The organism is Streptomyces roseifaciens (genome assembly GCF_001445655.1).
Taxonomy (GTDB): Bacteria; Actinomycetota; Actinomycetes; order Streptomycetales; family Streptomycetaceae; genus Streptomyces; species Streptomyces aureoversilis.
On sequence record NZ_LNBE01000001.1, the window covers coordinates 58,953 to 116,623 of the forward strand.

37 protein-coding genes and 1 tRNA gene (1 of these 38 only partly in view) are annotated in these 57,671 nt (G+C 70.9%); 21 read left to right on the plus strand and 17 right to left on the minus strand.

Annotated features, from left to right (window positions below):
* Window positions 1–550 precede the first annotated feature (550 nt).
* From AS857_RS00270 to AS857_RS00295, 6 genes are read left to right on the plus strand one after another with little or no spacing between them, the layout of a single operon-like run.
* Window positions 551–1,582, plus strand: coding sequence for a hypothetical protein (locus AS857_RS00270; protein WP_058041037.1), 1,032 nt, complete (start codon window positions 551–553; stop codon window positions 1,580–1,582).
* A gap of 41 nt (window positions 1,583–1,623) precedes the next feature.
* The gene (locus AS857_RS00275) at window positions 1,624–2,946 is read left to right on the plus strand and encodes a ComEC/Rec2 family competence protein (RefSeq protein ID WP_058041038.1); all 1,323 of its coding nucleotides are present in this window, start codon (window positions 1,624–1,626) and stop codon (window positions 2,944–2,946) included.
* A 17-nt stretch (window positions 2,947–2,963) separates the two neighbouring features.
* Entirely contained in the window at window positions 2,964–7,355 is a 4,392-nt protein-coding gene (locus tag AS857_RS00280; protein ID WP_058041039.1) for a DUF6603 domain-containing protein, read from the plus strand.
* The gene (locus AS857_RS39735) at window positions 7,352–9,652 is read left to right on the plus strand and encodes a hypothetical protein (RefSeq protein WP_058041040.1); all 2,301 of its coding nucleotides are present in this window, start codon (window positions 7,352–7,354) and stop codon (window positions 9,650–9,652) included. The genes AS857_RS00280 and AS857_RS39735 overlap by 4 nt, the downstream gene beginning before the upstream one ends.
* On the plus strand, window positions 9,649–13,359 hold the full coding sequence (locus AS857_RS00290; protein ID WP_058041041.1) for a hypothetical protein: 3,711 nt from the start codon (window positions 9,649–9,651) through the stop codon (window positions 13,357–13,359). The genes AS857_RS39735 and AS857_RS00290 overlap by 4 nt, the downstream gene beginning before the upstream one ends.
* Complete coding sequence (locus tag AS857_RS00295; protein WP_058041042.1) at window positions 13,356–14,762, plus strand: hypothetical protein; 1,407 nt, start codon at window positions 13,356–13,358, stop codon at window positions 14,760–14,762. The genes AS857_RS00290 and AS857_RS00295 overlap by 4 nt, the downstream gene beginning before the upstream one ends.
* Here the strand turns inward: AS857_RS00295 and AS857_RS00300 are convergent.
* A complete protein-coding gene (locus tag AS857_RS00300) occupies window positions 14,759–15,817 on the minus strand; it encodes a DUF6528 family protein (protein ID WP_338058231.1) in 1,059 nt (352 codons plus the stop codon). The two genes, AS857_RS00295 and AS857_RS00300, sit on opposite strands and share 4 nt — an antisense overlap.
* Before the next feature lie 338 nt (window positions 15,818–16,155).
* On the opposite strand from AS857_RS00300, the gene amcB reads away from it, so the two are divergent.
* Complete coding sequence (gene amcB / locus AS857_RS00305) at window positions 16,156–17,325, plus strand: cyclophane-forming radical SAM peptide maturase AmcB (RefSeq protein WP_058041044.1); 1,170 nt, start codon at window positions 16,156–16,158, stop codon at window positions 17,323–17,325.
* A 138-nt stretch (window positions 17,326–17,463) separates the two neighbouring features.
* On the opposite strand, the gene AS857_RS00315 is transcribed toward amcB, so the two are convergent.
* From AS857_RS00315 to AS857_RS00340, 5 genes are all read right to left on the minus strand, one after another.
* Entirely contained in the window at window positions 17,464–19,200 is a 1,737-nt protein-coding gene (locus AS857_RS00315) for a DUF6242 domain-containing protein (protein ID WP_144440666.1), read from the minus strand.
* Window positions 19,201–19,744: 544 nt separating this feature from the next.
* A complete protein-coding gene (locus AS857_RS42020; RefSeq protein ID WP_079109946.1) occupies window positions 19,745–20,635 on the minus strand; it encodes a GMC oxidoreductase in 891 nt (296 codons plus the stop codon).
* The gene (locus tag AS857_RS00330) at window positions 20,632–21,468 is read right to left on the minus strand and encodes a terpene synthase family protein (protein ID WP_058041049.1); all 837 of its coding nucleotides are present in this window, start codon (window positions 21,466–21,468) and stop codon (window positions 20,632–20,634) included. Before AS857_RS00330 ends, AS857_RS42020 begins: the two co-directional genes overlap by 4 nt.
* A 314-nt stretch (window positions 21,469–21,782) precedes the next feature.
* Complete coding sequence (locus AS857_RS00335; RefSeq protein WP_245699515.1) at window positions 21,783–22,676, minus strand: hypothetical protein; 894 nt, start codon at window positions 22,674–22,676, stop codon at window positions 21,783–21,785.
* 218 nt (window positions 22,677–22,894) lie between these two features.
* On the minus strand, window positions 22,895–23,458 hold the full coding sequence (locus tag AS857_RS00340; RefSeq protein ID WP_058041050.1) for a dihydrofolate reductase family protein: 564 nt from the start codon (window positions 23,456–23,458) through the stop codon (window positions 22,895–22,897).
* Window positions 23,459–23,717: 259 nt separating this feature from the next.
* Between AS857_RS00340 and AS857_RS00345 the strand changes: the two genes are divergently transcribed.
* Window positions 23,718–24,185, plus strand: a complete 468-nt coding sequence (locus AS857_RS00345; protein WP_058041051.1) for an SRPBCC family protein — start codon at window positions 23,718–23,720, stop codon at window positions 24,183–24,185.
* A gap of 37 nt (window positions 24,186–24,222) precedes the next feature.
* Here AS857_RS00345 and AS857_RS00350 read toward each other — a convergent pair whose 3' ends face one another.
* Both AS857_RS00350 and AS857_RS00355 read right to left on the minus strand, forming a co-directional pair.
* The gene (locus AS857_RS00350; protein ID WP_063804125.1) at window positions 24,223–25,098 is read right to left on the minus strand and encodes an LppY/LpqO family protein; all 876 of its coding nucleotides are present in this window, start codon (window positions 25,096–25,098) and stop codon (window positions 24,223–24,225) included.
* Window positions 25,099–25,486: 388 nt separating this feature from the next.
* Complete coding sequence (locus AS857_RS00355) at window positions 25,487–32,836, minus strand: type I polyketide synthase (protein WP_058041052.1); 7,350 nt, start codon at window positions 32,834–32,836, stop codon at window positions 25,487–25,489.
* Between the two features lie 154 nt (window positions 32,837–32,990).
* On the opposite strand from AS857_RS00355, the gene AS857_RS00360 reads away from it, so the two are divergent.
* Entirely contained in the window at window positions 32,991–34,019 is a 1,029-nt protein-coding gene (locus AS857_RS00360; RefSeq protein ID WP_058041053.1) for a 3-oxoacyl-ACP synthase III family protein, read from the plus strand.
* A 575-nt stretch (window positions 34,020–34,594) separates the two neighbouring features.
* Entirely contained in the window at window positions 34,595–35,140 is a 546-nt protein-coding gene (locus tag AS857_RS00365) for a hypothetical protein (RefSeq protein ID WP_058041054.1), read from the plus strand.
* Between the two features lie 166 nt (window positions 35,141–35,306).
* On the opposite strand, the gene AS857_RS00370 is transcribed toward AS857_RS00365, so the two are convergent.
* Both AS857_RS00370 and AS857_RS00375 read right to left on the minus strand, forming a co-directional pair.
* Window positions 35,307–37,490: a trypsin-like serine protease gene (locus AS857_RS00370; RefSeq protein WP_058041055.1), complete on the minus strand. Its 2,184-nt coding sequence runs from the start codon at window positions 37,488–37,490 to the stop codon at window positions 35,307–35,309.
* Window positions 37,491–37,506: 16 nt separating this feature from the next.
* Window positions 37,507–38,016 carry a hypothetical protein gene (locus tag AS857_RS00375; RefSeq protein ID WP_058041056.1) on the minus strand — a complete coding sequence of 170 codons (510 nt, stop codon included), beginning with the start codon at window positions 38,014–38,016 and terminating at the stop codon, window positions 37,507–37,509.
* Between the two features lie 386 nt (window positions 38,017–38,402).
* On the opposite strand from AS857_RS00375, the gene AS857_RS00380 reads away from it, so the two are divergent.
* From AS857_RS00380 to AS857_RS41780, 3 genes are all read left to right on the plus strand, one after another.
* Window positions 38,403–41,777 (plus strand): hypothetical protein, encoded by a 3,375-nt coding sequence (locus AS857_RS00380; RefSeq protein WP_058041057.1) that lies wholly within the window; start codon window positions 38,403–38,405, stop codon window positions 41,775–41,777.
* Window positions 41,778–41,879: 102 nt separating this feature from the next.
* Entirely contained in the window at window positions 41,880–42,269 is a 390-nt protein-coding gene (locus AS857_RS40265; protein WP_173864712.1) for a hypothetical protein, read from the plus strand.
* A 93-nt stretch (window positions 42,270–42,362) separates the two neighbouring features.
* Window positions 42,363–42,491: a hypothetical protein gene (locus AS857_RS41780; protein WP_275477336.1), complete on the plus strand. Its 129-nt coding sequence runs from the start codon at window positions 42,363–42,365 to the stop codon at window positions 42,489–42,491.
* A gap of 65 nt (window positions 42,492–42,556) precedes the next feature.
* Here the strand turns inward: AS857_RS41780 and AS857_RS00390 are convergent, their stop codons facing one another.
* Entirely contained in the window at window positions 42,557–42,892 is a 336-nt protein-coding gene (locus AS857_RS00390) for an arginine deiminase family protein (protein WP_058041058.1), read from the minus strand.
* 21 nt (window positions 42,893–42,913) lie between these two features.
* Window positions 42,914–43,516: an arginine deiminase family protein gene (locus AS857_RS00395; RefSeq protein WP_058041059.1), complete on the minus strand. Its 603-nt coding sequence runs from the start codon at window positions 43,514–43,516 to the stop codon at window positions 42,914–42,916.
* A 689-nt stretch (window positions 43,517–44,205) separates the two neighbouring features.
* Between AS857_RS00395 and AS857_RS00400 the strand changes: the two genes are divergently transcribed.
* Together AS857_RS00400 and AS857_RS00405 are read left to right on the plus strand one after the other, a co-directional pair.
* A complete protein-coding gene (locus AS857_RS00400) occupies window positions 44,206–45,375 on the plus strand; it encodes a serine hydrolase domain-containing protein (protein ID WP_079109949.1) in 1,170 nt (389 codons plus the stop codon).
* Window positions 45,376–45,871: 496 nt separating this feature from the next.
* Window positions 45,872–46,159, plus strand: a complete 288-nt coding sequence (locus AS857_RS00405; RefSeq protein WP_058041060.1) for a hypothetical protein — start codon at window positions 45,872–45,874, stop codon at window positions 46,157–46,159.
* A 78-nt stretch (window positions 46,160–46,237) separates the two neighbouring features.
* On the opposite strand, the gene AS857_RS00410 is transcribed toward AS857_RS00405, so the two are convergent.
* A tRNA-Met gene (locus AS857_RS00410) sits at window positions 46,238–46,311 on the minus strand.
* A gap of 126 nt (window positions 46,312–46,437) precedes the next feature.
* Window positions 46,438–46,764, minus strand: coding sequence for a putative quinol monooxygenase (locus AS857_RS00415; RefSeq protein ID WP_058041061.1), 327 nt, complete (start codon window positions 46,762–46,764; stop codon window positions 46,438–46,440).
* Window positions 46,765–46,865: 101 nt separating this feature from the next.
* On the opposite strand from AS857_RS00415, the gene AS857_RS00420 reads away from it, so the two are divergent.
* Window positions 46,866–47,183: an ArsR/SmtB family transcription factor gene (locus AS857_RS00420; protein WP_058041062.1), complete on the plus strand. Its 318-nt coding sequence runs from the start codon at window positions 46,866–46,868 to the stop codon at window positions 47,181–47,183.
* Between the two features lie 147 nt (window positions 47,184–47,330).
* Window positions 47,331–50,819, plus strand: a complete 3,489-nt coding sequence (locus AS857_RS00425) for a hypothetical protein (RefSeq protein ID WP_058041063.1) — start codon at window positions 47,331–47,333, stop codon at window positions 50,817–50,819.
* Window positions 50,820–50,901: 82 nt separating this feature from the next.
* On the opposite strand, the gene pdxR is transcribed toward AS857_RS00425, so the two are convergent.
* Window positions 50,902–52,521, minus strand: coding sequence for a MocR-like pyridoxine biosynthesis transcription factor PdxR (gene pdxR, locus AS857_RS00430; protein ID WP_338058232.1), 1,620 nt, complete (start codon window positions 52,519–52,521; stop codon window positions 50,902–50,904).
* Here pdxR and AS857_RS00435 point away from each other — a divergent pair.
* Complete coding sequence (locus AS857_RS00435; protein WP_058041065.1) at window positions 52,445–53,200, plus strand: metallophosphoesterase; 756 nt, start codon at window positions 52,445–52,447, stop codon at window positions 53,198–53,200. The two genes, pdxR and AS857_RS00435, sit on opposite strands and share 77 nt — an antisense overlap.
* 55 nt (window positions 53,201–53,255) lie before the next feature.
* Here the strand turns inward: AS857_RS00435 and AS857_RS00440 are convergent, their stop codons facing one another.
* On the minus strand, window positions 53,256–54,614 hold the full coding sequence (locus AS857_RS00440; RefSeq protein ID WP_058041066.1) for a glycosyltransferase: 1,359 nt from the start codon (window positions 54,612–54,614) through the stop codon (window positions 53,256–53,258).
* 472 nt (window positions 54,615–55,086) lie between these two features.
* On the opposite strand from AS857_RS00440, the gene AS857_RS00445 reads away from it, so the two are divergent.
* Together AS857_RS00445 and AS857_RS00450 are read left to right on the plus strand one after the other, a co-directional pair.
* Window positions 55,087–56,076: a PLL family lectin gene (locus AS857_RS00445; RefSeq protein ID WP_058041067.1), complete on the plus strand. Its 990-nt coding sequence runs from the start codon at window positions 55,087–55,089 to the stop codon at window positions 56,074–56,076.
* Window positions 56,077–56,387: 311 nt separating this feature from the next.
* A complete protein-coding gene (locus tag AS857_RS00450) occupies window positions 56,388–56,792 on the plus strand; it encodes a hypothetical protein (protein ID WP_144440667.1) in 405 nt (134 codons plus the stop codon).
* Between the two features lie 240 nt (window positions 56,793–57,032).
* Here the strand turns inward: AS857_RS00450 and AS857_RS00455 are convergent, their stop codons facing one another.
* Entirely contained in the window at window positions 57,033–57,302 is a 270-nt protein-coding gene (locus AS857_RS00455) for a hypothetical protein (RefSeq protein WP_058041069.1), read from the minus strand.
* A 160-nt stretch (window positions 57,303–57,462) separates the two neighbouring features.
* On the opposite strand from AS857_RS00455, the gene AS857_RS00460 reads away from it, so the two are divergent.
* Window positions 57,463–57,671, plus strand: partial view of an nSTAND1 domain-containing NTPase gene (locus tag AS857_RS00460; RefSeq protein ID WP_144440668.1) — the beginning only. 2,701 nt of this gene lie beyond the right edge of the window; the window shows 209 of its 2,910 coding nt (coding positions 1–209); its start codon is at window positions 57,463–57,465; its stop codon lies off the right edge, out of view.

The following is a 57,671-nucleotide window of genomic DNA, read 5'->3' on the forward strand; positions in this document are numbered from 1 at the left end:
TGCGTCCGGCCTGCCGTAGAGGTCCCGTTGGACTTAACCCTACCCCGCCAACCGGCACGAGTCCGGAGGTTCTGGCCACTGCCGTCCTCGACCGGCTCCTGCACCACTGCGACGTGATCTCGATCGCGAGACCGAAGTGGCCTAACAGCTGGGGACGTCCATGCGTGCGCAGCTGGGGAGTGAAGTCCGTACGCCGACGCCGACAGGCGGCAGGGCCGGACACCGGAACGCGGACCACGCGGAGACGGCGGGGGTGGCAGAGGTTGGCCGATGAAGCCGCCGCCACCCCGCGTCCCGGTACAGGGAGTTCGCCGCGCCCAGGCAGATCCGGTGCACCCCGTTCGCACCCCGCACGCCCTTGACTAAAACATTACGGAACGCGCCGATCTCGCACCGTATGTCCCGGCCGGTCAAGTCCATACTTTCCCGAGTGACCGAGAACGGATTCGAACCACCAGCAGACCCATTCGAAAGCACATTCGTCACTGGAACCGGTGGGAAAATCATCGTCGCCGAGACAAGGGCCGGCGAGTACACCGAACTCCTCCAGGTGGAGGTTGAACAGGACGGCAACAAGCGAACCACCTGCACCGACGTCCGGTTTCACAAGAACCGGCAGGCCGTGGTGATGTGCGGATGGACGAAAGCCGTCGTCGATCTCCGCCTCACCGATTCCGTCGGTTCCTTGGCCGGCCGGCAGGTGCGCTGGAGCGTCCGGGAAAGGAACAACGAACACGCCGCCGAGCTGATCCCCGGCCCCTACATGGTGTCGGCCGACAGCGGCCACAGAACGCGAGGACTGACCGTCCGGAAGCTCCTGCCCGACGGGAGCGCCGAGGTCGTGCAGCAGTGTTCACTCGCCTCCGGCCATGCCCTGAAGTGGGACGGGAAGCGCAACCTGCTCTGGGCCCTGGGGGCGAGCGTGTGGCCGGCGTCCTGGGAGTACCTGGACAAGAAGGCGAAGAAGGACCCGTACCTGACCTGCGAGGAGCAGGAGCACGCCTACGGCGTGCTGTGCGCCTATCCGCTGCGTCCGGATGCGGCACGGCCGCTGGGGCATCCCATGGTGTTCCCCCTGCCCGACTCGCTGGAACTGCCGGGCTTCGACGATCCGGCCCACGCGAACTTCGGATGGCGGGAAGGCCCCCACGACTTCGCCCCCATCCCCGGTCAGGGCAAACTGCTCGTGACCACGGACCTGCGCTGCTTCCTCTTCGACATCGACAAGGCGATGGCGCTGGGAGCCGCCTCGAAGAAGGAGATGGAACGACTCTTCGAGCCGGCCGAGAAGAACCTCCTCGAGGGATTCAGATCCCCGAAGGGAATGCACGAGCTCAAGGCCGTCAGCGTGCATTCCAACGGTGACGTCCTCATTTGTCAGGCACGGATGAATCCATCCGGTGAACGGGACGACGGCGGCCCGCCGTACTCGTCGTCCTGGCTCACGGTCTTCCGCCCGAGCACGAAGAAGCACTACTACCTCAAGTTGCGGTCCTACACCTACAAGGCGCGCTGGAACGAGGAGACCCCGGGCTGGGAGGGAATTCCGCTGCCCGTCCCGGACCCGAAGGCAGGGGCCTGAATGCCCGCAGGAAGCGGGGGCGGCGCCGAGGGGAGGGCCGGATGCCGGTCGAAGTGATCTTCTTCAACGTGGGCCAGGGAGACTGCACGTTTCTCTACTTCTACAAGCCCACCACTCAGGACGGCGGCATTCCGCCGGTGAGCCGGCGTGAGGGGATCGCCGCCGTCCTGATCGACTGCGGATCCACGCAGATGATCAGACACGACGGGCGGCCCGAGACGGTCCCCTGGACCCAGGAGAGGCAGCGGGATCTGCAGGGCGCTCGCATCAGGGAGAAGATCCGCCCCTACCTGGAGAGGCTTCCGCGGCCGAACCGCCTGAACCACCTGGTCCTCTCGCACCCGGACATCGACCACTTCAACCTGCTGTCCCGGGTCATCGGGGAACGTGACGACTCCACCGGCCGGTTCAGGCTCGCCGTCGGCATCGGCAAGGTCTGGTACTCGGGCTATTACGAAGAGTACTGGGAAGCCGAGGGGGAGAAATTCATCCAGACGCTGCTCAGGGACCCGGAAGAGCTGAGAAACGGCACCAACCGGCTCGAGACCGAGCTGGGCATGCCCATGAGCTGCTTCAGGCCGGAGCCCATGCTCCTGCGCGGGACGAAGCAGACATTGCACGTCGTCGCGTCGACCGCCTTCACGCCCACCTCCAGAAAGGTCAAACAGTTTCAGAACCGCAAGGCCAAGGGCGTCTGGTCCAACGCCAGCGGCATCGCCATGCTGCTCTCCGGGGCCGACCTGGGTGGAGGGGTGCGGCAGAAGCTCCATCTCATGTCGGACACGACGATGGAGACCGAAAAGTGGATCATGACGATGCACGAGATGTTCCCCGAAGACGCCGCCCTGCTGAGGCGCACCAGGATGAGCTGGCTCAAGATGGGGCACCACGGCAGCGCCACGTCCACCTCCCAAGAGTGGATCAAGCACATTCGCCCCGACGTCCTCCTCGCCAGCGCGGGGGCGAAACTGTTCGGAGGGAAGACCGGGCACCCACCCGCCCGTCATCTGGCCAATGTCGTCCTCCCCGCCTGGAGGGACCTGCGTCCCACGTCCCCCCAGCTCGGGAAGACACCGGGCGAGCAGGCCCTGCGGCACGACATCGGCGTGTACCGGGACCCCGGCATGCTGTGGCGGAACAGCCTGAGAGGTCACTACCCGGCCACGTACGAGCAAGGCATCTTCACGTCGAACTTCAAGGCCGAGGTGCAACTCGAATCGCCCGAACGCAGAGTGCGCGCGCGGGACGGACAACGCATCCCCGCCTACCGGCCCGTCCCCCAGCGCGACTGGACGGCCGTGGACTGGCACCTGGTCTTCGACGCCCCCAACCCCGGCGACTACCGGTTCTGGCACGAACCCTGACGGACGAGGGATCCGCCATGACACTGAGCATCGAAGCACTGCGGACCACACTGACGAAGGCCGGACAGACCCACCGGCTCACCCTGGAAGCGAAACAACTGGGCTTCGAAAAGGCCTGGGACACGCTGCGCACCCACCTCGGCGCCGATGAACTCCGGATGCTGGACTGCACCGCGGACGCCCGACAACTGTGGGCCAAGGGAACCGTGAGCCTGGCCGGACTGGGGAATCGCCCCGCCACCGTATGGTTCGAGGCCGGGCCGGACGAGAAGACCGTGGCCGGCCTGCACCTGGACGTGACCCTGCCCCAGGACGGCAAGGGACTCACGGACGGCCTGCGCCGCGTCATCGTGACACTCGACCCCCTCAAGGTCGCCGTCCCCCACCTCGCACTGGGCATCGAGACGGATTCGCTGCGCCGCCTCCGCTCCCGGATCGGGTTCGGGGCGGAACTCGGCTTCACGGGCACGGCGACAGCACGCCCGTACCTGTGGGGATACCAGCCCCTCGCAGTGGGGGAGCCCTGGAGCATGGGCGGATCGTTCCCACCGGCCGCGCTGGAGAGCCTCGGGCACCTTGCCGGCATCAGCGGCGGGCTGAAGGGCAGCGACTTCGCTCTTCCGGACGAGTTGCGCGGCCTGAGCAAGAAGCTGGCCGTCACGTCGATGAAGGCGGCCTTCCTGCCGCCGGACAAGACATCGCCGAAGGGCCACTTGCTGTCGCTGTGGCTGAGGGTCGATCTCAACGCACGATGGGGCATCCTCGGCGACCGGTTCACCGTGGACGGTCTGCACGCCGAGTTCGCCATCGCCCGCGTCCCGGGCCGCCCGCGTCTGGTCACCGTGCTCGGCGGCCGCATCACCCTCGCGCCCCAGGTCGAAGTCGACGTGGAGATCTCCACGAAGAACCTGGAGCTGTCGGCCACCAGCCGCACCCCGTTCCCGCTGGCCACCCTGCTGAAGAAGGAAGGCTTCAAGGAAGGGGGCGGAGCACTCGGCAAGCTCACCGTCGCGAAGCTGGACATGCACGCCGTACTGCGGGGGCCGGAACGCGAATACGGCTTCCAGCTCGGGCTGCGGAACGTCTGGCAGGTCTCCGACGCCGTCTCCCTGGCAGAGGTCGAGCTGACCCTCCGCAAGCAGGGCACGTCGCTCACGGCCGCTGCCGAGGCCGCGTGGCACTTCACCGGCGAAGAATCGCTGTGGGTGAGCGCGCAGTACGAGGACGGCGCCTGGCGGTTCGCCGGCTCGGCGCTCGGCCTGCGCCCCGGCACACTGCTGCGGAAGCTGAACGTCGAGGTGCCCAAGGAACTGGAGGAGTTCACGGTCGAGCGGCTGTACGCCGACTTCGACGGAGCCGCCTCCACCTTCGTCTTCGACTGCGTGGCCTCGGTATGGCTGGGCACCTGCCGGGCCGCGCTCGGCATCACCGTCACCACCACTCGGCGGACGGCGCAGGAAGTTGCCAAGCCACAGGTGAAGGCAGCCCTTCTCCTGACGCTGCCGCCCGTCAAACCGGAGAAGGAACGGGCGCTGGTCCTGAAGGGAACGGTCGACGGATCCCGTATCTCGGTCGCCCTCCCCGAGGCCGAAGAGCAGGTTGAACTCGGTGAGTTGGTCACGCTGCTGACCGGGCACCCACTGCCGCCGGAATTCCCCACCGGGCCGTACCGGCTCAAGTCGATCGCACTCAGGTACGACAAGGCCACCGGGCAGCTCGTCTGCGAGGCACAGATCGGCCCCCTCGGCCTTCTCGTCGTTCGCGCCGGCACGAAGAAGAAGCCCGACGACACCTGGACGGACACCGCCCCGGACACCGCCCCGGACACCGCCCCGGGCACCCCCTGGGTGATGCGGGTGACGGCCGGGCTGAACGGCCGGTTGTCGGACCTTCCCCTGGTCGACGGCAGGATGCCGCCCGGCGCGGACATCGGGGTGTCGGGAGTGAGCGCCCTCCTGGCCACCGGCAACCTCGACAAAACGAGCGTCGTCGCGCTGAACGCCGTCCTGGAAGAGTTGTCCCCCAAGCAGCCGAAGCTGCCCGAGGACGGCATCGCCAAGGGCACGGCACTGGCCGTCACGCTCGACCTGCCGGGACATCCGGGCACGACCCTGCGTCTGAACACCGGCAAACAAAGGCCCCTGCTCCCCGTTCTCCCTGAGCCCGACCACGACCACGACCACGACCACGACCACGACCACGACGACTACGACCACGACCACAGCGGGGACACCGCCGAAACCGGTGTCCCCATGGCACCCACCGTCGCCTGGCTGGACGTGCAGCGCACCCTCGGCCCGCTGCACGTCAACCGCGTAGGGGCCGGCTACCACGACAACCGCATCCAGATCCTCTTCGACGCGGGCCTGCGCCTGGGCTGCCTGACGTTCGATGCCGACGGACTGGGCCTCGGCATCCCGCTCAAGGGCGGTGACGGCGTCAAGCCGACCCTGCACGGGCTGTCCGCGGCGTACGACAAGCCGCCCGTACGGATCACCGGTGGATTCCTCTACCGGGACAGAGCACCGTGGAAGCTGTGGCTGGCAGGCATGCTCGTGGTGCAGACCCCGCGGCTGGGACTGACCGCCTACGGCATGTACCAGCGCGACAAGGACGACCGGCTGTCGATGTTCGTCTTCGGCCGCCTGGACGGCGCACTCGGCGGCCCGCCGCCGTTCCAGCTCACCGGTCTGATGGGTGGGTTCGGGTACAACAGCGAGGTCGTCCTGCCGCAACCCGACAAGGTCGCGGAATTCCCCTTCCTCGCCCGGCTGAACGCCAAGGACGGGATCGGCACCGACCCCGACAAGGCCCTCAAGGCCCTGGGCGACTGGGTGCGACCCCGGCAGGACAGCTTCTGGGGCGCGATCGGCATCGCCTTCGACTCGTTCCGGTACGTGTCGTCCCAGGCGCTGCTGCTGGTCGAGCTCGGCGGCGACGTGACGGTCTCGCTCCTCGGCACCTCCACGGCCCGGTTCCCGCGCGAGGAACTGGGCGGCGGGAAGACACCGGTGTTCGCGAAGGCGACGCTCGGCATCATCGCCAAGTACCAGAGCTCGAAGGACACACTCACCGTGGACGGGCAGCTGGAGCCCGGATCGTACGCGATCAGCGAGGACTGCGTACTCCAGGGCGGGTTCGCCTTCTACCTGTGGTTCGGCGCCAGCGCGCACCCCGGTGACTTCGTCCTCACCTTCGGCGGCTACCACCCCCACTTCCCGGTACCGAAGCACTTCCCGGCACCACGCCGCATCGGGTTCGACTGGCAGGTCGACTCGAACACGTCCATCACCGGGGAGCAGTACTTCGCCCTCACCCCCGGCGCGATCATGGCAGGCGGCCGGCTCGCCGCCGACTACCGCAACGGCGGTCTGCACGCCTGGCTGACCGTTCACGCGGACCTGCTGCTCGAATGGGCGCCGTTCCGCTTCGAGCTGACGGCCGGGATCAGCCTCGGCGCCTCGTACACGATCAAGGTCTGGTTCGTGCGGGTCACCGTCTCGGTGGAGGTCGGGGCCTCGCTGGCCATGTGGGGCCCGCCCACCCACGGCACGGTCACCGCACACCTCGCCGTCTGCGACCTGACCGTACGGTTCGGCACGCAGGCCGACGTCCGCCGATGGGAGCCGGCGTTCTGGAAGGAGTTCCAGGCCCTGCTGCCGGTCCAGGAGAAGGCGGTCACCCTCACGGCGGGTCCCGGCCTGACCGGCGTGCTCCCGGACGGGAAGGACGCCCGCGCGACCACGTGGCTGGCCACGACGCACGGCTTCACCTTCACCCTGCACACCGCGGTGCCGATCACCGTCGTCTCCGGCCTGCCGGGCCAACTGCCCGGCCGGAAGGTGGACATCAGGCCCATGGGCCTGACCGGACTGACCTCGGCCTGCGCGGTGACCCTGCGACGCGCCGACAAGAAGGAGCCCGAAAAGCTCGACAAATGGAAGGTCACCGCCGCCAGGGCCGAACTTCCCGATGCGCTGTGGGGCAAGCGGTCGCAGGGCGGACCGTCGGCGAGCGGCCCCCGGACCGTTCCCGACCAGCTCACCGCCCTCACCGTGACCGTACCCGCCCCGCACGAGGTCGGCAGGCACCTTCGCTTCGACGCCGGCCGGATGGGCCACGAGCCGCTGCCCGACGGCCGGCTGCCGCTGAAACCGTCCACCGCCGCACCCGAGGCGACCGGCACCGGCACTCCCGCGGCGCCCGGTGACCGGCTCGGCCAGTGCCTCGCCCTGGACCGGCTCACCCGGTTCCAGGAGGAACCGGCAGCCGCCCTCGCCCGCGACGCGACCATGACCGCCCTGCGGGACCTGGGCCTGTGGCACGACGAAACCGGTGAACACGAAACACCGCGGGTGGCGGAAATGCAGGCGGAAATGCAGGCGGAAGTGCAGGAGGCACTGCGATGACCACGGTCCGCTTCGGCGACGCCCTCGAGCCCTACCTCAAGGAGGGCGACTACACCCTCACCATCAGCCAGACCCTCACCACCACCGACCGCAGGCCCGTGGACGAGGGCTATCTGAGCAAGGGTGCCAAGCAGCAGGTCTCCGTCCGCGGACCGCGCTTCGCCGTCAGACCGGAGTGGGTGCACGCCACCTACCCCGCCCCCGGCCATGCCGGACTCTACGACGAAGTGCTGCCCCACATCGCCCTCAGCCGCGAGGTCCTGCCCTGGGAGCGCGAACTCGGCGGCTCCAGCGGGAAAACCCCCACACCCTGGCTGGCGGTACTCGTCTTCGGCGAACGCGAACTGGCCGACGACCCCCAGTGCCTCGGCCGCGTACAGCCCATGACCGTACAGCAGCTGCTGACCAAGGAAGCCGGTCGGCCCAGACCACCCGAGCTCACCCGACCGGTCCACGCCCAGGAGCTGGGCGACACCTGCCGCACGATCGTGGTGCGCGAGAAGCTCTTCCGCCGGCTCGCACCACGCCGCACCGAGCTCCCCGCCCTCGCCCACATCCGCTCGGTGGCGCCCCCCGCCGACCAGGTCGACAAGCGCGTCAATCCGTTCCCGCCGGGCGATTACTGCGTCCTGATCGGCAACCGCCTGCCCCGCAGCGCCGGCGGCCGGTACGTCGCCCACCTGGTGTCCCTCGAAGGCTGGGAGAAATACCTCGAGGCGAAGGACCCGGACATGACCGACGGGGCGACACTGCGCCTGGTGTCGCTGTGGAACTGGGCCTTCGAGACGCTGCCCGACCGCCAACCGGGCTTCACCGCACTGGTCGGCCACCTCACCCGGGCCGACGACGACCAACTGCTGCGGCTTCCTCCACCCCGTCCGCCGCGCACCCCACCCGAGAAGAAGGCGCACGAGTGGCTGAAGGCCGGCTACGTGCCCACGCGGTTCCGGCTCGAGGACGGCACGACGGCCCCGGCCTGGTACCGCGGCCCCTGCGTACCCGAACCGCCCTCGAAGACCGTCGTGCGGCACCGGTCCGCAGCCGACGGCCTGCGCTACCTCAAGGACCAGGGGGTGTGGGACACCAGCTACGCCGTCGCCTGGAACCTCGGGCGGGCCATGGCCCTGGCAGACCCGGTGTTCGCCACGGCCCTGCTGCGCCTGCGGGCCAAGGCGCGCAAGCTCGCCAGGGACGGGACACGCGCCTGGTCACGAGGCCCGGACGCCGGAGAACCGCCGACCGCGCGCGAGCGCTTCGAACGGATCGGCTGCCACCGCGACATCGCGGCCTTCCTCCAGCACCTCCACTCCGCTCGCCCCGCACCACAAAGCGCCGACGACGCGACCGCCCGCACCCCGGCCCCGGATCCCCGTCCCCGGCACCTGCCCCGCCCAGGAGTGCCGACGGACGACCCGGCCTACGCCGCCTTCCTGCGCGCAGGCCTCACACCACTCACCGGCACGAGCGAACGCGGCCCGGACGACAGCGGTACGGCGAGCGACGACGCGGACGACGACTACCGCACCGTACGGGACTGGCTCGTGCGACTGTCCCGGCTCGAAGGCGTGCCCTTCGACCACCTCGTGCCCTCCCCGGGCATGCTCCCCGCCGAATCGCTGCGATTCTGGCACCTGGACCCGCAATGGCTCGACACGCTCGCGCGCGGCGCACTCAGCGTCGGCCAGGCCCACGACTTCGACGCGACCGTGGACGACCTGCTGTTCGAGGATCCGGGGTCGATCACGCCGTCACCCCGGCCGGCCGCCGGACTGCTGATGCGATCCGCCCTGGTCGCCGGCTGGCCGGGGCTGGGCATCAGCGCGACCGCAGCCGGCAAGGCCGTACCGATGCACCGCGCCTCCAGAGCACCACAGGTCCTGTTGTGCGTCTTCGACCACGTACCCGAGACGGTCACGATCGCCGAGCCGCGTGAAGCCGTGCACTTCGGCATCGACGAAGCGTCGCCGACCAACGCCGGCGACCGAAAGCCACCGCGCAAGGAACCGGTGCTGGACAACGCGGTCATCAGGCTCCGCCACCTCTCCGGCCCGAAGGCGGGAGCGGAGAGCCCGTTCCGCTACCCCGCGCAGGGCAAAGGACTGTGCCGGCTGCTGCGCGCCGCTCCCGCACAAGGACCGGACAACGTCCTGAACATGGACACCTTGCTCGCCGAGCTCTCCAAGCGCTGCATCGAAGCGGGACTCACCACAGGCCGCCTCACCCCCGCCGAACTGGGCGTACAGATGTTCCGCGCTCCGAAGAGCAAGGCCCTCAAACGCTCAGGAGCCCTGGCATGAGCGATGCCGACCTCAGAAACACCCTCGTCGTGCCGGTGGAACTGGACGCTCTCGTCGTCCGCGCGCACGAACGCAGGACCGACGGGTTCCGCCGCTGGAAGGCCAACCACCACCTGCTGCGCGTCCACCACAGCCCCGAACCCGAACCGTTCGGCAGCGAGGACCCGGGCACCTGGACGGGCATCGATCCGGAAGGCGGCTCCGAGGACGGCGTCTACCTCCAGTGGCGGCTGCCACGCGCCCTGCTGCGCGGCGTACAGGACCCCGCCACCGGCCGGATGGACTTCCCTCTCGTACCCAACCGGTGGCTGGTCGTGCGGCACATCGACGACCGCGACGGCAAGCGGGCCGCGACGGCCTGGGTGGTCGAGAGCGACTACCTGAACGCCGAACACGGCACCTCGTCCTTCATCCACCCCTACGGCGTCCGCGACGTCGACCCGGGCAGGACCCCGTTCCGTACCCGGCTCACCGTCACCCGCATCGGACGCAGAACACTTCTCCGGCCGGGCGTCCCATGGCGCGAGCCGGCGCTGACGGAGGACTCCCGCAAGGAGCAGTTCCTGACCGCCATGGGCCCCGGACTGCTCGCCTTCCACCTCTACCAGCCCTACAACCAGGACGTCTTCTCCCTGCACGACCCCCTGCCCGGCATCGGCAAGGCGACGGTCGGCTACCTGGTCATGGGCTGGTACTCCAACCCGGCCCAGGACATCCTCAAGGCCGGGGGACGCCCTCTGGAGAAGACCCTGGCCGGCCTGGGCTGGACGACACCCGACGCGAAGGGCCGGACCGTCGGCAGATCCGCATACTGCGGCCGGACCCACGCCCTCACCTGGCACCGCGACGGGACCACCCCGCACGACTCGAACAGACCGGAACCCACCGGCATCAGGGTCGCGGTGGGCAACAGCACCGCGGACGCCTTCACCGCCCTGGTCCGCCAGGCGACGAAGGAGAAGCCGTTCCCCGACATGGACCCGGGCGTACTGGACGCCGTCCAGCACGGCCTGCTCAACACCCTCGACGGCACCGACGGCGAAGCCGACACCGACGAGACCCTGCACCGGTCCTGGTTCCGGGCCCACCCGGGCGGTTACACCTGGCGACTCACCGACGCGGCCGGCGGCGCACTCGGCCGGCCCGGAACCTCCGAGACGGAACGCACGGCCCGCGCGTACCTACGATCGCTCAACCAGGCCCAGGACAAGTACGACGAGGCCCATCGCGAGCAGACCGCCCTCCAGCAGAAGCTCTACGCCCAATGGTGGCTGCACGGCCTGCCCAGCCTGCCCCCCATCTGCGACCGCGCCGCCCTGGCCGCCGAGCTCAACCCGGGAAACCCGGCATCCCTGGCCGCCGAGGTCGGAAAGCGGAAGCGGGACCTGGCCAAGTTGCACGCAGCCCTGCCGACCGGCGACACCCCCGCCGCCTGGCTGGCGAGTGTCAAGAAACTCGCCCCGCACGTCGACTGGAAGACCTACCGCATCCGGCGCGACGAGAGACCGGCCTTTCAGCAGCCGGCCGACCCCACCGTCGTCCTGTCCGGCGCCAACAGCCGCAAGGCCGCCGAACCGATGGTCCCGCCCACCCTCGCCTGCCGCTTCGCCGACCAGATCCTCGGCGGCCTGCACGTCGGGAAGAAGCGGTACACCCCCGCGCACGTACCGCCCGTCGAACTGCGCGGACTGCCGCCGGTCGCCGCGCAGCTGCTCACCGAAGCCTTCCTCCTCGACCCCGCCAACGCGCGCCGCATCGCCACCGAACTCGGCGGCGGGACCACCGAGGCCGAAGTGAAGAAGGCAATGGCGGCACCGAAACCGCTCAAGGACACCCAGAAACCACCCTCGCTCCTGCCCGGCCCATGGCGGCAACCATGGCTGCCGCTGTACTTCCAGTGGCAGGTCACCCACTACACCGTTCCCTTCGGCCCCCTCGGGAAATCCCACTGGACCTTCGACGGAACCACCTGGGAGTGGACCACCGACCCGGGAGGCAAACGCCTCGTCCAGCAGATCAGCGGGCGGCAGTTCCTCACCCCCCTCCCGCAGTACAACCTCGGCGAACGCGTCCGCGAACACGCGCGCCACCGGCCCAAGGCAACCGCCGAGTCGCTCGAGAAGTTCGCCGGCCGACTCACCGAACTGGACCTGCTCGCCCAGCGCCTCGACGGATTCACCGACCGGCTCGCAGGACGCGACTACGGCACCAACGTCGCCCCACCGGGCCCCATCGGAGAACTCGTCGGCGACGCCTACCACTTCCTGCCCGACCCCGGCCCGCGCCCGGACCCCTTCGAAGACCCCAAGACGATGCGCACCCGGTTCCCGCAGATCCGCGCCGGACAGTTCCACTTCACCCGCCTCAGCATCGTCGATCGCTTCGGCCACTGCGTGGACGTACTCCTCCAGGGCGACCAGCGCGACTTCGTCCCCTACCCCTCACCCGCACTCACCCGCGGCACGCTCAGCGCCGTCGGCAAGACCTTCCCCGAACGCCTCGTCCAGCTGCCGCCCCGGCTCCTGCAGCCCGCCCGCCTCGGCTTCGACTACCTCACCGACGGCGACGACACCCTCCCCGCCGACCCCAACCACACACCCGTCTGCGCCTGGATCATCCCCAACTACCTCGACAAGACCCTTCTCTGCTACGACCCGCACGGCCTCACCCTCGGCGAACTACGCCTCCGGGACGTCCAGGGCCGGACCCGCGTCGTCTGGAACCAACTCCCCGACACCCCCCACCGCACACCCGACTCCCTCAAGGACAAACACCCCGCACTGCACCGCTTCGCCACCCGCCTGATCGCCCTCGGCCAGGACGCCTTCCTCGACCTCCTGGCCGCCGTCGACCAGACCATGACCCACATCGACCCCGCCAACCCCTACGGCGGCCAAGTGCTCGGCACCCTGCTCGGCCGCCCCCTCGCCCTCGTCCGCACCCGGCTACGCCTCGACCTCGACGGACCCCCACTGCGCGACCCCCACTGGAAATACGCGCCGGACTGGAAATCCGTGGTCCACTGGCGCACCTCACCCACCCCCGAGGCCCACGCCCACACCACCTACCCGTGGCCCATCCGGCTGGGCCACGCCGACAAACTCGGCGACGGACTCGTCGGCTACTTCACCGAGAACGACTACGACACCTTCCACCCCGTCGTCAAACCCACGGAAACCCGCTCGCGCACCTACCTGGCCGCCATCGACGCCACGACCTGGCCACGCCTGCCGGCCGACTCCCGCACCCGAGCCCACCTCACCCTGCTCATGGACCCGCAGGCCGCGGTCCACGCCTTCACCGACCTGCTTCCCGTCGGCAGCATCCGGCTACGGCCCGACCACGTCCAGCCGGCACTCGCGGCGATGACCCTCGCGCTGCGCCTCGGCCCCGTGCTCGCCCCCTTGCGCCCCTCGCGGACCCGCCCCGCCCAGGTCCCCGCCTCGGTCGGCACGGAGGTCCATGGCGCCGGTGCCGGTGCCGGTGCCGGCACGGGCACCGGGCCGGAGACAGGCCTGGTACTGCCGCGCCCGCCCGCCGCCCACGGCACCTGGGACTGGGCACAGCGCACCCCGCGCGACGGCTGGGAACACCTGCCTCTCGTCGCCGCCGACACCACGGCCCATCTCGACCACCAGCCCGCCGTCGTCCGGTCCGGGATGCTCCGCCTGCGCGGCTCCCTCGCACCCAAGGAGAACCCACGATGACCACCACCCTGTACGAGGAGAGCGAAGACAGCGAGGACAGCGAGGTCAGCACCGCGCTCGCCACCGGCCCTCGCCACACGGACACCTGCCTGCTGGACTACTCCGTCATCACCACACCCGGCCGTCTGCACACCGGCAACCCGGGAACGGTCCGCGTCATCGTCTCCAACCCCGGACCCCGTACGGTCTTCTGCCAGGACATCACCATCTCCGTCCCCCTCGGCGACAACGCCCTCGACCTGTGCAAACGCGGCTTCGAGATCAAGGCGCAGCCGACAAAGGGATGGACCTTCGGCCGGGTGACCGACAACGACATCATCCTGCTGCCACCCGGCGAGTACGCGCGATTCCTCGCGAAGCCGGAGAAGCCCACGCACAAAGGCAGCGGCACCGCCGTCCAGGGACAGAGCCTCACGATCACCCTGCCCGGCCTGAAGATCAACGACGCGTCGGGGACCGCGCGCATCGAAATCCGCGAGAGGGCCACCACCGATCCCAACAAATGGCCGCCCTCGCCTCATTACACGACCCGACCGCTGGTCAAGATTCCCGTCCAGGACGACGACACGGCCAGGCACGGGAACCCGATCACCAAGTTCGCCCCCAATCGGATGAGCGTCAAGTCCGGCGCGGAGATCCGTCTGAGCTGGGAGTGTGCGCTGCCGGCCGGGTTCGAGGTGCGGTACCCGAACGACGGCAGCGTGAAGCCCAACACCAAGAAGAACGACAACGAGAAGTTCGCCTGGTACGCCACGGTCACGCGCGACGCGAGCTTCCTGCTCGCCGCACGCGTCAACGACAAGCACTACTACGCGACCACCCACGTCACCGTGAGCAATCCTGTCTACCCCGAACTGACGGTCCCCGGCATGCTGCACGCCACGGGAGGCGTAACCGTCAAGGGCGCAGGCCTGGCGGTCGAAGGCGGGCCGGTCCGGGTGCTCGGCGGGCAGAACTGGACCCGGTTCGACTGGAAGTGTCCGAGGCACACGAAGAACGAGTGGGTGTGGAGACAGTACCTCGCTGAGGCCGACGTGTTCATCACCGGATACGTGTGGCTGAACCACGGGATCAAGAAGGATCCCCAAAAGCCGCTTGAGCTGCAGCACCAGCTCAAGATGCAATGTGCGGATGGCGAGTGGTACGCCTCGTCCATCGGTTTCGCCCCCGGTGCCGACCAGGGCAGTACTTTTACGGTGCCGGTCGCCAAGGGGCAGAAGTTCACCTTGTACGTCAGCGGTCTGCCCGGCGGTGCCGACGAGGCCTTCGTCGCCTACTACTGGCGGCCGCTCGGCTACGGCACCTTCAAACAACCGACGCAGATCGGCAAGAGCGACTACCAAGGAGAAGCCGGATTCGAGACGCCCGAGGTGAAGGCCGAGGCCGAGCGTCCCGAAGGCTAGAGAAGGTGGTCGATGTCGGCGAAGGACGACCAACCGGGAAGTTCCTCGAACCAGCGGAACTTGTAGAAGCTCTGGGACTTGTCCGTGCGTTTGGCGGCGGGGTGGAGGAACCGGGCCGACGAGGTGTAGGAACTGTTGCCCTCGTGATCCACGTGGGCGTACACCATCGTTCCCTTGCCGTTCACGCTGACGCCCTTGAATTCGGGCGGGGTCTTCGGTCCGAAATTCGCCGTCAGCTTCCAGCGGTCGGAGGTGAACTTCGCGGTGTCGATGTCGAACTCCAGCACGCGCAGATCGGTGGCGATCACGAGCTTCGCCTCACCGGCGACGGGGCACAGGTCGTGCGGGCTCTCGTAGTAGTGGTCACTCTCCCAGCCGGGCACGTACGTGTCGGAGAGGGCGAAGGTGAAGTCGGCGGCCTGCTTGAGGACCGGACGCTGCGAGTCCGTGCCGTGGTACTCGTAGGCCACCAGGCGGCCTTTGCCCTCCCTGGCCGCCTTGTCCTTCTCCTTGTTCTTCGCGCCGTACGGGGAAGAGGTGCGGCCGATCGCCCACAGAAGTTCCCGCGTGCTGTCCCACCAGACGCCGTGGGCGTCGATCAGCTTCGTCCGCATGGCCTCTTCGGTCTCCGGCAGCTTGTCCAGCCGGTGCGTGGAGTACAGCGCCAGACGGTCACCGCCGGTACTGCACGCCACCACGAGATTGCCGTCCGGCAGCATCTGCACCGAGTGGGGGTTGCCGCCGGGCAGCGCGTAGAAGAGCACGCGCTTGCTCGGGTACTCGATGACGGCGACACCGCCACTGGAAGCGGAGACGGTCACGGCCCTGCCGCCTGCCGCCCACTTCGCATCCGTGGGCCCGTTCCCGAAGTAGTTCTGCGCGTCCCCGGTACGCATCCCGGAAGTGTGCCGAGGGTTCCTCGGGTCCCACATCCACCGCACCCCGCCGGTACCGTCCCGCTTCTTGGAACTGTCCCAGCCGGCTGCCTCCTGGTCGTAGACGATCGCCTGATAGCCACTCGCTGCGACAGCGGGTTTGTGCTTGTTGGACGACATCTGGCCATGACATCCGAAGGCCTCACCCCGGTCAACGAACGACACGGAAGGCCGGTGAAGTCGCGGGCCTGGGGGCGCCCGTAGCGCTGAAGGCAAGCTCAGTCCGGACCGGCGAGAGCCCGCTCGACAGCCGCGGCAAGAGCCTGCGGGGCTTCTTCAGGCGCGAAAGCTCCGGCTTCCCGGCCGCTCCGGCTTCCCCGCCCCACTCGGCTCGTGGCGGTCGCCGGAGGCATACGGCCGAACCGCGCGGACTGTCATAGGCGCAGATGCGGCCGGTAAGGCCGGTGACAGGCACGTGCCTGAAGGTGGATCCTGGCACCGGCGTGGAAGGGGTGGCGATGGCCCATGGCCGGGGCGTTGGGGCGTGTCTGGCGGCGACGTCGCCGCTGGTGTTCTGCCAGCCGACGACCTTGTGCAACTTGGACTGCGCCTACTGCTATTTGCCGGAGCGCACCGAGCGGCGGCGGATGTCAGTGGAGGTGGCCGACGCGGTGAGCACCGCCGTGTCCGGCTGGTCGCGGCTGCACCCGGTACGCGTCCTGTGGCACGGCGGGGAGCCGCTGGCCACCGGTCTTGAGCACTTCAGCACGCTGCTGGACAGGTTCGAGCCCGGGCATCCTCACCCGGTGCGGCACGCGGTGCAGACCAACGCCACTCTCATCGACGACGCCTGGTGCGAAATGCTGGCCGATCGCGGTGTCGAGGTGACCGTCAGCATCGATGGCCCCGGCGCGGACAACGCACGGCGTCCGGACCGGGCCGGGCGCTCCTCGACCGAACGTACTCTGGCCGGAATCGGCAGGCTGCGCTCCCACGGCGTCCCCTTCGGCGTCCTCGCCGTGGTCTCCGATCCCACGCCCGTCGCTGCCGAGCGCCTGTACCGTTTCGTCCGAGATCTGGAGGCCAGGGCCCTGGGAGTCAACCTCGCCGAACACAAGGGTGTCCATCGCAGGCCCGGTCCACGGGCCGAGGCGGCAGACTTCTGGGCCGCGCTGGCGGGCGCCTGGCGAGCCGACCCGGTCGTACCGATCCGCGACTTCGATCAGGCCTTCGGCTACCTCCGCGACGAGCTCGCGGGCACGGCCGACGACCGAGCAGGCCGGCCGTTCAGCCCACTGCCCCTGATCACCTGGGACGGCGACGTCGTCCCGCTCAGCCCCGACCTGGCCGGCTTCTCCTCACTCCGCCACGGCCCCTTCACCGCAGGAAATCTTCGCGACGCCCCTTTGGACACTCTCCTCGCCCATGCCCCGGAGCTGCCCTGGGTACGAGAAGCCCTCGACGGCATCCGCAACTGCCGCATCACCTGCGACCACTTCGCCTACTGCCGCGGCGGCCAGGCGGCCAACAAGTACTTCGAGACCGGACGGCTGGACACCACCGTCACCGACCACTGCCACAGCAGCAAGATCCAACTCATGGAAGGACTCCTGCGCCATGCCCGACCCGACCACCGACCACACCCCCACGACCCCCCTGGCACACAAGGTCCAGGCCCGCAGCCGTGACCTGATGGGACTGCTGGACCAGGCCATGCCCTGCGACACACTCACCCACGGCGGCGACTACAGCTACTCCGGAGCCCTCCACCGCACCGACCTCGGCCCCTCGGGAGCCCCTGCGCTCACATAGCGCCGTACTTGCCATCAGCTCGTACCGCCGCGGTGTACGCCGTAGAGCTTGTTCTCGAAGGCTGCCAGGGCCGGTGCCGCGTAGCTGGTGGCGGCGATTTCGGTAAAGGGGTTCCAGGTGCTGCCGTTCAGGGTGGTCCAGGACAAGGATTCGTCGGAGCCGGCGCCGCGGATCATGCAGTACAGCTTGCCGCCGTGGGCTGCCAGGGCCGGCGCGGCAGCCGTGGAGCCCGAGGGGAACGTGCTGGACGGGCTCCAGGTGATGCCGTCGAAGGTCTTCCAGTGCAACGCGCTGCCGACGCTGCGGTAGACGGCGTAGAGCTTGTCGTCGAAGGCGGCCAAGGCCGGCGCGGAGGGCGTGCTCGCCGCGCCGAGCGTGGTGAAGGTGCTCCAGGTGATCCCGTCGAAGGTGGCGCAGGACATGGTGCCGTCGCCCGGGTTGCGGATCACGCAGTACAGCTTGCCCTCGTAGGAGGCCAGAGCCGGCGCATTGAGAGTGGTACCCGAGGGGACCGTGGTGAAGGCGCTCCAGGCGGTGCCGTCGAGGCGGTTCCAGCGGAGCGCCCCTTCGAGGGAGCGGTGGATGCTGTAGAGCTGCCCGCCGAGAACCGCCATCGCCGGGTTGGAGGGGGACGAGGCTCCGGCGATCGGGGTGAAGTCGCTCCACGTGGTGCCGTCGAAGCTGCCCCCTTTCAGGTTCGGACGGGCAAGGGAACCGGCGGGGATGTTGTGGGTACGGACCATGCAATGGAGCTTGCCGTCGTGGACGGCCAGGGCCGGGGTGCCGAGAGCGGTGACCGAGGGGACCGGTGTGCCGGTGCTCCAGTTGCCGCCGGTGGCGGTGGCGGTGGCGGTGAGCAGGCGGGTGTCACCGGGGCCCGTCCACTTCAGACTCAGCTCGTAGGTGCCGCTGGAACCCCCGTCGAACCGCCAGGTGCCCGCCTGGCCGGGCCGCCGGACCGGGCTCCGGCCGTCCATGTTCCGGCCAACCATGCTCCGGATCGCGCGGCGGTCGAAACCGATGGTCCGCTGCGCGACCAAGTCGTCCTCGTTGCGCCAGAAGCGCATTGTCGCGGCGATGAGCCCGGCGGTGAGCCCCAGGATCGCCAGGGCGTCGGAGGCAGACGGCGACGCGCCGCCCGGGCGGAGCGCGATGCAGCGGGAAGCCTGGGACAGGAAGCCGGCCGTTCCCCACAGGTCCCTGATCAGCTGGTCGTGCTCCACAGGGTTGCTCCGGCCGGCCCCCCACACTTCGATGTGGGATGTGAGTATGTGGACCACAGGGCTGTCGAAGAGCACGTTCTCCGGGTCGAAGTCCGTTCTGCGGCCCGCCCGCACGCCGCCGAACCCGCGGGTGAAGCTCGCCCGCTCGGTACGGTCGGCATCCCCTGAGGCGCTCAGAGTCCAGAAGGGTTCGCCGCAGCGCTCCTCGGCGGGGCTCCTCACGCAGGCGAAGGTCGTCGGTGCCACTCGGGCATGGATCGGGGCGAGCTCCGCGGTCGCCTCAAGGCCCTCTCCTGAGGCGGTCACCAGCGTCGCCCCGTACCCGTAGGCGTCGACTGCTGCGGCGACCTCCTCACTGTCGAGACGGTCACCGGTGGGAGCGTCGAGATCCACGAGACTGATGTTGGGCTGCCCTATGATCTCCGACCGCAACCCGGGCAGGTCTGCGAACAGGTCTGCAACCGCGTACCCCTCGCTGATGTCGCGGGAGCTCAGCGTGTCCGGGAACAGCCGTGGCGCGTTTTTCACCGACGGCTCCTCGGCGAACACCCGCCCCATCGCGTGAACCTCTTCTTCCGGCATCCTCGACCGCAGGGACCGCACCAGGCGCATTTCCAGATCCGACAGCCTCAGCCCGGCGTCCAGCCGAGCCGCGCCACGCAGCATCACCCCAAACAGCAGCCACACCCCCCGCGCCGAGGCCGCCATCGGCTCGCCCCGCCTTGCCAGGGCCCCGCCTTGCAATTGCGCCCGCAACCGCTCAAGACGCTCGCCGGCGGAGAGAGGAACGGGTGACACGGGCTACCCCCGGAGGCCGGACCGCTTGCGGCGATGGATACGACACGTGCGCCGACATCATGATGGAGTGGCTCGACCTGGAGCGAAGGGCTCTTTCTGGACGATCGGCCGCGTGCGGGGTTGCGAACTGTGCCGCTGTCTGCCCGAGGGCGCCGTCAACGCATGGACCACCTACGAAGGCACCCGGCTGGCAGTGAAGACCGCCGCCCGGCCGGTACGCGCTCACCGGTCGGGCGTGCGCATGTGTTCATGCACCGGCCCGAGCAGCGGCTGATCAGCCGTCACTCCGCGCGATGCAAGGTGAAGTAGAAGTAGCGGATGCCGTCCGTGGGCTCGCTGCCTCCGGCCATGATGCCCATGAGCGTGACCTCGTCGGCCTTCTTGAAGTAGTCGACGACGGCTTGCCGTACCAGCGCAGGGCGCGGAGACGTTCGCCGGCCGAGTGACCGGTGTTGAGGACAGCTCCGCGCCACGTGCCCAGGATCTGGTTCGGCTGTACGGTCTCCAGCGCGCCCCAGAGGCGGTCCAGCTCGCCGGGGTCGACGGGAGTGTGGTCCGCTGACAGCTCGACGAGTCGCCTTCGGGCCGGCCCGAAGCCGGGCTTCTCCTCCTCCTGTCGTGCTCGGAGGAGCCGGATTCCCACAGTGCCGGGCACCGCCGGGCGGAGGCCGCGCTCCCGGATCAGGTCGGCGGCCTTCTCCGCGACCATGACGGCGGCGGCGTTGGTGTTTCCGCGCGGCACGGAGGGCAGGACCGAAGCGTCCGCGACCCGCAGGCCTTCGATGCCCAGGACCCGTAGCCGTGAGTCGACGACACGTCCGATGGCGCAGGTCGAGGTGGGGTGGTAGGTGCTGCACCCTGTGTGGCGTACGAAGTCCTCCAGGCCGCCGTCGGCGTCGGACCGGGGCAGGAGGAAGGGGCGCCCGCCCCTGTCGCGCAGGGCCGGCCGGCGGGCGATGTTCCGCACAGGGCGGCGGGCTGTTCGGCCGGCGAGGCGGGCCGGACGTGCCCGGGATGTGGCGTGACAGCGCGGCCGAGGTGTGCCGCCGAGGGTACTGACCCCGGTGGGCCCGGCGAGAAGGGGTGACACCGGCACGCTCCCGGGCGACGGCGCCGCGGTCACGTTCCGGCCCGACCGCTGATGCCAGTGACCGTTGCCGGTCATGAAGTCCCGCAACCCCTGGACGTACCGGAGTACGGCGGCCCGAGACCCTGCTCGGCCAACAGGATGGGCAGTTCGGTCCCGACGATCTCCTCGGACCGCCGGGACCGCGACGCCAGCAGGTCGCGGACGATGCCGGTGGCCTCCTGGGGATCGCAGCCGAGGAAGTGCTCCACCACCAGGACCTCGTTGTTGACCTCTCCCTCCTGCTCCACCTCCCTGCGGTAGGAGGTGAGATCGTCGTGCAGACGCACCACATCGCCGAACGCGTCCTTCAGCGCCCGCATCGTCTGCGTCGTCGACACCGTCGCCGGGAGGGTGGTGCGGAGGGTCAGCTCGACCAGCTCCGCAGCCCACGGCCCGCCCCGGCCCTGCCTGCGCATGTCGAGGTAGGTGACCGGGTCGGGGACCTGCTTCCGTCCGTAAAGAGTGAGTTCACGGGCGTGCTCGTCGAAGACCCCCTGGTTGCTGCCCCGGAACCGCCGTCGCCAGTCACCGGGCGTTCCCGGAGCGGTACGGAGCCACAGATCTGCCAGCGCACGCTCCGCCGGCCCGTCCGGCGCGGGCGTGGTGGCACCGGGCGCCTCCGGTATGAATGCCGCCAGGCGAGCCAGGTACGCCCTGCCGCCCTCAGTGTCCCCACGGCGCATGCAGGATTCCAGGAAGTGGTCGTCGAGGAAGAACAGCCACACGTACCAGTCGGTGACCAGGAGGAGCTCTTCGAGCGCGGCGTCCGGGTGGCAGAAGGCGGTGAGGAGCGCGTAGTCCGCGGAGTCGAAGGCGGCCGCGTCCCAGACGCCGCTGGATTCCAGCATGCCGATGTCGCGTGTCCACATACGGGAGTGCTCACGTGCCGCTGCCAGATGAGGGCTCACGCGGGCGGGAGCGGACAGCAGAGGAGTCGGAGATGGTGAGGACCGCATGGTGGGTGGCTGGCTGGGCCTTCCTCGAGCTGCGTTCGATCTGCCTGACCTTCGTGGCTACGGGCTGAAGTGGGCGGTCGGCCCACCAGAACCCGACCATTTGGTCGGATGATCGCGTCACTGCTTCAGGTGCCAGCCCTTGCCTGTAGCCGGCAACTACGCGATCGAGCGGCGAGTCGGAAGCCAGTCCGTCGAACTGTCGTGCGCGGCGACCGTTCTGTCGCGCGTCAGTCGTCCAGGGGGAGTTGGTCTCCGGTGGCGCCGACTTCCAGGCGTGGGTAGTCGGGGTGGTCCAGGCGGTGGTGGACGTAGATCTGGTCGGCCCAGGGCGGGTCGAAGGGGGTGAACGCGCGCAGGCCCAGGACGCGGCCGATCGGCCGGTCGGGATGGGCTGCGTTGAAATCGGTGATCGCGGCGGCTTCGCCGATCTGCTCGATGGTTCCCGGCAGGTCGTCGAGGTAGCAGGTGACCCGCGGCAGCAGGTGCTCGTGTGCCGGGCCGCGGAAGAGACTCAGGGCGGTCGTCGTCGAGGAGTAGTAGTCCAGGTCGAGGCAGACGAAGCCGACCGGGTGGTCGCGCAGCAGGTTCGCGCGGGTGCCGAGGTACTGGGGCAGAGTTTCGGCGAGGTCGCCGATCACCAGCTCGGCCGCGCCCAGGCGGGCGCGCAACCGGTCGTGGTCCATGGTGTAGAAGCCGGGGCCGAACAGGTACGGCAGATCCCGGGGGTCCTTGGCGGCGGGCATGCCCGCACCGCTGTCGAAGCCGACCACCCGCACCGCCACGCCGGTGGCGGCGGCGTAGTACCGGGCGTGCTCGGCAAGGACCAGCAAGCCGTTGCCCCCGGCCACCCCGAACTCAACCACCGTGACACCCCGGTGCCCCAGCCTGGCGGCCAGCTCGGTGGCCCGGCGCACACCGTAGGCGTAGTGCGGCCGCTCGACCAGACCGAACCGGTACGCCGCGGCCGAGCCGACGCCGGGCAGCCGCCGTAACAGCCGGTTGCGGACGGCGTTCCGGGTGCCGGACTTCGACCAGTCCCACAGCACGTCGGCCAGCCCACCGGCGGGCCGGCGACCGAACGGATGACCCTTCTGCGCGGTCGTACGTGAACCCCTGCGCACCACGACGCTCCCCTCCACCAGGACGGACCACGATCAGCCGCAGCCTTCCCGCCTGTCCACCTCGCCCAATCCCCGTTGGACCACTCCGCTTGCGTCAGCTGCACGCCTCAAACTGCCGCATACGCAGTCCGGTGAACGTCTCCACCCGCATCTGCCCAGCCCTCAACACCCCCACCACACTCTGGAAATGCCTTGATCACAGCCTTCTGCAACACGCTTCAGCGCGCCACGCGGTAGCGGAGGTAGACGAATCTCGAGCTGAAGGTGCGGGTCTCGACGAGTTCGAGATCCACCCGGCGCTCCCGCCGGGGAAAGAACGGAATGCCACCGCCGACCAGCACCGGGTAGACCATGGCCCGGTACTCGTCGATCAGACCCGACGCGGCCGCCTCGGCGGCGAGAGTCGCGCCGCCGATCGCGATGTCTCCCTCCCCCGGCTCGGCTCGCAACCGCTCGATCTCCTCCACCAGGCCGCCGGAGACCAGGCGGGCATTGCCCTGCACCGCCGACAGCGTGGTGGAGAACACCACCTTGGGGAGCGGCTTCCAGAGTGCGGCCCACTCGAGCATGGAGTCGTCGAGCGACGGATCCTGGTCGGCGGTCTCCCAGTACAGCATCGTCTCGTACAGCCGTCGTCCCAACAGGTGGACGCCGACCTCTCGAATCTCGTCGATCCAGAAGCGAAAGACCTCCTCGTCGGGCGCCGTCCAGTCGAAGCTGCCGTCCGGCCCGACGATGTAGCCGTCAAGTGAGACGCTCATCGAATAGGTCACGCTGCGCATCAGGACTCCTCCTCGGTAACGGGTTCGACGGTACGACCGCCCGACGCCGCGGGACTCGCGGCTCGCGGGATCCCAGAGCAGCCCGCGATGTCTGCATCCCCTCGGTCACGTGTGGTCCCGGCCTGCTGACCGCTGAGGCCAGGCGGACCAGGACGGAAGTCGCGCCGGCCATCGGGTAGACCTTCTTCCGGACAGCCGCCGCGGTGTGCCGCCGGGCCTTGCCCGGCGGCACACCCCACTCAGTGAGAAAGTCTGCGCGATGATCGATGTCAGCCACAGCATCCCGGTCAACGACGGCCCCGACCCCACCCTGAGCATCGGTGACGTATGGAGGGAGCTGGAACGCAAGGCGCACCACCCCGACCGCTACGTACGCCGCATCACCGAATGCCGGGTCACCGAGCGGTTCGACGGCGGCCTCGTGCGCGACTTCGTCCTCGAGGGCGAGCCGGTGCGCGAACTCGTCACCTTCTACCCGCAGCAGCGGATCCACTTCGTCCGCACGCTCGGCCGCACCCGCGGCACCATCGACAACGAGATCACCACCACCGGCGCCGGCGCTCTGGTCGTCGCCTTCCACGCCCGCCTCGTCATCGACGGCACCGCTCCTGGCAGCACTGCCGAACGGCAACGCGCCGAGCGCCTGAAGGCCAACTACACCGAGACCATCCTGGCCACTCTCGCGACGGCGCGTTCCCGGCTGCCCGCCCGGCCCGGCACCACCTGATCCGCCCGGCCCGGCACCACCTGATCCGGCCGATCGCCTACCGTGCCGCCGGGCGGTCAGACGCTGCTGCGGTGTAGCCGGGGGTGGCCTGCCAGGTCACGTTCGTCGTCGCGACAGCCGCCCCCAGGCAGCGTGCCAGGCCGACGGCGTCGCCCACTGCCCAGTAGTGGGCGAAGAACAGACGCGGTTCCTCGGTGAGCGTGTGGTTGTGCAGCTCGACGAGGTCGACACCCCCACGGCGCAGGGCCCTGATCGCCGGCTGTACCTCGCCGGCGGTCAGGGCCAGAGCCCCGTTGACCGCGGCCCGGCCCCGGCCCAGCGGCTGGAAGTTCACTCCGGTCACCGCGCCCATGCCCCAGGGGATCATCCGGTGGTGGTCGATGAGCGTCTCACGCCTGGCGAACGTGAACTTGTACGTGCCGGCGTAGTCCGTACCCCGGCTTCCCAACGCCGCATCAAGACGGCCGGTGTCGAGGTCTGCGGTCGCCGGGGCCGAAAGCCGCGGTGGCAGCGGGGTGCCCGTCGTCTCCAGGGCGGCACGGATGTGACGTGCGGCGACGGCCGGGGCATCGGTAAGCGTGTGGACGTGGCACCAGAGGAGGGCCGGGGAGTGGGCAAGCAGGTGTTTGTGGACCGACGTCTGCTCCAGCCCGGCCGCCTGCACCGTGTCGGTAACCCGCCCGAGCTCCTCCTCGGTGACCGCGAGGTCACCCATGACCATCGTGCGCCCGTCGTCATAACGAGTGAAGGCCACATAGCTGCGCAGCGCCAGGTTGGTGGCCACATCGACACCGCGGGAGGTCACCCGCAGGTCACGGCGAGGAAAGCCGGCGCGGAAGGTCTCTCCCCACATGCTGCCTTCCGACAGCAACTCCCGGCCGACGTCCTTCCAGTCCCGGAGGGTGGTCCGCACGGGACGGAGAACGTGGTGGTAGTCGGGCTCCGGACCGGCCGCGACAGCAGACGGAGCCGCTGTCCCCACAGCGAGGGGAGCAAGAACACCAACAGCAGCCAGGACCCCCCGCCGTCCAACGGCCCTGCCCGGCCCGCCACGCCCACCCTGCACATCTGCCCCTGTCATGGACCCATCCCTCTGGGCCGGCCACGAACCCGTGCACCGGCACCTACCCGCAGCCGCGAAAGTCACCCAGAGCATGGTCACCGGACGGAACCCACATGCCGGGTATCCCACCTCCCGACCGGATCGAGTGAACCGACCCAGGAACAACCGAACAGAACACCCGACCCCCTCCGCCAATGGCGAGAGCGGCGCGCGATGTGGGCATCCCCGCAGCCCATGGTCAGCCCGCCGTATGGGTCCCCAGCCGCTCGTGGACCAGCCGTGCGAATTGCGTCAGCGTGCGGGGGCCGCCGATGAGTTCGGTGGGGGAGAGCTGGACGCCGAAGTGTTCGCGGGTGCGCAGGAGGAATTCGGTGCTCATCAGGGAGTCCAGGCCGAACTCCTCCAGTCGGCGGTCCGCGTCCAGTTCGGCCGGGTCGGTGCGCAGGACGGTGGCGAGGAGGCGGGTCAGGGCCTCGGTGACGGCGTGCACGGCTTCGTCGGGGGACAGCGAGGCCAGGTGGCGCAGGAACTCTTCGCGAGTGTCGTCCGATTCCGCGGCACCGGCCGGGACGAGGGCGGCGTAGCGGGGCGCCGCCAGGGCCGGGAGGACACGGCGGGCGCGGCCCCAGCGGTAGCGGCCGACGCCGGAGACGTCGGTGCCCGTGGCGATGAGATGGTCTGCGGCCGCGAACGCCTCGTCGGGAGCTGCGGGTTCGAAGCCGAGGTGGGTCATGGCGGCGCCCAGGTCGTTGCGGGCGACGTAGCCCGTTTCGGTGATCGGGCCCCAGGCGATCGCGGTGCCGGCGCGTCCGGCGTGGCGGCGGGCGCGTGCCAGGGCTTCCAGGTAGGCGTTCGCGGCGGCGTAGGGGGCCTGCCCGGGGTTGCCGATGCTCGCGGCGACCGAGGAGTACATCAGGAACAGGTCGACGTCCGGATCGCGGTCGGCGGTGAGGCGGTCCAGGACGTCGGCTCCGGCGATCTTGGGGGCGAGGACGGCGGCGAACCGCTCGTCGGTGAGGTCGGCCAGCAGGGCGTCGTCGAGGTGCATGGCGCAGTGGACGATGCCGCACAGGCGGTGCCCGCCGGCGTCGACGGCCGCGATGACGCGGCGCATGGCCGTCTCGTCGGTGACGTCGGCGGCGTAGGCGGTGGCGTCGGCACCGCGCTCGTTCAGCCGGGCGAGGGTCTCGGCCGCCTCCGGTGCGTCCGCGCCGCGCCGGGAGACGAGTGCGAGGTGCCGGGCGCCCCGGTCGGCGAGCCATGTGGCCGTGGCGGCGCCGAAGCCGCCGAGTCCGCCGGTGACGAGGTAGGTGCCGTCCGGGTCCAGGAGAGGGCGGGCGGGGGCGGGCTCGACGGGGACGGGTTCGTCCAGTGGGTCGAAGGCGACGACCACCTTGCCGGTGTGCTGCGAGTGCTGGAGCAGCCGGAACGCCTCGTCCACGCGGGCGGCGGGGTGGACGGTGTGGAGGAGGGGACGGTAGGCGCCGCGCACGATCCGTTCCGCGACTTCCTGCAGCAGGGGCAGGCACCGTTGCGGGTCGAACATGACGCTGTCGAGGTTGAAGCCGAGGAAGGTGAGGCTGTGGTGGAAGGGGCGTAGCAGGAGTGGGTTGTTGAGGAAGATGTCGCGTTTGCCGAGTTCGATGAAGCGGCCGTTGGGGCGCAACAGGCCGAGTCCGTGGGCGATGGCCTCCCCGCTGAGGGAGTTGACGACGATGTCGACGCCCCGGCCGCCGGTCAGTTCCCGTACCCGCGGGACGAAGTCCAGGCTGCGCGAGTCCAGGACGTGGGCCGCGCCGAGGGTGTGCAGCAGATCGCGTTTGGCCTCGGTGCCCGCGGTGGCGATGACGTGGAGACCCAGGTGCCGGGCGCTCTGGAGGACGGCCAGGCCGACCGCCCCGGCGCTGCCGTGCACGAGCACCGTCTCGCCGGGGAAGGGCCGGGCCTGCTCGGCGAGGGTGTGGTGGACGGTCAGGAATGCCACCGGGAAGGTCGCGGCCTCGGCGAAGCTCATTCCGTCCGGGAGGGGCAGTGACGTGGCTGCCGGTGTGACGGTGTGCGAGGCCAGCGAGGCGGGCATCGGCCCGAACACCCGGTCGCCCGGCGTGAACGTGGTGACCCCGGGTCCCGTGGCGCGGACGATGCCCGCACAGTCGGTGCCCAGCCCGCGGCTGAGGGGGCTGCCTTCGACGGCCTCGGGCGGCAGCAGCCCGTTGGCCCGCATCGGGTCGCGGTAGTTGAGACCGACGGCCCGGACTTCGACGAGGATCTCGCCGGGGCCCGGACGCGGCAGTTCGGTCCGGCGCCGGACGAGCCGGCGGGAGAGCCCGGGATCGCGGACCTCCAGGACGTACGGGGTGTGGCCGGGGACGGCGTCGGGGCGGTCGCCCGGACGCTGGAGCTGGCGGGGGACGAAGCGTCCGCCCCGGGTGAGGACGATCTCGTCCTCGTCGCCGGGCGCGAGCAGCTCGTGGGCCAGTCTGCGGGCGTCCGCGGCCGGATCGTCCGAGCGGTCCAGGGAGATCCGGCGCAGGGGCAGGCCGGGGTGCTCGTTGGCCAGGACGCGGGCGGCTGCCCACACTGCGGCGTCGGCCGGGTGGGCGGGGCGCTCGGGCGCGGGGAACAGCCCGCTGGGGCGGGTGACCAGCCACACTCCGCCGATCGCCCCGGAACGGGCGGCACTCAGCGCGCGCAGGACGGCGGCGCGTCGGGTCGTCAGGGCGACCACCTCCGCGCAGGCGTCCGTGGAGAGCAGCAGGACGACGCCGGGCACGGCACCCCCGGAGGGGAGTGCGGCGTCCCAGGCGGCCGGGTCCTCGGGGGCGGTGACGACGGGGGCTCGGCCGAGCAGCCCGGACAGTGCCCGGGCGAGGGGGATCTCGTCGGAGGCCTCGGTCGCGACGAGCCAGGCGGCGCCCGGCTCCGGCGCGGGCGGTGCGGGCACGTCCGCGGGCAGGCGGTCGGCGGACGCCACCAGGACGGAGCGGTCCTCGATGCCCGTGCGGACAGCACCCGTGAAGCCGCACGTGGCCAGCAGCGGCAGCCACTTCTCCCGGGCGAGCAGCCGGGTCTCCGGGCGCAGCGCGTGGTCGCCACGCTGCCAGAACGCCTCGGTCGCCCCGAGGAAGAAGGCCGTACGCCAGGTGTCGTGCGGCTCCGTGGCGAGCAGCAGGCCGCCGGGGGAGAGGAGGGTGCGGACGTGTCCCAGCGCGGTCGTCAGATCGGTGGCGTTGTGCAGCGCGTCTCCGGCGACGACCAGGTCGAAGCCGCCGTCGGGGAAGCCCTGGGAGAGCGGGTCACGGTCCAGGGCGAGGACGCGGTACTCCACGAAGTCGTGGTCGGCGAAGCGGTGTTCGGCCCGGGCGAAGCCGGTCGCCGTGGCGTCGGTGCAGGTGAAACGGGTGCGGTCGGCCGGGAGGAGGGGCAGCAGTGCCGCGGTGAGGGCGTGGGTGCCGGCGCCGGCCTCCAGAACCCGCAGCGGGCGGTCCCCGGGCCACCGCCGGACGGCCTCGGCGACAAGTGCCATGACGACGCGGTGGGCGAAGCGGCGGGCGGGCGCGGTCGCGTGGAGCTGCTCGATCATGGAGTCGCCGGGCGGCAGGAGTGCGGCCGCCTCGGTGGTGCCGCGCAGCACCTCGGGCAGATGGCGCAACTGCCGGTTGATCAGGATGGTTTCGGCGGCGCAGGCGGGATGGTCCTCCACCAGGTTCCGCAACAGCTCGCCGGGGCGCGGTGCGGTGCCGGTGAGCCGCCACCGGCCGTTGTCCATGGGCACGGCCAGTCCGTGGCGTGCCACGAGCGGGAGCATCAGCCGGACCAGACGCCGGTGCTGGGGCCGCAGGCCCCCGGCCACGAGGTCGCCCGGGCTGAAGACGGCGGCCGGGTCGGTGAGCAGCCCGGCGAGGGCGGCCGCCCAGCAGTGCGCTCCGGCCTCCTCTGCTGCTGCGGCGCAGCGGTCGTGGCCGCTCTCGCGCAGTGCCGCACGCGCCGCGGAAATGCGGTCCTCGACGGCCACCAGCAGATCGGCGGGCGGCGGCAGCGGGGAGGGGGCGGCGGGGGACAGGGAGAGCGGTGCGGCGCGCAGGACGGTGCGCTGGACGGTCACCGGCGTGTGGTCGGTGTTGTCCATCCGGCGGGTGCGGCAGCCCTCGATCTGTGCCGTGACGGTGCCGTCCTCGTCGGCGTAGGCGATGTCCCAGCAGAACTCGTTCTCGGTACGGGCGCGTTGTCGCAGGTGCACGAAGCCCGTGGGGGTGGGGGTGCGCCAGACCCGTACCGCGCCGAACACCGAGGGCAGGTAGGCCCGGCCGCTGTCCATCCACTCCTCGACCAGGGCGACGGTGGCCTGGAGAGGGCCGTCCAGCACCACGGGGTGGACCGTGTACGGGGTGCCGGGCTCCTCGTGCCGGTACGAGGCCAGCAGCTCGCCCTCGCCCACGTGCACCTCGCCCAGCAGCTGGAAGGCCGGTCCGACACCGAGGCCGACGCGGTGACAGGTGCGGTAGAAGTCCGCGGCGGCGACCGTACGGGGGCACCGTGCGCGCAGCGCCTCCGGGTCCATCGGGGCGGGGGCAGCCCCGAGCAGGGTGCGGACCTCGGCACGTACAACCGGCTCGCACACGCCGCCGCGGCCCTGGCTGCTGCTGATGGTCAGCGCGCCGTCGGCCGGGGTCACGGCCGTCTGGAGGCGCACGCCCTCCGGGTCGGGCCAGCCCAGGGCCAGCGGCTGGAAGATCTGCAGGTGCCGCACCTCTGCCGGCCGGCCCAGAGCCAGCTGCCCGGCCGACAGGGCCATCTCCAGGTACCCGGCGGCCGGCATCAGCACCGTCCGCGCGATCCGGTGATCCCCCAGCCAGGGCACCAGCTGCGGCTCGACGGTGCCCTCCCACAGCGCGTGGGGCGCCGGGAGCCGCTCGCCCAGCAGCGGATGGTCGAGCAGGCCGGTGCCGCTGGTGCGCACGACCATGTCCTGCGGGGCTCCGTGCCAGTACCGTTCGCGCTGCCACGGATAGGCCGGCAGGTCGGCCACCCGGCCGGGGTCGGGGAAGTGCGTCGGCCAGTCCACGGCCGCACCCGTGGCGATCAGCTCGGCGACGGCGGCGGCCGCTTCCCGCGGCCCGTCGCCGTCACGGCGCAGGGTGGGGACGTAGGCGGCGTCGGTGCGACGCAGATAGGGCCGGAGCACCGGGTGCGGGCCGATCTCCACGAGGATGCCCGCGTGGTCCGCGACGACATGGGCGACGGCCGCGGCGAAGCGGACCGGTTCGCGTACGTTGCGCCACCAGTAGTCGGCGGTCAGCGCTTCCCCCGGCAGCGGGGTGCCGGTGACCGCGGAGACGAACGAGACCTGGGCCTCAGCCGGGGCCAGCCCGGCCAGCGCGGCACGCAGAGGGTCCGCGATCGGGTCCATGGCCCGGCTGTGGAAGGCGTAGTCGAGGTCCAGCTCGCGGAAGAAGACGTCCCGGGCGTTCAGTTCGGCGCCCAGGTCCGCCAGGGCCTGTAGGTCGCCCGCGACCGTGACGTCCCGGTCGCTGTTGATCCCGGCCAGCTCCAGGGCACCCTCGTAGCGGGCCAGCGCACCGAGGGCCTCGGCCTCGGGCAGCCCGACGGCCGCCATCCGGCCGGAACCCGCCGTCACCCCCTGGGCGCGGCTGCGTTCGGCGATCACCCGGGCCGCGTCGTCCAGGGTCAGCGCTCCGGACACGTGGGCAGCGGCCACTTCGCCGACACTGTGCCCGGTCACCGCCGAGGGACGCAGCCCCTGCGCGGCGAACAGCGCGGCCAAGCCGATCTGCACGGTGAACAGGACGGGCTGGGCGATCTCGGTACGCCGCCAGGCCGCCGCGTCGGGCCCGGCCAGCTCCCTCGCCACCGACCAGCCCAGGTGCGGGGCCAGGGCTGCGTCCGCCTCCTCGACGGCGGCCCGGAAGACGGCGTCGGCGGCCAGCAGGTCCGCGGCCATGCCCGGCCATTGCGAGGCGTTGCCGGAGAAGACGTACGCCACCGTGCGCCGGTCGGCCGTACGGGCCAGCGCCCCGGTGGCGGGCGTCCCGGCGAGGAGCCGGCCGAACTCCTCCGCCGCACGCCCGGGCCCGTCGGCGAGGACGGCCGCGCGGTGCGGGTGCGCGCTGCGGCGCAGCGCAGTGGTGCGGGCCAGGTCGTAGAACTCCTCGGGGGCGGCCTCGCGCAGCCGGGCCGACACCCGCCCGGCCAGCTCCCGCAGCGCCGCGGCCGAACGGGCCGAGACCACCACAGGCAAGGGAACGCCCCCGGTGTGCGACGGGCGGTCCGGCGGAGCGGGAGGCGGGGTGAGCACCGCGTGGGCGTTGGCCCCGCCGAAGCCGAAGGAGTTGACGCCCACCGCGGCCCGCTCGCCCAGGCACAGCCCGACGGGCTCGACGGTCGGGGCCAGGCCCAGGCCCGCGAAGTCGATGGCAGGGTTGAGCGGGTGGGCGTGCAGCGTCGCCGGGGCCGTGCCGTGCCGCAGCACCAGCAGCGCCTTGAGCAGGCTCGGCATCCCCGCGGCCGGTTCCAGGTGGCCCACGTTGGACTTGACCGAGCCGATCGGCAGCGGCCCCCGCGTTCGGCGCCGCCCCAGGGCCCGGCCGATGGCGGCCGCCTCCGCCGGGTCACCGGCCGGGGTGCCGGTGCCGTGCGCCTCGAAGTACACCAGGTCGTCCGGCTCCACCCCCGCCCGCTCGTACACCGCGCGCAGCAGCGCCTCCTGGGCGTGGGAACTGGGCAGGGCCATGCCCTGGGTGCGGCCGTCGCAGTTCGTGCCCGTACCGGCGATCACCGCGTGGATCCGGTCGCCGTCGGACAGTGCGTCCGCCAGCCGCTTGAGGACGACGACACCCCCGCCCTCGGAGCGAACGAAGCCGTCGGCATCGGCGGAGAAGGCCGCGCACCGGCCGCGCCGCGACAGCATGCCCGCATGCGAGAAGCCGGCGAAGGCGTAGGGGCCGATCAGCACGTTGATCCCGCCGGCCAGGGCGGTGCGGCTGGTGCCGTCCAGCAGCGTCCGGCAGGCCCGGTCGAGGGCCACCAGGGCCGAGGAACAGGCGGTGTCGACCGCCATGCTCGGCCCGCGCAGGTCGAAGCAGTACGACAGGCGGTTCGCGGCGATCGACAGGGTGCTGCCGCTCATGGCGTAGGGGCTGGTGTGGTTCTCCTGGGTCATGACGAACTGGCCGTAGGCCGGGTCGGAGACGCCGATGTAGACGCAGGTGTCCGAGCCGGCGAGCGACTCGGCGGGGATCCCGGCGTCGTCCAGGGCCTCGGCCGCCATCTCCAGCAGCAGCCGCTGCTGCGGGTCGACGAACGGGGCCTCTTTGGGGGCGATGCCGAAGTAGCCCGCGTCGAAGCAGGCCACGTCGTCGAGGAACCCGCCGGCGGCCGTGCAGCTCCTTCCGGCGCGCACGGCCCCGGGGTCCACGAAGCGGGTCTTGTCGAAGCGGTCCGCGGGGATCTCGCCGACCAGGTCACGGCCGTCGGCCAGGGCCGTCCACAGCCCGGCCAGGTCGGTGATCCCGCCGGGCAGCCGCATGCCCGCCCCCACCACGGCCACTGCGCGGTCGTGCTGTCCCATGTCACGCACCATTTCCCCCGCAGGAACCGAAGCGCTCTGATATGGCACGGGAGAAATGCCCAACATCGGTAGTGATCAAGCGCATTATAGCTCTATACGGTGAACTAACCTTTGTACTGCTTGAATTGACCTTTGAAGTGACTATGGTGATGCCGTGCTTGATACCCGGCGTGCCCGTCTGGCGGCCACAGCGGTCCACCTGCCGTCCCGCTACCGCACCATGGGCGCCAGCCGGGAGCGGATCGCGGCCTCGGGCGGGGCCTACGTCCCCCCGGCCGGACTCCTGGAAGACCTCACCGGAGTGCGCGGGGTTCACGTGCGCGACGAGGGCGTCCAGGCGTCCGACCTCGCGGTGGCAGCCGCCACCAAGGCGCTGGAAGCGGCAGGTGCCGGTATCGGCGAGGTCGACCTGCTGCTGTTCGCCGCCACCAGCCACGACCTCCTCGAACCGGCTACCGCGCACATCGTGGCCGCGAAGCTCGGCCTCGTCTGCCCGGTGTTCGACATCAAGAACGCCTGCAACAGCGTGCTCAACGCGGTGGAGACGGCATGCGCCTTCATCGCCGTGGGCCGGTACCGCACCGTGCTGATCGCCTGTGGCGAGACGCTCACGGAAACCACCCGCTGGCGCCTGCCCGACCACGAGGCACTCCTGCGGGCCATGCCCGGCTACACCGTCTCCGACGCCGGCGCCGCCCTCGTCCTGACCGCCGGCCCCGCGGGAGAACATGACCCCGGCGTGCTCTCCCTGGTCTTCGGGGGCGACCCCACGGCCTGGGAGGCCTGCACCGTGGCCGGGGGCGGCTCGCTGCACGGCCGCTCCACCGACGACGAGCACACCACCCTCCGGCTCAACGGCAGCCTGCTGCACGACGCGCTCGACGTCCTGCCCCTCGCGCTGGAGGTCTTCGCGCACCGCGAGATGGAGGCGGTCCGCGCGAGCGCGTTCATCGCCTTCCACCAGATATCGATGCCCCAGTTCCTCGACACGTCGGCCAAACTCCGCCTGCCCGCCGACCGATGCCTGGCCACCGTGGCCGAGCACGGCAACTGCGGCGCAGCCTCGCTGCCCCTGCAACTGGTCGCGGCCCAGGAGTCCGACCGGGTGGAGCCCGGGGACCTGGTGGGACTGATCGGCCTGGCCAGCGGGGCCTGCTTCGGCGTCGTCCAGGTGCGGCTGTGACATTGACGACCGGCGCCCTGCGCGACGCCGGAATGCGCCGGGGCACAAGGCCGTGACGATGGCCCGCAACCCCTACGACCTGATCACCGTCGTCCACGCGCTGCCGGCCCTCGGCGCGGTCCCCGTCCTGCTGGATCCGAAACTGCCGCGAGGACACCTGCGGCAGTGCCCTGAACGAGGTGGCCCCGCAGGTGTTCGTGGGGGAACCCCGGCCCACCTGGCGCGCACAGCGCTGGGCCGGGGACGCGGACATGTCCAGCTGCCCCTGGTGACCGCAGGCAGGCCACGGGGCCTGGGGCGACCGCTCGTGGCGGAGTTGCCCGCGTCCTGCTCGGCCCCGCCCTCGCCATGACGACGCTCGCCCCGGCCGTCAGCCGCTTCGCCCCGGCCCTCCTGCGGTTGCCGGCCGACCACTGCACACGCCAAGGCGTGACCTTGCGCCCGGGGCTCCCGGTGCGTGCCCGGCACGGCAGCCCCGTCCACAAAGCGTGCGTTCCGTTCGCGAGAATATCCATGATCATTTGAAAGCGTCTGGCCGTCTTCGGCAGCCGCACCGCATGCGTAGGAGTACCCACATGGGCCGGATCACCGTCGTTGTCGAGGACCTCGTCTTCGGGGAGATCACCATCGTCCTGGACACCGGCGAAGGCTCCGTCGAGGTCGGCGGTGGATGGCTGCCCCGGACGACACTGCGCCGCGGCCCCGGCACAGCGCCCACGTCATGGCCTCCCATAGGCACCAGCGACCCCGACGGGCTGACCCTCACCCTCGACGGCGAGGGTGAGCCGCCGGCCCTGAGCAGGGGGTACGTGAACCGCCGCACGTACACGGTGCGGTTCCCCGACGGCGGCCGGACGTACCGCCTCGTCCCTCACGACGAGACGCGCAGCTGTCTCATGCGGGGCAAGGTCCTCCTCGGCGAGCTGCGTGTCTCGCCCGGAGGCGGGCACGTCACCCCGGCCACGTGGCGCAGCGCCTCCAAGGTCCTGCCCGCCGAGGCGGCCCTCGGCTATGCCTTGGCCGTGGGTCTCGGCACGGGCGGCAAGCGGTCGGAAGGCGGCAGCAGCAGCGGCGGCTCAGCGGCGGACGCGGTGCTCGACATCCTCGTGGCCTGGCCGTAGGGGCGGCCGGGCGACGGGAGCCGGCCGACCGCCGGAATCGCAGCCCTGCAGGATGGCGTGTGCCCGTGGCCTGCCGCCCGCACCGGGCACCCGGCTCCCACGTAGGGCCGGGCCCCACGCTCCCTTCGAGCGTGGGGCCCGGCACTTCTTCCGCGGACTGCGCCGCCTACCTGATCGCGGCTCCGAACGCCTTGCCGCCGGACGGGATGCCGTCCTTGCCCGGCTGGTACACCGTCACCGGCTGCTCGGTGCCGGAAGCGGCGTAGGAGGTGACGTTCTGCCACGGCACCGCGTAGGCCGCGCCCTGCGCGTGCGGGCCCGTCGGCATGCCCACGTAGATGTGTGTCGGGGAGACACCGATGGCCTGGCCGATCCGCTGGTTCGCGCCCGGCGTGCCCGGAACGCCGTTGTGCCCGGCGTAGAGGACGTCGTTGTGCGGGCCGGGAGCCCCGAGGAGGGTCATGGTCTGCACCGCACCCGCAGCGGTCACGGATCCCTGGGTTTCACCGGGGACGCCCACGACGAGCTGGAGCGTCTGCCACGTGGGAGCGGTCCTGGGGGACAGGTTGATCGCCTGGAGGGTCTCGCCGAACCGGTCGTTGGCCTCGATGCCGCCGATGACGTCCGGCTGGTCCTGGTGAATCGCCTGGTACTGCGACCAGCCGCCGGAGGCGGGGATCTTGAAGGTGATCACGCTGCCGGTGTTCTTCACGTCCACCTTGGCATCGTTGGTGATCGACTCGCCGGGGGAACCCGCGGCGAGGATGGAGTCGCCGTTCGGGCCGTTCTCCACCAGAGCGACGGACGTGCCGAGGACGTCTCCGGCCTCGGAGCCGCCGGAGACCCTGTCGTCGTTCTGGTTGATGTTCGCCCGCTGAGTCGGCTTGCCGTCCGGTCCGAGCTTGTGCGACAGCACCCACACGGCACCGGCGTCGGCGGCACCGTCGATGTCCTCGCCCGGCCCGCCGATGGCGATGTTGTTGGCGTCGGCGGCGACGGACCAGCCGGCCCTGTCCCCGGCCTCCAGGCCGCCGGACAAGCCGGCCTCCTGCGTCAGGGACACGTTCGTGCCGCCGCGCACGTAGATGACCGAGCCCGCGTCCTCCTTGTCGCCGATGGCCTCGCCCGGGGAGCCGATCACGATGAACGGGTCCCCGTCCCGGGTCTGTCCGGCCGCGACGGAGTAGCCGAGCATGTCGCCCTTCTCGTTGGCCGACTTCTTCAGCGCGCCGTTACCCTCTTCCTGCACGTAGTTGCCGGAGCCGCGGCCATTGCCCAGCCCGGTGGCGGAGCCGTAGACGACGGACACCATGCCGACGTCCGCTATCGACCCGGCGTCCTCGTACGGCACGCCGACGACGAGGTCGGTGTAGCCGTCCTGGTTGTCGTCCACCGTGGCCAGCGAGTGGCCGAAGCGGTCACCGGCCTCCGCGCCGCCCGGGACGGAGGACAGGTCCTGGTCGAGCTGGATGGTGCCCTTGCCGCCGCCGTAGACGACGCGCACGGCACCGGCGTCGGCGTTGCCGCCGACGGTCGCCTTCGGGTCGCCGATGGCGATGTCCTCGATGCCGTCGCCGTTGAAGTCGGCGAACGGGGCGGCGGTGACGGTGGCGGTCACCCAGGCGGCGAGGTCGTCGGTGCGGGCGGCGACGCCCTTGGTGGACGTCTGTGCCATGTCGATGCCGAAGCAGCCGCCCTGGTCGGAGCGGGAGGCCACCGACACGATCTGGGCGATGTCCCCGGAGGTGCGGAACAGGGGCGCACCGCCGTCGCCGGAGCAGATCGCGGCGTTGTCGCCGGCGACGTCCACGTCACTTCCGCTGGGGGCGCTCGCGGTGAAGGTCCCGTTGTGCGCCTTGACGGGGGCCCACTCGTCCTTCGTACGGCCGTAGCCGGTCAGTGTCAGCTTCTCGCCGGACTGTGCGGGCGCGGCTGCGATCTGGGCGGTGCGGACGTCGGCGACCGGTGCGGACAGCTTCGCGAGGACCACATCCCGGTCGTCGCGGGGGACGAGCCGGACCACGGTGCGCTCCGCCCCCTCGGTCGTCGTCAGGTCGGTACGGCCGACGACGGCCTTGGTGGCGAGCTTCGGGGCGCCGGTGGGGATCTTGACGGACTCGGCAGGGTCTTCGGCGAAGCAGGAGGCGGCGGTGATCAGCCACTCCGGGTCGATCAGGGCGGCGCTGCACGCCTTGGTGCCGTTGCCGATGTCGAGGCGGGCCGTGAAGCCGTGCGAGTTGCCCGCCTCGGCCGGTCCGGTGACGGCGTGGGCGGGCAGGGCGGGGGCGCCGATCGCGGCGGCGCCGACCAGCGCCGCAAACGCGGTGCGCCACTTGGCTGTTCTGTGCATGATGTGTGGTCTCCGGTTACTTGCCCGTGCGGATCTCGACGAGGACGAAGGCGCGGCCCTGGGGATCGGCGGACTCTCCGACCGGCGTCCAGTTGCCCTTGGCGACCTTGACCTCCTGCGGCGTGTTGTCCGGTGCGGTGAGGGAGACATCGGCGGCGTGATCGGCCGATCCCTTGACCGCGAACACCGAGGGGATCTCCAGGGTGAGGTGACCCGAGGTGCCGGTGGTGCGGAAACAGACCTTCTCGTTCTTCCGTGACCACACCTCCATCAGCCCGGCGGAGGAGGAGCAGTCGGCGAGGGTGATGTGGCCGTCGCCGCGCTTGAGGGTGATCCCCTTCTCCTCCTTGATCCTGTCGGCGCCCGGGTAGTTGAAGTCTTCGACCACATAGCCGGGCCGGCCGTCGGCCACCGTCACCGGGGTGCCCGATGCGCTGTCATGGGAGGAAGTGGCGGCGGCGAGGAGCGCGACAGCACAGGCTGCGGCGGCCGCACCGGTGGCGATGATCCGCCGTGCGAACTTCATACAAGGTCCCTCGTGTCAAAGGTGAGTTGAGCCGTGGCGCGCGATCCCTGGCCGGAACGGAGGGTTCCTTGGTACACAAGGGGCGGCTCGGCAACGGAGACGCCGGAATTCAAACACGCGTCCCCATCTCGCGCTACCCCCTTAGCGTGTTATTGACGGCCAAAGCACCACACTTGGGACTTGTGCTCCTTCTCATGGCTTCACGGCGATCCGACAGGTGGTCAACCGGTCGTTCCGTTGCGTATGGTCACGACGCGCATCCGCCGTGTCCCTGCTCAACTCCGGTACCACCCCGGGGACATGCGCGCGGCCGGCGCAACAGTCTGCCCGGCGGTGTGCCGCCTCACGCGCGCGCCGCCGCCAGGCACCGAACCCGAAGGACCGCTTTGGACACCACTTTCTGGAGCAGGCGGCGCGTTCTCGGCGCCCTCGCGGCCACCACGGTCGTCGCCGCCACCTCGAGCCTCGTCCTCAACCCCATAGCCGCTCTGGCCGACACGCCGCCGGCCGACGGCGACGACGGCGACCCGTTCAACCTGCCCGACACCGACCGGGCGAAGGCCGTCAAGGCGTGGCTGCTGGGCGGCAAGGCCGTCCGCGCCGCGGCGGAGGCGGCGCTGTTCGGCACCGACGCCGACATCCAGGCCTTCCTGACCGCCGAACTCCCCAAGGCCACGGCGGAGGACAACCGCGTCGCCGTCGTCACCTCCCTCGCCGGAGGCGGCAAGGGCACCCGGCGCGAGGCCGCCGCGGCGATCGAGGGCGGGGACCCCGGCATCGCCGACTTCCTCAAGGGCGGATTCAAGGCCGCCCTCCTGGAGGATCTGCGCGTGGCCACCGCGACCGTGATGGCCACCGGCGACAAGGCCGTCCGCCGCGACGGCAGTGCCGCCCTGGACGCGGGCACCCAGGCCGCCCTGGAGCAGTTCCTGACCGACGGCCAGTACACCGCGCGCCTGGAGGACATGCGCGTCGAGGTGTCCAAGCTGATGGTGCAGGCCGGCCCGGAGGTGAAGAAGTACGCTTCCCGGGCCATGTCCGGCACGGCCGACGACGTCGAGTGGTTCCTCGACACCGGCCAGCACATCGCCCGCGCCCGCGACCAGGAGTCTGCGACGATCGAGGAACTCGTCGCGGTCGTCGAGCGCGAGGGCAAGAAGGCCGACGCGAAGACGAAGCAGGCCGAGGAGGCCGCCGCCCGCGCCGTGGAGGCCGCTGCGAAGGCCAAGGAGGCGGCGGAGAAGGCCGCGGCCGAGGCCCAGGCCGCCCAGGACGATGTGATCAAGTCCGGCAGGGCGGCCCGCAAGGCGGCCGAGTCCGCCAAGGGTGCGGCCGACTCGGCCCGTGTCGCCATCCGCGCCTCCCACGCCGCCGTCCAGGCGTCCCGCCGCGCCGCCTACGCCGCCACCGCCGCGAGCCAGGCCGCAGCCACCGCCGGCTCCGCCGCGGCCAAGGCGTACGGCGCTGCCATCGCCGCCTCCAAGGACGCCTCCAAGGCAGGTGCCGCCAAGGACGCCGCCGTCGCCGCCCGCAACGCCGCGGCCAAGGCCCGCAGCGCTGCCAAGGCCGCCGACTACGCCGCTTCCGCCTCTGCCCAGGCCGCGAGCGCCGGCTCCGCTGCCGCCTCGGCAGCCCGTAACGCCGCGGCTGCCGCGAGCGCTTCCGCCACGGCCGCCTCCGCCGCGGGCAAGGCGCAGGCGGAGGCCGCGGAGGCCAAGCGACAGGCGCAGATCGCGAGCGCCAACGCCGCGATCGCCACCAACGCCGCCGGAACGGCCCAGGCTCTGGCGAACGCGGCAGCGGCGGCCGCCCGCACCGCACGCGACGCCGCGAACAGCGCGGCCGGTCACGCGGAGAAGTCCGCGGAGGCCGCCGAGTGGGCCGCCAAGTACGCGGGCCAGGCCGTCGAGTACGCGAAGAAGTCCACCGAGTTCGCCAACGAGGCCACCAAGGCCGCGAACAACGCCACCGGCGCGGTCACCCAGGCGATCGAAGTGGAGAAGAAGGCGCGCGAGGCCGAGTGGCAGCGCCTGGACGAGGACATGAAGCAGGCACTCGAAGAGGCCCGCCTGCTCGCACAGATCGAAGGTCAGGAAAAGGCGGAGTTCGCCAGGAGACGTACGCAGTCCGAGCAGGCCGGGAAGGCCACGAAGGATCTCGTCTCCCAGGCCGAGTCCGCGCTGAAGGCAGGTGACACGGGCCTCGCCGCCACCCTCGGGCGCAAGGCGGCCATCGCCCTGATGAGCTCGCGCGGCAGCTGGTCGTGCGAGGCGGCACGGTTCGCCCTGTGCGGCACGGACGCCGACGTCCATGCCTGGATCGACACCGACCGGCAGATCGCGCAGAAGCAGGACGACCGGGAGACCGTCCTCTTCCTGGCCCAGACCTCCGCACCGGACATCGCCGACGCCGCGACCAAGGCGCTGGAGAGCGACGACCCGGACGCCGCCACGACGTTCCTCGGTGCCAGCGTCATCGAGTCCGCCGCGATGGACAACCGCGTGGCGGTCTCCCGCGTCCTGGCCAACAACCCCGGCAGTGCGGTGAAGAAGGCGGCGAACGACGCGCTGAACGCCGGAACCGCCGACGCCCTGTACGAATTCCTCAGCGGTACGTACGAGGCGGCGCAGCGCGAGGACGACGCGGTCGCCACCGCCACCGTCATCGGCAAGGCGGGCCCGTACACCAAGGCCCACGCCCAGGTCGCCATGGAAGGCCCGGCGTGGATGCGCCGCAACTTCCTCGCCTCGGTGCAGTACAAGACCGCGCAGCTGGACTACGACTCCGCGACCCACATCGCCGCCGTTCAGGGCGCGATCGCCGCGGCCGCGAAGATCGCGCACAAGGCGCAGGAAGACGCCGCCCGGGCGCAGGAGGCGGCGGCGAAGGCACGCAACGCCGCCAAGGAGGCGCTGGAGTGGGCGGACAAGGCGAAGAAGTCCGCTGAGCAGGCCGCCACCTATGCGAAGCAGGCGGACGCGAACGCGGACGCCGCCGAACGGTCCGCCAAGGAGGCGCAGGCCTCGGCCAACAGGGCGAAGCAGGCCGCCGCCACCGCTCGCACGGCCGCACGCTCGGCGAACTACTCCGCCAACCGCGCTGTGGACGCCGCCCGCCGTGCCGTGTCCTCCGCCAATTCGGCCCAGGCGTCGGCCGCTTCCGCCCGCTCCTCCGCCATCCAGGCGGGCAAGGACGCGAAGACGGCGGCAGCAGCCGCAAGCCAGGCGCACCAGATCGCCACGGCCAAGCGGAAGGCCGAGATAGCGGAAGCGGCCAGGAAGGCGGCCGAGGAAGCGCGCAAAGCCAAGGAAGCCGGCAGGAACCCGGCCGACTCGCCCGACAACGACACCGTCAAGGGCGGCCTTCCCTGGTGGAAGGAAGGCGCGAGGTGGCTGGCCAACGCCACCAACTGGCTCAGCATCGGCACCGGATTCGCCTCCGCCCTCCTCGGCATCGGCGGCCTGGCGGTCGGCATGTTCTTCCCGCCCGCCGTGCCGTTCGTGGAAGCCGCCGCTTCCGGCTTCGCGTACGCCTCCCTCGCCTTCGCCGGACTCAACACCCTGTTCACCGGCATCGGCTACGGGTGGTCGAGCAGCGAGTTCAAATCATCCCTCGCAAGCACCGCCCTGGGCGTGATCACCTTCGGCCAGTCCAAGTGGATCGGCGCGCTCGGCGGCACCAAGGTCGTCACGAAGGTCTCGCAGTTCGGCCACGACCTCGTCTCTCCGGTCACCGGCCTGCTGGGATCCCTCGGATTCTGAGCGGACAAGCGGACCAGTGGACAACATGCACCACCGCACCAGAGGCCGGTGGCCGCGGGCACATCTGCCGCCGGCCCTGGTGCGCAGCCGAAAGGAGCCGCCGTGCTCGCACAGCTTCCCCTCGCCTGCCTGCTGCTCATCGCGGCTGCCGCCACCCTCGTCTTCTGCTTCGCAATGGACAGATGGATGAAGGTGCGCAAGCTGACAGTGGCGTTCCTCGTCATTTCCGCCGGATGCTGTCTCGGGATGATCGCGGTAGGAAGTCTCCAGCATCAGCACTGGAATGCCCGGCAGATGCTGGTCCTGTACTCCTTCGCGTGGGGCGGGCTCACGATCGGCATGTTTCCGTCCAGGAAACTGTTCCTCAAATATGGTGACGAAATGCGCCGAGGCGTAAAGAGGGAGAAATACGAGTACCCCGCACGGTGCCAGGCTGCCTTGTATGCCTCGGTCATCCTCATGTGTTTCTTGGCATTCGTACTTGCGACATGACCGGGAGCCGGCGTGGCGCAGTTCCGGGACGGGTAGTCCGGGGTCGCGGCGGTCCGGGGCCGGGGTGACGCTGTGCATGGAGACGCGTCCGGCGTGCAGGACGAGGCTGCCGGGCACGGTCGGCAGGTCTCGGGTGAGGGCGTGCCGACGGCCGGCGGAGAGCTCGCGAAGGGCCCGGTGATCCTGCGTCAGCTGGGCGCGGGAACGGGGCTCTCCCGCTGATACGAGTGCCGGGTCTGCCCGGGCCACCTGAACGGCGCATCTCCTCGTGATCCGCGGCGCGCAGGTCAGGAATAGATCGGCCTGCTCATGCACCGCGGCCCACCCGTGCCCTTGACGAGCTCGCTTCCGGCCACGGCCAGCGCCTCGACACCCGCCTCTTCCAGCCGTCGGAGCGCGGAGGGCGTCATGTCGTAGCAGATGATCCTCCGGTTCCCCAGGCACAGGCTGTTGCACGCCTGCCGGAACAGCGACTCGTCTTGGGTCACATCGATGATCTGCATCCCGATGTCCAGCATCATGCCCAGCACGTCGAACCGCTCTTGCCCTGCGGCACTGAAACGGACCGAGCTCAGGACGCTGTCCGGGTGTGCGACCACCACGTCCTCGGCGACCGGCACCATGCAGCCGTCGAGGTTGATCCGTCACGGTGCCAGCTCCACACCTATGATCTCGTCCACGCCCCAGGGGATCAGCTCCCGGGCGAGGAAGTCCAAGGTGGGCAACTGGGTGCGCCTGCCGTACCCGATCAGCAGAGCACGGTTTCCCTCCCGCGAGAACGGAATGACGTCCCCGCCCTCAAGGACCAGATGATCAGGGATGCGGAGCGCCGCGGACAGACCCAGAGCCCGCGCCGCGGTCTCCATCGCCGCTGCCTCCGGCCGCCGGATGGGGGCCATCATCCGGCCGGGAATGTACCGGCCTGGCATCCATGGAATCGTGATCAACGCGTCACGGGTGTAGACCTGGTTCGGGTTCGTACCGGCATGGCCGAACGAGCGGTCCCCGTCGAGCAAATCGGCCAGGTAGTGCACTTGGCCCACGTGCTGCTTGATGGTCTCCACGAAGGCCCGATGCTGCTCGGCGTACAGCGCCGGGTCGGGTGCCTCACGGAACAGGTAGTCCCGCTGCAGCACCACTGGATCGGACACCACCGACAGTGCCTTGACCGCGCCCGTCCCGACAGGATCGTGCACGATGACGGCCGACGGGGCGACAGCGAACTCGCCGCCCCCGGACAGCGGCACCGGATCCGGCGGGTAAGCAGGCATACTGCTCCTTCGGTGTCGAGGCCAGGTCAGAACTCAACCCGCGCCCGGGAGGGGGGGACCCCAACTAGCGTGATGCGCCGGACCAGTCGAGCTCAACCCACCTCGGCCACCGGGCGAACACAATGACCGGATTCACCCCACGCGCTCAGTGGCTCTTCCCCGGTCACCGGTGGGGTGCCCCAGGGCCCCGGCCGGGGAGCTACTCGTCCGGACGCTTCACCTGCTCGGCACGATCACGCCCCCGGCGGACCAAGACCCACCGGGACCTCCCCGGAGGATGGAGCTGCGCCGTGGCGGCCCTGCACACCCTTGCCGACGGCCGCCGGATCTTCGTCAAAGGCACCCGCCAGGACCAGGACCAGGAGCAGCGTGAGGGGCTGGACGTGGAGGAGAGGATCAACCCGTTCCTGCCCCGCTGTGCACCGCGGGTGCTGTGGCGGGTGCGGGCGGACGGCTGGGACATGGGCGGCTCCCTTCCTGTCAGGAATTCCAGTAGGCCGCAGCCCCGCACTCAAGACCGTTCACCGGATCCTTCTCAACCACTCCGGCACTGTCTGCGGTCTTGGTACACAGGCGGCCCTCCCGCAGCGCGGTCGGTGACACCCCGCAGTTGCCCGCGGGCCGCACGAGTTCGGCCCGGTGCAAACGACTGTGAGGAGTACGCGATGGCGTTACGGAAGAGCACGAAGGCCGGCCTGGCGGGTATTGCGGTGGCCGCGATGGCGGCCACCGCCTTCGTGACGCCCGCCCGGGCAGCGTCGGACACGCCTCCCTCGGGAGGCGGCCACCCGGCCACGCAGCGCGCGATGGACGAGGCCGTGAAGGCGGGCATCCCCGGCGTCACGGCCCAGGCACGTGACACCGGCGGCGTCTGGAAGTCGGCGTCGGGCGTGGGCGACCTGACGTCGGGTGCGCCGCGCGGCGAGAACGACAAGTTCCGCGTCGGCAGCATCACCAAGACGTTCGTGGCGACCGTCCTGCTCCAGATGGAGGCGGAGGGGAGACTCAGCCTCGACGACACCGTGGAGCGCCGGCTGCCCGGCCTGGTACGGGGCAACGGCAACGACGGCTGCGGGATCACCGTCCGGCAGCTGCTCAATCACACCAGCGGCCTGTTCGACTACCTGGCCGACGAGGAGTACGCCAAGACGTACATGCAGGGCGACGGCTACCTCGAACACCGCTACGACACGCTGCCGCCCGAGAAGCACGTGAAGGTGGCGCTCTCCCACAAGCCCCTCTTCGAGCCCGGTGCCAAGTTCTCGTACTCCAACACCAATTACATCCTGGCGGGACTGATCATCGAGAAGGCCGGCGGGAGGTCGTACGAGGACGAGGTCCGCGACCGCATCATCAGGCCACTGGGGCTGAAGAACACGTCCAACCCCGGCAACGGCATTCACCTGCCCCGGCCCAGCAGCCGCGGCTACTCCAAGCTGTTCAGGTCGGCGCCCGACCGGATCGACGACATCACCGAGATGAACGGGTCGCAGGGCTGGGCCGACGGCGACATCATCTCCACCGCGGGCGACCTGAACCGCTTCTACGGCGCCTTGCTGCGAGGCGAGCTCCTGAAGCCGAAGCAGCTGAAGGCGATGAAGACCATCGCCGCCCCCGGATCCTCGTCCAAGTCCTACGGGCTCGGCCTCCAACGGTTCCAGACGAGCTGCGGCACCACGCTCTGGGGGCACGGCGGAGGCATGGTCGGGTGGCTCTCGATGGCCGTGACCACCGCGGACGGCCGTCACCAGCTCGCCTACAACTACAACGGTGACTGGGACGCGACGTCCATGATCAAGATCATCGAAGCCGAATACTGCAGCACGTCGCGCTGAGGGACGGCCGGTGCCGGCACCGGCACCGGTGGCGAAGTGTTCGCGCAGGGCGGGCAGCAGGGCCTCGCGCAGCTGGGCGAGGCGGGGACAAGCGGGGCGCAGCCGCATGCTTCCTCGCGTGCCGCGTGCCGCGTGCCGCGTGCGGCTCGACGGTGGTCGCCGACCCCAGGCGGGCGGCGATCTCGCGGACGTCCGCGCCGGTGCCGCCGCTCGATCTGCATCGGGCATGCGTCGAATTGGCCTGCCCGACTCGCCTGGAGCACGAACGCGACGACTGCCGACGACTACGAGAAGGGCACCTCGTGGGGGTGGACCACCCAGTGACCGGGCGCACGACGAACTTGCCATGATGTGAGCCGAGACGGCCCGGTGCCCGCGGAGGTGCTCGGCTGTCACGCCCGTACGGCGTCACCCATGCGAGCGGTCGATGCATGGCGCCGCCCGTACCAGGGAAATTATGCGGTCTTATCGCCCGGTTGATACGGAAGGGTGTTCCATGCAGCACCGCATCCCGAAGGCCCTCAGCGTGCTGGCCGCCGCGCTGACGCTCTCTTGCATGTTTCCCGGATCGGCGTCCACCGCGTCCGGCCAGCTCGTCCTCAACGGTCGCGTCTTCACCAATCCTTCCGGGTGCTACCGCAACCTGAACGCGCCATTGTCCGTTCAGAACCGCACCGGCACCGTCGCGTTCGTCCACACCTCCCCGGACTGCACCGGCCCCGGCCAGCCCGTCCCGGCCGAGGGGACCTTCGCAGCCAGCTCGGGACACAGCGTCCGTATTTGAGGATGCTTGGGTGCCGTGCCCCTCGGCAAGGTGGGAAACGGCGAAGGCCCGGCTGATCGCCGGGCCTTCGCCAGTGAGTAGCGGGGACAGGATTTGAACCTGCGACCTCTGGGTTATGAGCCCAGCGAGCTACCGAGCTGCTCCACCCCGCGTCGGTACGGTGAACAGTACGGCATTGACCAGGTGAGGGCGAACCGGTTCACCGGCCCACCCTCATACCGCCCGACACGGGGGCGGAGCCCCACACCGTCGCAGACCGATCCAGTGGGTGCCAGAGGTCATGCCCCAGCGCGGTCGGCCGGTTGGTAGGGGCTGTGCATGGTGAGGAAGCGGACGTCGAGGTCGGTCTCCAGGTAGTCCATGCGCTGCTCCCAGAAGGCTTGCATGTGGGGGAGGGCGAGGTGGGCGTCGAGGTCGGCCTGGGAGCGCCAGGCCTCGTAGAAGACGAAGAGGCCGGGCTCGTTGCGATCTTCGTGGAAGTGGTACTCCAGGCAGCCGGGCTCCTGCCGGGTCGGCTCGACGAACGAGAACAGAAGCTGCTTGAGCTCCTCGGCGCGTCCGGGCTTGGGGCGGGCGGTGCCGACGAGTGCGAATGGCTGAGTCACGCAGGGTTCTCCTTCTGGCAGGTACGACAACTCTCGTACCTGCTGGACGCTACCGAACTTGCAGGTACGATGCAATCCATACCTCAAGGAAGGTGTCCCGAATGCCCGACGACGAAGGCCACCCGAGCGTCGAGGAGATCGAGCTCGGCCCGGTACTCTCCGCGCTGGCGGATCCGCTGCGCCGGCGAGTGGTGCGTGAGCTGGCAGCCGAACCCGATGGCACGGCGCGGACGTGCAGCTCCTTCGGACTGCCGGTTTCCAAGGCGACCGTCACGCACCACTTCCGCGCCCTGCGCGAGGCCGGGCTGATCCGGCAGGTCGACCGCGGCAACAGCCGGATGGCCAGCCTGCGCCGGGCCGACATCGAGCAGCGGTTTCCCGGACTGCTGGGCATCGTGGCGGCCGAGCCGGAGGAGTGAGCTCAGGAGCGGGACGGCCCGGGACGGCCCCATTTCCGCCGACGGCAAGCGGTACGCACCGCACGCCCCTTGGAGGGCAGCCGCCGGGCGCATGCCGCCCCGGAAAAGCGCTGGGGCGAAAGGGGCCGCCTCCATGAGAATCCGCTCATGACCGATAAATCCGTGGCAGTAGATGTCGCGGCAGTCGTCGTGGCAGACGTCGACGAGCTGCTCGCCGCCCTCGACCCGCTGCCCCACCCCCGCCGCGTCCGGCGCATGGCCCTCCACGCCAGGGAACTGAGCGCGGCCGGAGCGCTGGCCGCGGTGCTGGCCGAGCTGGCGCGCCGCGGCGGGTACGAGCGGGGCCTCGCGGGCGTGGCCGCCCGGGCGGCCGGTGACGTCGGCTGGTTGCGAACGCGGCTGGCCGACCCCGATCCGTACGTCCGCCTCCAGGCCGTGTCCGCCGTGCGCGGAGGCATCGTCCCGGACGCCGCCGTGGCGGAGGCGCTCGACGACGGGCCCGCCGCCGTACGGCGAGAGCTGATAGGCGCCGTCGTCACCGGACGGCGCACGGCGCTCGCCGACGCCCTCGTGCGGCCCCTCCGCGAGCGCTGGGGCGAGGTGGAGGCGGCCAGGCTGCTGCCCGCGTGCGGGCCCGGCACCGTCGCGGAACTGCTGCCCGGGCTCTTCCCGTACGTCACGGGACTTCCCTCCGTCCGCAAGTGGGCGGCGCTCACCCGCCGTCATGCCGGCATCGTCCTCGACGAGGTGGAACGCCGGCTCACCGCAGAACCGGAAGCACGGCGGCACGACTGGTGGCAGTCGAACGGGGCGTGCGTGGCGGCGGCCATCGAGTACGCGCCTGAGCGGGTGTTCGACCTGCTGGAGCGCCTGTGCCACGGGCCGCTGCCCTGGCCCCTCCGCGACGCCCTCGGCGGCCTGATGACCGCGGACCCGGGCCGCACGGTCCGGCTGCTGCTCGCGCCGCCGCGCGACCCGGCGGAACGCCTCGGGCTGACGCTGTCCGCGCTGCGCACCCTCGTCCGCCGGGACCCGCCGGAACTCGCCGTGTTCGCCCAGGCCGTGAGCCATGACGAACGCGCGCTCGCCCGCCTCCTGCGCCGGCTGCCCCCCTCCCGCCGCGCCGCCTGCTTGGACACCGCGATGGCCGGACGGGGCACGGAAGCGTCCTTGCCTCCCGAGCGCGTCCTCGCCTCTCTTCCCAGAGCGCGGCGCGAGGCCGAGGCCCGGCGGATGGCGGACCGGGCGCGTCGGCACGGAGGCCAGTGGCGTACGGTCCTGGAATGCGTCGCGCATCTGCCGCCCGCGGAAGCGGGGGAGGAGCTGTGGGCCGCGACCCGTGACCCGGCGGAGAGGGACCGGGCAGAGGGGTACCGGCTCCTGTTCCTCAACGCCGCCCGCTCGGGCGACCCTTCCGTCGTCACCGACCGGCTCGCCCGCTGCACACGGCTGCGTGAGGAACCGGAACTCGTCCGCGGACGCGCTCTGTACGCGATCGCCGCCATCCCCTCCTCGCTGTTCGCCGACGAGGCGGCACCTCACCTCGAACGCCTCGCGGCCGACGCGCTGGAGGCCCCCGACTGTTCGTGGGACAGCCGCTACGCACTGGGCGGCCTGGCCGTCTCCCTGCTGCGTGACGTGGACGTGGAGGTGGAGGTGGACGTGACGGGGTTCGGGGACGGAGCCGGCCGCGGGGCGCTGAAGGGCTGGGCGCTGCGCACCCTCGAGCGGCTTCCGGACACCGCGCCACCGCGGCCCTTCGCCGTGCGGCACGGGCGTGAACAGGAGGCGTTCGAGGCGCTGCGCCCCGAACTGGAAGCGCGTGCGCAGGCCGCGGACTTCACGGCCGTCCTCACGCTCGCATCCTGTCTCGGCGAGCGCGCGTACGCGGTTCAGGGCCTGCAGGACCTCCTGTGGCGGGCGGTCCGCGACGGTGATCAGGACACCGCGGGCAAGGCCGCCGTCCTGTGGCTGCGCGACCCGAGGACGCACGACGAACGGCTGGTCGCCCTCCTCACCCTCGACGCCTCCTTCGCCACCCTGCCGTCCATCGGCCGCACGCTGACGTACCGCCGTACGGATCTGCTGGACCTCGTCCTCGGCGACACGCCTCCGTACGGGCGTCTCCTGCCCGAGGGCGACCCCTGGCTGCCGCCCGTCGGCCGGGCGGCACGCCGTTGGCTGCCACGTCAGCAGGCCGTGGCGGCACGCGCGTTGGCCCGCATCGCCGACGACACCCGGCTCCCCGACCGCCTGCGCGCACGGGCGGTCGCGCTGGCCGCGTGGCTCCCGGGGAACTGGACCGGGATCCTGCAGCGGCACACCGCCTCCGGGGACACGGAGGTCGCCGAGGCCGCGCTCGCCGCGCTGGCCAGGACGGAGCGTCCGGGCGAGCACCTGTCCACGCTGCTCGCCCACGCCGGGGGAAACCGCTCCAGGATCGCGATGGCCGCGGCACGGCGCGCGGGGCGTCACGTCCCGCCTTCCCTGCTGGCCGGGGCTCTGCGCCCGCTGCTGCTCGCCGGGGGCGACACGCGGGTGACCGGCCGGGAGGAGGCGGCGCGGATCGCGGCAGCCCTGCTTCCCGTGCGGGACGCCGCGGTCCTGCTCCGGGACGCGTACGCCCTCCCGCTGCACCAGGACGTGCGGGCCGTCTGTCTGGCACTCACGACGGGGCTGCTGGCATGCGAAGAGGCCTGGGAGACGGTGGAGTCGGCGGCCGCCGGACGGCGCGAGGATCAGGTGGCGGTGCTCGGGGTCCGGGCGCCCGACGTGCCGGAGCGCCATCGCCACCGCTACGCCCGGCTGGTCGCCGCCCTGTGCCGTACCGGCGACCGCGAGGTGGTCCTCCACGGGTACAGGGCGCTGGCCGAGTGGTCGGGCTGGATCGGGCCCGAGCCCGGAACCCTGGCCGCCGCCGTCACCGATCTGGAGAACCGCGACACCTGGTCGACGGCCGTCGGCGCGCTCTGCGCCATGGTCACCGATCCTCCCACCGGCACACCTGACGTGGCTCCCCTCCTGGGGACGCTCGCTGCGCTGATCGCCGCCGACGCCCGCGCGGGCACGTCCGACGCCCGCGGGGGCACCTCCGACGTCCGCGGTGGCACGCCCGACGCGGACGCGGACACCGACAGCGACCGCCCGGCCCGCCGACGGGTCGAGCTCATAGTCGGCATCCTGACCCCGTACAGCACGAGACGCACCCGCATCAGCGCTCCGGTCGCCCGCCGGGTCGCCGATCTGCTCGCGGGCACCCCGGACTTCACCTCCCTCGCGGTGCGGCTGCTCCTCCACACCTTCGATCCGGACGCCGGGCCGGACACTCTGACGGCCACGCTGACGCACTTGGCCGAGGTGCACGAAGGCCGGCCTGCGCTCGCCGCCTCCACGGCCGCCCACCTCCGCCAAGCCCTGCGGTCGCGGAACGGCGACGCCGAGGCGCTCGCCCGCGCGGCACGGACGCTGGTCGAGGACGGGGGCTACGCCGCCGGTCTGTTCGCGGTCGCCCTCACGGAGGTCGGTGGCGAACGCGCCGGTTGGGCGTCGCCCTGGCGCGAACACGTGCGTGCTCTGCGCAGGCATGCCCACCCGGACGTCCGCGAGGAGGCGTTTGCCCTGGTCATGGCCCTATGAGTGACCGTCGCCGACGGCGCCGGGCCTTCCCGTGTGGGTCGCAGGCCCGGCCGCGCCGGAACCCCCCCCACAGTGCCGTCGATCAACGTATGGCCTCTGCCATGACCGAGGACAAGGCCTCCAAGGCGATGGGGTACCCGTGCTCGGAGGGCGCGGCGAATCCGATCAGCAGGCCTTGCGGCGTGTCGGCCGTGGTCTGGTGGTGGAGTTCGGTGAGTCCTCTCAGCGCTATGCCTCGGTCTGCGCAGTCGGCCAGAAGCCGACGTTCGGTGATTCCGCCGGGCGGGAGGGTGACGAGGGTGTGCAGTCCGGCCGGGACACCGTGGGGAGTGAGGGCGGGGAATGCGGCCAGGTGTTCGAGGAGCAGTTCGCGGCGGCGTCGGTACCGCAGGCGGGCCGCGCGGATGTGACGCTCGTAGGCGTGCGTGCTGATCAGTTCGGCGAGGACGAGTTGACCGATGGTCTCGGTGTACAGATCGGTCTCCTCCTTGGCCTTCACGACCGGGCCCACCAGGTGGCGTGGCAGGACCATCCAGGCCAGCCGGAGGGCGGGGCCGAGAGTTTTGGACACGGTGCCGCAGTACACCACGTGCTCGGGAGCGATGCCCTGGAGGGCCCCGACAGGCTGACGGTCGTAGCGGAACTCTCCGTCGTAGTCGTCCTCCACGATCAGGCCGCCGGTGGCACGTGCCCATTCGCACAGCGACTGACGCCGGTCGGGATGCAGCGGCACCCCGGTCGGATACTGGTGCGACGGAGTGACCACCACCGCCCCGATGTCCTGCGTCGCAAGCGATGCGACGCGAGCTCCCCACGCATCGACGGTCAGGGCCGGGGTGGCGATTCCGGCTCGTTGGACAACCTCGCGATAGGCGTTGTGACCCGGGTCCTCCATGGCGACGGCACCGATGCCCCTCTCTGTGAGCACCCGGCTCAGCAGCCCCACGGATTGGTGGAAACCTGAGGTGATCACGACTCGGTCGGGTGTGGTGAGCACTCCCCGGGTCCGGCCGAGGTAGTCGGCAACCGCGGAACGCAGTCGAGGCTGCCCCTGGGGGTCCCCGGCACCGAAAGTCTGCGGAGGTGCGGACTCCAGTACGCGGCGGCACGCACGGAGCCAGGCCTGGACGGGGAAGGCGCTCACATCGGGAAGCCCGGGCCGCAGGTCGTGACGCGGGGATCTCCGAGGGGCGTCCGGGGCCGCCGGGGAAGGATCGGCAGCCGGTACGTCGGCGACGCGCGTGCCCGAACCGGGGCGCACCGTCAGGTAGCCCTCCTCGGTCAGTTGGTCATAGGCAGCGCTTACGGTGCCCCGTGAGAAACCGAGCTCCTTGGCCAGCCCGCGAGTGGACGGCAAGAGAGTCCCGGACCTCAGGCGGCCTGATCGAACCGCCTCGCGCAGAGCGGACTCCAGCCCCGAACGCCGCCCGCCTGCGGTGCCGGTGCCGGTGCCGATGCCGATATGGAGGTCGAGCCCCGCACTGGACCAATCTTTTGGCATGAAACCGGATCTTACCCATGGTCCAGTCGCCGTTTTAGGTTCACCAAAGCCGTGGAGGGACGCGGGCATGACCACCCGCCGCCCTCGTTGAACGCAGACCCCTCTCGGAAGGACCAGGCAGACCGTGATCGTGACAGCCCACCTCAGCGACATCCACATCGACGGCCGGCAACGCAGCATCGACCGTACAAGGGCGGTCATGGACTACTTGAACGCCCTTCCCTACGATCTCGACGCCGTCGTGGTGACCGGCGACATCGCCGAACACGGATCGCCTGCCGAGTACGAGCAGGCCAGGGAACTGCTGACGTCCCGGCACCCGGTGCTGGTGAGCCCGGGAAACCACGACGAGCGCTCCGCCTTCCGCCGGTTCCTGCTCGGGGAACCCGCCTCGGCGGCCCCCGTCAACCAGGTTCACCGCACGGCCGGCTTCACCATCGCCCTGTGCGACTCCTCGATACCGGGGAAGGACGAAGGGTTCATCGAGGAAGACACCCTGGTCTGGCTGGAGGACGTTCTCACCCGGACACCGGGCGACATGCCCGTTCTCGTCGGCTTTCATCACCCGCCGACCCTGCTGCACAGTCCCTACATCGACAGCCTCCGACAGTTCGAGGAACACCGGCTCGCCCGCCTGGTGGAACGCTTCCCCAATATCGCCGGCCTCATCTGCGGCCACGCCCACACCGCAGCGGCGACCACCTTCGCGGGGAAGCCTCTGGTCGTCGCCCCCGGTGTCGTCTCCACCCTCAGACTCCCCTGGGAGCGCTACGCTCACCCGACGGACCATGTCCACCTCGACCTGCCTCCGGCGCTCGCCTTCCACGTCCTGGGCGGCACAGGGCGGCTGACGACCCACTACCGAAGCGTCTCCTGCTGACGGCGGGGAAGGATGCGCGTGGCGGGGCCTGCGCTCTGCAGATCGATGGGCGTCTTCAGGGTGGGGCGTCGCCGGGCTCCTGGCCGGTCGCGGGCGCCTCGCTCGTGACGGGCGTCTCCACCGCGCGTTCGGTCTTGGTCCAGTGTCTGTGCCCGGTGACGATCTGCCATACGGCGCACCAACCGGCGGCGAAGCCAAGGTACATGCACACCATGACGGCGGGAGACCAGCAGACCGCCTTCCAGGCCGGCAGGTCATCGATGCGGCGCCAGTAGAGCAACGCCGAAACCAGGTAGGCGGTGAAGGGTAGCGACTGCCAGGCCAGGACGTTCAGCCACGCCGCGCCGGACACGAGGCGGGGCATCCCGGCGCCGTCCGCGCACAACGCGCGGAGGATCGCGTAATGCTGGACGACCGAGGCAGGCAGGGTGACGAGGTACGGGACGAGCAGGTAGCCGGTGAGTTCGACGCGGCCCGGGAGGCCGACGGCGGGCCGGGCCCAGAGTTCCGGCAGGCGGCTGATGGCGCTCATGTGTCCGTGGTACCAGCGGGTGCGCTGACGCAGCAGGCGGCGTGGGTCGGTCAGTCCCTGCTGGGAGACGAAGGCCGCGGTGGTGGAGGTGACCGTCCAGCCCCGGGCCGCGAGGCTGATGCCCAGGTCGAGGTCCTCGGTCAGGGAGTCCGACCAGGGGTGCGTCCCGACGTCGTCGAGGGCGGAGAGCCGGCTGAACTGGCCGTTGCCGCCTATGCTCACCGTGCCGGTGGCGATCCGGCCGAACTGGGTCAGCGCGCTCAGGGCCCAGAACTCGAGGTCCTGCAGCCGCAGCGCCCAGCGATGTCTGCCGCGGATGCGCACCGCCAGCTGGGCCCCGCCCACCGCCGGGTCCGTGAACCGTTGCGTCACCCGGCTCACGGCGCCCGGCGTCATCCGGCCGTCGGCGTCCAGCACGCATACCAGTACCCGGCCCGTATCCAGGCCCTCCTTCCCGGCGTGCTCGCGCACCGTGCGCAGCCCGGCGTTGAGGGCGGCGCCTTTGCCCTGCCGGGCGGCGGGCGGTGTCCTGCGGACCAGGCTGATGCGGCCACTGCCGACGGTATGCACGATGCGGGCGGTGGCGTCGTCACTGCCGTCATCGACGACGACGATGCGCACGCCCGGCTGTCCGTCGAGCAGGCAGCGCAGCGTGTTGGCGATGACGCGTTCCTCGTTCAGGCAGGGAACGAGGACGAAGACGCCCCAGCCGGTGGGCAGCGCGACGGGCCGCTCGTGTGCCAGCCTCAGTTGTCCGCGCAGGGAACCGTCGGCGCGGCGGGCGAGGACGATGCCCAGGGCGAGGAGCGAGAAGTTGTAGATGCCCGTGAACATGGCGATGGCAACGGCGACATACTGGGTGATGGTGTCCAGTGCGACCACGGCGAGCCTCCTGCAGGCGGCCGACCTCGGAGTGTGACCTCACAAGGCGCCCCTTTCGTCACTCTCGCCCGGCTTTTGAACTACCCGGACGAGACACCGGATCCACCCCGGCGCCTCCCGCTTCCGGGGCTTCACGGACACCCCCCGAGGCACTCGGACACCCCCCGGCGCACGATGTGCGCCCCAGGCACAGTGGCACCGACCTTCCGGGACAGCCGGGAGCCTGTTCGCCGTACTGTCCCTGCTGATCAACATGGGCTGACCACCCGGACCAGCGCTCGCCGGCGGACGGACGCATACCCGCCGATCCTGAGGGGTCCGGCAAGCTTTCCCGTTGCCGCCCTGTCTGTCGCGGGCCCGGCGCAGTAGGGTGCGGGCCGCGTCTCCACCGGGTTCCGCAGTTCCGTCGGCTCGCGTACCTCCCTGTTACCGATCGCAGTAAGTGATCTCACTGCGCAGGAAGGGCAGTCACATGAGGAAGAGACACAGACGCACGGTCCGTACGCTCCGCCTGGTGGTCCTTGCCGTGGTGGCGGCGCTGATGGCGGCCTTGCCGGGGGTGGGGCCGGCCGCTGCCCGGACGGGTCCGGCCGTGCCGTTCGCCGTGTTCGGGTCGTCGATCGCCGCGGCGCGGAACGCGGACGGACGCCTGGAGATCTTCGGGACGAACCCCGGGGATGCGATCTACCACCGCGGCCAGGCCAGTGTCGTCGGCGGTGTCTGGACGGGCTGGGAGCAGTTCGACGGGGCCCTGCGCGCCGTGGCGTCCGAGACGAACGCGGACGGGCGCGTCGAGCTGTTCGGCGTCAACGGGGCGGGGAACATCTACCACCGCTGGCAGACGTCGCCCGGGGCCGGATGGTCCGGGTGGGAGCAGTTCGACGGGAACCTGACGTCGATCGCCGCGGCCCGCAACGCCGACGGACGCCTGGAGATCTTCGGCTCCAACGGCGCCGGGCACATCTACCACCGCTGGCAGACCTCCATCGGCGGTCCGTGGTCGGGCTGGCAGCAGATGGACGGCCTGCTGACCCAGGTCGCCGCCGAGACGAACGGCGACGGGCGGCTCGAGCTGTTCGGTGTCAACAGCGCCGGCAACGTCTTCCACCGCTGGCAGCTCGGGCGGCCCGGCGGCCCCTGGTCCGGGTGGGAGCAGTTCGACGGGAACCTTTCGTCGATCGCTGCGGCCCGCAATGCCGACGGACGCCTGGAGATCTTCGGCACGAACAGCGCCGGGAACATCTATCACCGTGCCCAGACCCAGATCGGCGGAGGCAACGGCTGGGCGGGATGGGCGCAGATGGACGGCGGTCTGACCCAGGTGGCCGCGGAGACGAACGCGGACGGGCGCGTCGAGCTGTTCGGGGTGAACAGCGGCGGCTGGGTCTACCACCGCTGGCAGACCTCCATCGGCGGACCCTGGTCGAACTGGGCCCAGTTCGACGGCATCCTCCGGGGCTGACGGCTCTTCCGGGGCTGACGGATCTTCGGCCACGGACCGTGCACCGCGCCGGGCTGCCTTCCGGGCAGCCCGGACCACGCGCCGAGCCGGTCACCCAAGTGTGCCGGGAAGGGCAGCAGGAGCATCGGGGCCCACATCGCCGGCAACGCACGGCTCCAGGAGCGCCGTCACGCTACTTTCCCGGCTGCAAGGCCTGCAAGCGGTTCACGGCCCCGGGCCGGCTTCTTCGAACGGGTGACGTGTCCGGGAGCTCCTCCGGCTCGTTCTTGCCGTAAAGGCCTGACTTGCCGGAATTGACTGAAGGAGTCTGGATGCGACGAGTCCTCGCGGTGACGGCCCTGACCGCGGCCGCGCTGAGCGCAGGCGTCACCGGCCCGGGCGCCGTTGCCCATGCCGCGGCCGGGGCGCCGGGCGTCGACATGGTCGGCACGGACATCAACCTGGAAACGGTGACCGCGAAGGCGGACAACGCCCTGCAGAAGACGACGGCGGCACTGGGCCGGGCGGCCGGGGGCGGCGAACTCGGGAGGACCCTTCCCGCGGCCGGCCGGGCGGGCGGCGGTGCCCTGAGACAGACGACCTCGGGCGTTCAGCAGTTCATCGGACAGACGGCGGGATCGGCGGCACAGTCCATCGGCGGCGCCATGACCGCGGGGGCGAGGGACAGCCTGCCGGAGGGAAGCCTCCCGGAGCCGGGCTCGGTCCCCGGATACTGATCCGGGCCGATGCGCCGGGCCCCGGGGACGTCATGGCAGATCCCCGGGGCCCGGCGCATCCGATCGGGCGCTTGCATGTCGGCCCGTCCGCGCAGGCCGGCCCGCCCGGGCCGGCCTGCGCGGACGCTGGGCATGGTTCCAGGGAGGCGCGGACGCCGGCCGCACGTGTTCCTCAGAGGGCGTCGTGATGCCGAACGGTCGCGTGGGAAGGCCGCTGCTCCCTGGCCGCGGCAGTGGGTCTCAGCGGTTGCTCCACAGGTTCCACAGCCAGTTCTTGGCGCACTGGTAGCGGTCCCAGTGGCCGCGCTCGATGCCCGCCTGGCCGGCCTCCTGACAGGCCCCCAGGCTGAAGAACTTGCCGCGGTGAACGTCCAGGCCGTCGTCCGCCGCGACGGCGAGCGCCCGCAGGGAGGTCGCCGCGGGTGCGGCGATGGCGGGCGCCGCCGCGCCCAGGCCAAGCCCGGCCACGGTGATCGCTGCGAGAGCGGGCAGTACGGTGCGTGCACGCATGTCGTGGGTCCTTTCGGTACGACTCGAACGGTTCGCCGGTCCTCGGTGGCGGGACCGGATGCACCGTTTGTAGTCGCTGGGTGTTGTTCACGTTCGGCGGCCTGGCACTGAACAAACGCATGATGAACAATCCGGATTGACCCGGGGGAGGTGCGTACAGGTGCCACGTGGAGAGCGCCCGCTGGACGCGGAGGGCGGTCCGCTGCTGGATTTCGCCGCGAAATTGCGGAGGCTACGGGAGCAGGCGGGAAGCCCCACCTACCGGGACCTCGCACGGCGGGCGCACTATTCGATCGCGACGCTCTCCGGCGCCGCGGGGGGACGTCAACTGCCCACCCTGGCCGTCACCCTCGCCTACGTCCGCGCCTG

Bases quoted from the DNA above. Each gene is read 5' to 3' on its own strand.
- AS857_RS00275 (WP_058041038.1), top strand. From the start codon at position 1,624: ATGCCGGTCGAAGTGATCTTCTTCAACGTGGGCCAGGGAGACTGCACG.
- AS857_RS00280 (WP_058041039.1), top strand. From the start codon at position 2,964: ATGACACTGAGCATCGAAGCACTGCGGACCACACTGACGAAGGCCGGA.
- AS857_RS39735 (WP_058041040.1), top strand. From the start codon at position 7,352: ATGACCACGGTCCGCTTCGGCGACGCCCTCGAGCCCTACCTCAAGGAG.
- AS857_RS00290 (WP_058041041.1), top strand. From the start codon at position 9,649: ATGAGCGATGCCGACCTCAGAAACACCCTCGTCGTGCCGGTGGAACTG.
- AS857_RS00295 (WP_058041042.1), top strand. From the start codon at position 13,356: ATGACCACCACCCTGTACGAGGAGAGCGAAGACAGCGAGGACAGCGAG.
- AS857_RS00300 (WP_338058231.1), bottom strand. From the start codon at position 15,817: ATGTCGTCCAACAAGCACAAACCCGCTGTCGCAGCGAGTGGCTATCAG.
- amcB (WP_058041044.1), top strand. From the start codon at position 16,156: ATGGCCCATGGCCGGGGCGTTGGGGCGTGTCTGGCGGCGACGTCGCCG.
- AS857_RS42020 (WP_079109946.1), bottom strand. From the start codon at position 20,635: ATGACCGGCAACGGTCACTGGCATCAGCGGTCGGGCCGGAACGTGACC.
- AS857_RS00330 (WP_058041049.1), bottom strand. From the start codon at position 21,468: ATGTGGACACGCGACATCGGCATGCTGGAATCCAGCGGCGTCTGGGAC.
- AS857_RS00340 (WP_058041050.1), bottom strand. From the start codon at position 23,458: ATGCGCAGCGTGACCTATTCGATGAGCGTCTCACTTGACGGCTACATC.
- AS857_RS00345 (WP_058041051.1), top strand. From the start codon at position 23,718: ATGATCGATGTCAGCCACAGCATCCCGGTCAACGACGGCCCCGACCCC.
- AS857_RS00355 (WP_058041052.1), bottom strand. From the start codon at position 32,836: ATGGGACAGCACGACCGCGCAGTGGCCGTGGTGGGGGCGGGCATGCGG.
- AS857_RS00365 (WP_058041054.1), top strand. From the start codon at position 34,595: ATGGGCCGGATCACCGTCGTTGTCGAGGACCTCGTCTTCGGGGAGATC.
- AS857_RS00370 (WP_058041055.1), bottom strand. From the start codon at position 37,490: ATGCACAGAACAGCCAAGTGGCGCACCGCGTTTGCGGCGCTGGTCGGC.
- AS857_RS00375 (WP_058041056.1), bottom strand. From the start codon at position 38,016: ATGAAGTTCGCACGGCGGATCATCGCCACCGGTGCGGCCGCCGCAGCC.
- AS857_RS00390 (WP_058041058.1), bottom strand. From the start codon at position 42,892: ATGGTGCCGGTCGCCGAGGACGTGGTGGTCGCACACCCGGACAGCGTC.
- AS857_RS00400 (WP_079109949.1), top strand. From the start codon at position 44,206: ATGGCGTTACGGAAGAGCACGAAGGCCGGCCTGGCGGGTATTGCGGTG.
- AS857_RS00405 (WP_058041060.1), top strand. From the start codon at position 45,872: ATGCAGCACCGCATCCCGAAGGCCCTCAGCGTGCTGGCCGCCGCGCTG.
- AS857_RS00420 (WP_058041062.1), top strand. From the start codon at position 46,866: ATGCCCGACGACGAAGGCCACCCGAGCGTCGAGGAGATCGAGCTCGGC.
- AS857_RS00425 (WP_058041063.1), top strand. From the start codon at position 47,331: ATGACCGATAAATCCGTGGCAGTAGATGTCGCGGCAGTCGTCGTGGCA.
- pdxR (WP_338058232.1), bottom strand. From the start codon at position 52,521: ATGACCGCCCTTGTACGGTCGATGCTGCGTTGCCGGCCGTCGATGTGG.
- AS857_RS00445 (WP_058041067.1), top strand. From the start codon at position 55,087: ATGAGGAAGAGACACAGACGCACGGTCCGTACGCTCCGCCTGGTGGTC.
- AS857_RS00450 (WP_144440667.1), top strand. From the start codon at position 56,388: ATGCGACGAGTCCTCGCGGTGACGGCCCTGACCGCGGCCGCGCTGAGC.
- AS857_RS00455 (WP_058041069.1), bottom strand. From the start codon at position 57,302: ATGCGTGCACGCACCGTACTGCCCGCTCTCGCAGCGATCACCGTGGCC.